General features: G+C 62.9%; 52 protein-coding genes and 3 tRNA genes (2 of these 55 running past the window's edge). 33 read left to right on the top strand and 22 right to left on the bottom strand.

Going from position 1 to position 56206, the window contains the following annotated elements; all coding sequences use genetic code 11:
* Positions 1 to 868 carry the 3' portion of an efflux RND transporter periplasmic adaptor subunit gene (locus tag C7I36_RS07040; protein WP_106453014.1) on the top strand. Its footprint begins 155 nt before the window's first position, so the window shows 868 of its 1023 coding nt (coding positions 156–1023); its start codon lies off the left edge, out of view; it ends in the stop codon at positions 866 to 868.
* A complete protein-coding gene (locus tag C7I36_RS07035) occupies positions 855 to 3947 on the top strand; it encodes an efflux RND transporter permease subunit (RefSeq protein ID WP_106453013.1) in 3093 nt (1030 codons plus the stop codon). The genes C7I36_RS07040 and C7I36_RS07035 overlap by 14 nt, the downstream gene beginning before the upstream one ends.
* Positions 3948 to 4046: 99 nt before the next feature.
* On the opposite strand, the gene C7I36_RS07030 is transcribed toward C7I36_RS07035, so the two are convergent.
* Both C7I36_RS07030 and C7I36_RS07025 read right to left on the bottom strand, forming a co-directional pair.
* A tRNA-Tyr gene (locus C7I36_RS07030) sits at positions 4047 to 4131 on the bottom strand.
* A gap of 54 nt (positions 4132 to 4185) precedes the next feature.
* Positions 4186 to 4270, bottom strand: a tRNA-Tyr gene (locus tag C7I36_RS07025).
* Between the two features lie 124 nt (positions 4271 to 4394).
* Between C7I36_RS07025 and C7I36_RS07020 the strand changes: the two genes are divergently transcribed.
* Positions 4395 to 4871, top strand: coding sequence for a VC2046/SO_2500 family protein (locus tag C7I36_RS07020; protein WP_106453012.1), 477 nt, complete (start codon positions 4395 to 4397; stop codon positions 4869 to 4871).
* A 16-nt stretch (positions 4872 to 4887) separates the two neighbouring features.
* On the opposite strand, the gene C7I36_RS07015 is transcribed toward C7I36_RS07020, so the two are convergent.
* The 6 genes from C7I36_RS07015 to C7I36_RS06990 form a co-directional block, all read right to left on the bottom strand.
* A complete protein-coding gene (locus tag C7I36_RS07015; RefSeq protein WP_106453011.1) occupies positions 4888 to 5973 on the bottom strand; it encodes a ketoacyl-ACP synthase III in 1086 nt (361 codons plus the stop codon).
* 113 nt (positions 5974 to 6086) lie between these two features.
* Positions 6087 to 6464: a thiol-disulfide oxidoreductase DCC family protein gene (locus C7I36_RS07010; RefSeq protein ID WP_106453010.1), complete on the bottom strand. Its 378-nt coding sequence runs from the start codon at positions 6462 to 6464 to the stop codon at positions 6087 to 6089.
* A 65-nt stretch (positions 6465 to 6529) separates the two neighbouring features.
* Positions 6530 to 8005, bottom strand: a complete 1476-nt coding sequence (locus tag C7I36_RS07005; RefSeq protein ID WP_106453009.1) for a carboxypeptidase M32 — start codon at positions 8003 to 8005, stop codon at positions 6530 to 6532.
* A gap of 26 nt (positions 8006 to 8031) precedes the next feature.
* On the bottom strand, positions 8032 to 8616 hold the full coding sequence (gene smrA, locus C7I36_RS07000) for a DNA endonuclease SmrA (protein ID WP_106453008.1): 585 nt from the start codon (positions 8614 to 8616) through the stop codon (positions 8032 to 8034).
* A gap of 112 nt (positions 8617 to 8728) precedes the next feature.
* On the bottom strand, positions 8729 to 8869 hold the full coding sequence (locus tag C7I36_RS06995; protein WP_106453007.1) for a DUF3149 domain-containing protein: 141 nt from the start codon (positions 8867 to 8869) through the stop codon (positions 8729 to 8731).
* Positions 8870 to 8939: 70 nt separating this feature from the next.
* Positions 8940 to 9791 carry a TraB/GumN family protein gene (locus tag C7I36_RS06990; protein WP_106453006.1) on the bottom strand — a complete coding sequence of 284 codons (852 nt, stop codon included), beginning with the start codon at positions 9789 to 9791 and terminating at the stop codon, positions 8940 to 8942.
* Positions 9792 to 9866: 75 nt separating this feature from the next.
* Here C7I36_RS06990 and C7I36_RS06985 point away from each other — a divergent pair, with 75 nt between their 5' ends.
* Positions 9867 to 10199 carry a DUF1904 family protein gene (locus C7I36_RS06985; RefSeq protein ID WP_106453005.1) on the top strand — a complete coding sequence of 111 codons (333 nt, stop codon included), beginning with the start codon at positions 9867 to 9869 and terminating at the stop codon, positions 10197 to 10199.
* Between the two features lie 15 nt (positions 10200 to 10214).
* Here C7I36_RS06985 and C7I36_RS06980 read toward each other — a convergent pair whose 3' ends face one another.
* The 3 genes from C7I36_RS06980 to C7I36_RS06970 form a co-directional block, all read right to left on the bottom strand.
* Positions 10215 to 11045 (bottom strand): SDR family oxidoreductase, encoded by an 831-nt coding sequence (locus C7I36_RS06980; RefSeq protein WP_106453004.1) that lies wholly within the window; start codon positions 11043 to 11045, stop codon positions 10215 to 10217.
* Between the two features lie 67 nt (positions 11046 to 11112).
* A tRNA-Arg gene (locus tag C7I36_RS06975) sits at positions 11113 to 11187 on the bottom strand.
* Between the two features lie 84 nt (positions 11188 to 11271).
* Positions 11272 to 12399: a flagellar assembly protein T N-terminal domain-containing protein gene (locus tag C7I36_RS06970; RefSeq protein WP_106453003.1), complete on the bottom strand. Its 1128-nt coding sequence runs from the start codon at positions 12397 to 12399 to the stop codon at positions 11272 to 11274.
* Between the two features lie 172 nt (positions 12400 to 12571).
* Between C7I36_RS06970 and C7I36_RS06965 the strand changes: the two genes are divergently transcribed.
* Both C7I36_RS06965 and C7I36_RS06960 read left to right on the top strand, forming a co-directional pair.
* Entirely contained in the window at positions 12572 to 13303 is a 732-nt protein-coding gene (locus tag C7I36_RS06965) for a FlgO family outer membrane protein (protein ID WP_106453002.1), read from the top strand.
* Positions 13293 to 13703, top strand: coding sequence for an LPP20 family lipoprotein (locus C7I36_RS06960; protein ID WP_106453001.1), 411 nt, complete (start codon positions 13293 to 13295; stop codon positions 13701 to 13703). The genes C7I36_RS06965 and C7I36_RS06960 overlap by 11 nt, the downstream gene beginning before the upstream one ends.
* A 45-nt stretch (positions 13704 to 13748) precedes the next feature.
* Here the strand turns inward: C7I36_RS06960 and flgN are convergent, their stop codons facing one another.
* The 3 genes from flgN to flgA form a co-directional block, all read right to left on the bottom strand.
* Positions 13749 to 14168 (bottom strand): flagellar protein FlgN, encoded by a 420-nt coding sequence (gene flgN, locus C7I36_RS06955; protein WP_106453000.1) that lies wholly within the window; start codon positions 14166 to 14168, stop codon positions 13749 to 13751.
* Complete coding sequence (gene flgM, locus C7I36_RS06950) at positions 14165 to 14491, bottom strand: flagellar biosynthesis anti-sigma factor FlgM (RefSeq protein ID WP_106452999.1); 327 nt, start codon at positions 14489 to 14491, stop codon at positions 14165 to 14167. The genes flgN and flgM overlap by 4 nt, the downstream gene beginning before the upstream one ends.
* A gap of 70 nt (positions 14492 to 14561) precedes the next feature.
* A complete protein-coding gene (flgA, locus tag C7I36_RS06945) occupies positions 14562 to 15299 on the bottom strand; it encodes a flagellar basal body P-ring formation chaperone FlgA (RefSeq protein ID WP_106452998.1) in 738 nt (245 codons plus the stop codon).
* 125 nt (positions 15300 to 15424) lie between these two features.
* Here flgA and C7I36_RS06940 point away from each other — a divergent pair, with 125 nt between their 5' ends.
* The 14 genes from C7I36_RS06940 (at position 15425) to C7I36_RS06875 (ending at position 29558) form a co-directional block, all read left to right on the top strand.
* Entirely contained in the window at positions 15425 to 16339 is a 915-nt protein-coding gene (locus C7I36_RS06940) for a chemotaxis protein CheV (protein WP_106452997.1), read from the top strand.
* A gap of 19 nt (positions 16340 to 16358) precedes the next feature.
* Positions 16359 to 17180 (top strand): CheR family methyltransferase, encoded by an 822-nt coding sequence (locus C7I36_RS06935; protein WP_106452996.1) that lies wholly within the window; start codon positions 16359 to 16361, stop codon positions 17178 to 17180.
* A 65-nt stretch (positions 17181 to 17245) separates the two neighbouring features.
* Positions 17246 to 17647, top strand: coding sequence for a flagellar basal body rod protein FlgB (flgB, locus tag C7I36_RS06930; RefSeq protein WP_106452995.1), 402 nt, complete (start codon positions 17246 to 17248; stop codon positions 17645 to 17647).
* Entirely contained in the window at positions 17644 to 18063 is a 420-nt protein-coding gene (gene flgC / locus C7I36_RS06925; RefSeq protein ID WP_106452994.1) for a flagellar basal body rod protein FlgC, read from the top strand. The genes flgB and flgC overlap by 4 nt, the downstream gene beginning before the upstream one ends.
* A 3-nt stretch (positions 18064 to 18066) precedes the next feature.
* On the top strand, positions 18067 to 18750 hold the full coding sequence (locus tag C7I36_RS06920; RefSeq protein ID WP_106452993.1) for a flagellar hook assembly protein FlgD: 684 nt from the start codon (positions 18067 to 18069) through the stop codon (positions 18748 to 18750).
* A 12-nt stretch (positions 18751 to 18762) separates the two neighbouring features.
* Positions 18763 to 20844, top strand: a complete 2082-nt coding sequence (locus C7I36_RS17860; protein WP_106452992.1) for a flagellar hook-basal body complex protein — start codon at positions 18763 to 18765, stop codon at positions 20842 to 20844.
* A gap of 278 nt (positions 20845 to 21122) precedes the next feature.
* The gene (locus tag C7I36_RS06910; protein WP_106452991.1) at positions 21123 to 21869 is read left to right on the top strand and encodes a flagellar basal body rod protein FlgF; all 747 of its coding nucleotides are present in this window, start codon (positions 21123 to 21125) and stop codon (positions 21867 to 21869) included.
* Between the two features lie 11 nt (positions 21870 to 21880).
* Complete coding sequence (gene flgG / locus C7I36_RS06905; protein ID WP_106452990.1) at positions 21881 to 22669, top strand: flagellar basal-body rod protein FlgG; 789 nt, start codon at positions 21881 to 21883, stop codon at positions 22667 to 22669.
* Positions 22670 to 22683: 14 nt separating this feature from the next.
* Positions 22684 to 23358: a flagellar basal body L-ring protein FlgH gene (flgH, locus tag C7I36_RS06900; protein WP_106452989.1), complete on the top strand. Its 675-nt coding sequence runs from the start codon at positions 22684 to 22686 to the stop codon at positions 23356 to 23358.
* Positions 23359 to 23517: 159 nt separating this feature from the next.
* The gene (locus C7I36_RS06895) at positions 23518 to 24621 is read left to right on the top strand and encodes a flagellar basal body P-ring protein FlgI (protein WP_425445036.1); all 1104 of its coding nucleotides are present in this window, start codon (positions 23518 to 23520) and stop codon (positions 24619 to 24621) included.
* An 82-nt stretch (positions 24622 to 24703) separates the two neighbouring features.
* Positions 24704 to 25669 carry a flagellar assembly peptidoglycan hydrolase FlgJ gene (flgJ, locus tag C7I36_RS06890; protein ID WP_106452987.1) on the top strand — a complete coding sequence of 322 codons (966 nt, stop codon included), beginning with the start codon at positions 24704 to 24706 and terminating at the stop codon, positions 25667 to 25669.
* 9 nt (positions 25670 to 25678) lie between these two features.
* The gene (gene flgK / locus C7I36_RS06885; RefSeq protein WP_106452986.1) at positions 25679 to 27607 is read left to right on the top strand and encodes a flagellar hook-associated protein FlgK; all 1929 of its coding nucleotides are present in this window, start codon (positions 25679 to 25681) and stop codon (positions 27605 to 27607) included.
* Positions 27608 to 27616: 9 nt separating this feature from the next.
* Positions 27617 to 28867, top strand: coding sequence for a flagellar hook-associated protein FlgL (flgL, locus tag C7I36_RS06880; protein WP_106452985.1), 1251 nt, complete (start codon positions 27617 to 27619; stop codon positions 28865 to 28867).
* A 91-nt stretch (positions 28868 to 28958) separates the two neighbouring features.
* Positions 28959 to 29558: a glutathione S-transferase gene (locus C7I36_RS06875; RefSeq protein WP_106452984.1), complete on the top strand. Its 600-nt coding sequence runs from the start codon at positions 28959 to 28961 to the stop codon at positions 29556 to 29558.
* Between the two features lie 2 nt (positions 29559 to 29560).
* Here the strand turns inward: C7I36_RS06875 and C7I36_RS06870 are convergent, their stop codons facing one another.
* Positions 29561 to 31825 carry an arginine/lysine/ornithine decarboxylase gene (locus tag C7I36_RS06870; protein WP_106452983.1) on the bottom strand — a complete coding sequence of 755 codons (2265 nt, stop codon included), beginning with the start codon at positions 31823 to 31825 and terminating at the stop codon, positions 29561 to 29563.
* A 206-nt stretch (positions 31826 to 32031) separates the two neighbouring features.
* Here C7I36_RS06870 and C7I36_RS06865 point away from each other — a divergent pair, with 206 nt between their 5' ends.
* Complete coding sequence (locus C7I36_RS06865) at positions 32032 to 32634, top strand: transglycosylase SLT domain-containing protein (RefSeq protein ID WP_106452982.1); 603 nt, start codon at positions 32032 to 32034, stop codon at positions 32632 to 32634.
* Positions 32635 to 32854: 220 nt separating this feature from the next.
* Here the strand turns inward: C7I36_RS06865 and dsdA are convergent, their stop codons facing one another.
* From dsdA to cysK, 5 genes are all read right to left on the bottom strand, one after another.
* Positions 32855 to 34204 (bottom strand): D-serine ammonia-lyase, encoded by a 1350-nt coding sequence (dsdA, locus tag C7I36_RS06860; RefSeq protein WP_106453055.1) that lies wholly within the window; start codon positions 34202 to 34204, stop codon positions 32855 to 32857.
* A gap of 78 nt (positions 34205 to 34282) precedes the next feature.
* Entirely contained in the window at positions 34283 to 36298 is a 2016-nt protein-coding gene (locus C7I36_RS06855) for a tRNA(Met) cytidine acetyltransferase TmcA (RefSeq protein ID WP_245880057.1), read from the bottom strand.
* Positions 36291 to 36575, bottom strand: a complete 285-nt coding sequence (locus tag C7I36_RS06850; protein WP_106452980.1) for an HlyU family transcriptional regulator — start codon at positions 36573 to 36575, stop codon at positions 36291 to 36293. The genes C7I36_RS06855 and C7I36_RS06850 overlap by 8 nt, the downstream gene beginning before the upstream one ends.
* Before the next feature lie 75 nt (positions 36576 to 36650).
* Positions 36651 to 37160 (bottom strand): PTS glucose transporter subunit IIA, encoded by a 510-nt coding sequence (gene crr / locus C7I36_RS06845; protein ID WP_106452979.1) that lies wholly within the window; start codon positions 37158 to 37160, stop codon positions 36651 to 36653.
* A 260-nt stretch (positions 37161 to 37420) separates the two neighbouring features.
* Entirely contained in the window at positions 37421 to 38389 is a 969-nt protein-coding gene (gene cysK / locus C7I36_RS06840) for a cysteine synthase A (RefSeq protein WP_106452978.1), read from the bottom strand.
* A 254-nt stretch (positions 38390 to 38643) separates the two neighbouring features.
* On the opposite strand from cysK, the gene C7I36_RS06835 reads away from it, so the two are divergent.
* Together C7I36_RS06835 and mepK are read left to right on the top strand one after the other, a co-directional pair.
* Positions 38644 to 40095, top strand: coding sequence for a L,D-transpeptidase family protein (locus C7I36_RS06835; RefSeq protein WP_106452977.1), 1452 nt, complete (start codon positions 38644 to 38646; stop codon positions 40093 to 40095).
* Between the two features lie 156 nt (positions 40096 to 40251).
* Positions 40252 to 40800, top strand: coding sequence for a peptidoglycan L,D-endopeptidase MepK (mepK, locus tag C7I36_RS06830; protein WP_106452976.1), 549 nt, complete (start codon positions 40252 to 40254; stop codon positions 40798 to 40800).
* Here mepK and cysZ read toward each other — a convergent pair.
* Positions 40764 to 41525, bottom strand: a complete 762-nt coding sequence (cysZ, locus tag C7I36_RS06825) for a sulfate transporter CysZ (RefSeq protein WP_106452975.1) — start codon at positions 41523 to 41525, stop codon at positions 40764 to 40766. The two genes, mepK and cysZ, sit on opposite strands and share 37 nt — an antisense overlap.
* Positions 41526 to 41817: 292 nt before the next feature.
* Between cysZ and zipA the strand changes: the two genes are divergently transcribed.
* Both zipA and ligA read left to right on the top strand, forming a co-directional pair.
* Positions 41818 to 42867 (top strand): cell division protein ZipA, encoded by a 1050-nt coding sequence (gene zipA / locus C7I36_RS06820; RefSeq protein WP_106452974.1) that lies wholly within the window; start codon positions 41818 to 41820, stop codon positions 42865 to 42867.
* Positions 42868 to 42927: 60 nt separating this feature from the next.
* Complete coding sequence (gene ligA, locus C7I36_RS06815) at positions 42928 to 44967, top strand: NAD-dependent DNA ligase LigA (RefSeq protein WP_106452973.1); 2040 nt, start codon at positions 42928 to 42930, stop codon at positions 44965 to 44967.
* A gap of 699 nt (positions 44968 to 45666) precedes the next feature.
* Here the strand turns inward: ligA and C7I36_RS06810 are convergent.
* Positions 45667 to 47247: an ATP-binding protein gene (locus tag C7I36_RS06810; RefSeq protein WP_106452972.1), complete on the bottom strand. Its 1581-nt coding sequence runs from the start codon at positions 47245 to 47247 to the stop codon at positions 45667 to 45669.
* A gap of 380 nt (positions 47248 to 47627) precedes the next feature.
* Here C7I36_RS06810 and C7I36_RS06805 point away from each other — a divergent pair, with 380 nt between their 5' ends.
* The 8 genes from C7I36_RS06805 to C7I36_RS06770 all read left to right on the top strand — a co-directional run.
* A complete protein-coding gene (locus C7I36_RS06805; RefSeq protein WP_106452971.1) occupies positions 47628 to 47945 on the top strand; it encodes a helix-turn-helix domain-containing protein in 318 nt (105 codons plus the stop codon).
* Positions 47938 to 49203, top strand: a complete 1266-nt coding sequence (locus C7I36_RS06800) for a type II toxin-antitoxin system HipA family toxin (protein WP_106452970.1) — start codon at positions 47938 to 47940, stop codon at positions 49201 to 49203. Before C7I36_RS06805 ends, C7I36_RS06800 begins: the two co-directional genes overlap by 8 nt.
* Before the next feature lie 651 nt (positions 49204 to 49854).
* Complete coding sequence (locus C7I36_RS17925) at positions 49855 to 52683, top strand: flagellin N-terminal helical domain-containing protein (protein WP_146137316.1); 2829 nt, start codon at positions 49855 to 49857, stop codon at positions 52681 to 52683.
* Between the two features lie 163 nt (positions 52684 to 52846).
* Positions 52847 to 53218, top strand: coding sequence for a flagellar protein FlaG (locus tag C7I36_RS06790; RefSeq protein WP_106452968.1), 372 nt, complete (start codon positions 52847 to 52849; stop codon positions 53216 to 53218).
* Positions 53219 to 53231: 13 nt separating this feature from the next.
* On the top strand, positions 53232 to 54614 hold the full coding sequence (fliD, locus tag C7I36_RS06785; protein WP_106452967.1) for a flagellar filament capping protein FliD: 1383 nt from the start codon (positions 53232 to 53234) through the stop codon (positions 54612 to 54614).
* Complete coding sequence (locus C7I36_RS06780; RefSeq protein ID WP_106452966.1) at positions 54611 to 54910, top strand: hypothetical protein; 300 nt, start codon at positions 54611 to 54613, stop codon at positions 54908 to 54910. Before fliD ends, C7I36_RS06780 begins: the two co-directional genes overlap by 4 nt.
* Before the next feature lie 3 nt (positions 54911 to 54913).
* Complete coding sequence (gene fliS / locus C7I36_RS06775; RefSeq protein ID WP_106452965.1) at positions 54914 to 55309, top strand: flagellar export chaperone FliS; 396 nt, start codon at positions 54914 to 54916, stop codon at positions 55307 to 55309.
* 407 nt (positions 55310 to 55716) lie between these two features.
* Positions 55717 to 56206, top strand: partial view of a sigma-54 dependent transcriptional regulator gene (locus C7I36_RS06770; protein ID WP_106452964.1) — the 5' portion only. Its footprint extends 953 nt past the window's final position; 490 of the gene's 1443 nt are visible here — the first part of the coding sequence; it begins with the start codon at positions 55717 to 55719; its stop codon lies off the right edge, out of view.

Raw genomic sequence — 56206 nt, 5'->3', positions numbered from 1 at the left:
CAACCAGCAGGTGGCCATTGCCCCCCAGGTCAGTGCCCGGGTGACCGAGGTGCACTTTGTGCCGGGCCAGCGGGTGGAGCGGGGACAACTGCTGCTCAGTCTCGACGACAGGGCCGCCCAGGCGGCGGTGAAGGAAGCCCAGGCGGCGCTGATGGATGCCCGCCGTATCCTCAACAACTACCAGACCCTGTTCAACCGCAAGGCGGTGACCCAGACCGAGCTGGAAGGCCAGCAGGCGGCGGTGGCCATGGCCGAGGCCAAGCTGCAGGCGGCCCGGGTGGAGGCCGACTACCTGAGCCTGAGAGCCCCCTTCGACGGCGTGATCGGGCTGTCGGATGTGGCCCCCGGCCTGCTGCTTGCGGCCAATACTCCGGTGGCCGAGTTGCTCGACATCGCCACCCTCAAGCTGGATCTGGCGGTGCCGGAAAAACACTTTCGCAAGCTCAGGGTAGGCGAACAGCTGAGCGCCACCGCCGAAGCCTACGGCGCCCGGGACTTTATCGGCGAGCTGGCGGTGGTGTCGCCCAGCGTCAACGCCGACACCCTCAATGCCCAGGTCCGGCTGCTGTTCGACAACAGCGACGGCCTGCTGGTGCCGGGCATGCTGATGCGGGTCCGGCTGACCCTGGACGACAGTGTGCAGGCGGTGATCCCGGCCCAGAGCCTGTTGTATGCGGGCAACCAGCGCTATGTATTCGTGGTGGACGAAGGCGGCCGGGTGAGCCAGCGCACGGTGGAGGTTGGCCGAAACATGGGCGAACTGGTCACGGTGACCGGCGGGCTGGAGCCGGGCGAGCAGGTGGTGAGCGAGGGTACGGTCAAGATCCGCAACGGCATGCAGGTGGAGGTCAAGCGTGAAGCTCTCTGATCTTTCCATTGCCCGGCCGGTGCTGGCCATAGTGGTGAGCCTGATGCTGTGCGTGTTCGGGCTCATCTCCTTTTTGCAACTGCCGCTGCGGGAAATGCCCGATACCACCTCGCCGGTGGTGACGGTGCGTACCGACTACACCGGCGCCAGTGCCGGCGTGCTCGAAACCCAGGTGACCAAGCGGCTCGAGGATGAATTGTCGGGGATCAGCGGGGTCAAGTTCATCAGTTCCAGTACCACCGACGGCAGCTCGCGCATCACCATAGAATTCGATCCCAGCCGGGATCTGGACAATGCCGCCAGCGACGTGCGCGAGGCGGTATCCCGTGCCTCGCGGCGGCTGCCGGACGAGGCGGACGCCCCTATCGTCACCAAGGACACCGGCCGCAACGACGTCATCCTCTGGGTCACCCTGAGATCCACCGGCATGTCGGCGCTGGATTTGGGCGATTACGCCCAGAACGTGCTGGCGGACCGCTTCAGCCTGCTCGACGGGGTCAGTTCGGTATGGGTCGGCGGGCGCAAGGAACGGGTGATGAACGTGCGCCTGGATCCCGCTGCCATGGCGGCGCGCGGGGTGACGGTGGCGGACATTGCCGCCGCCCTGCGGGCCCAGAACGTGGAGCTGCCTGCCGGCATCCTCGAAAACGACCAGCAGAATTTCGCCACCCGCATCCAGCGCAGCTATGACAACGAGGACAGCTTCCAGAACCTGACCATCCGGCGGGTCGATGGCGGCGAACGGGTCTACCTGCGCGACGTGGCCGAGGTATGGGAGGGCGAAAAGCCGGAAGACACCCTGTTCCGCTCCAACGGCCTCAACGTGGTCGGCCTGGGCATCGTCAAGCAGACCCAGGCCAACACCCTGGACGTGGTCAACGAGGTCAAGCAGGCGGTGCTGGCCCAGCAGCCCTTCCTGCCGCCCGGCACCGAACTGACCTGGACCTACGACAGCTCGGTATTTATCGAGAGCGCCATCGACGAGGTCTACCAGACCCTGATGATCACCATCGCCCTGGTGGTACTGGTGATCTACATCTTCCTCGGCCAGGTGCGCGCCACCCTGATCCCGGCGGTGACGGTGCCGGTGTCGCTGGTCAGCGCCTTTATCGTGGCCCTGTCGATGGGCTTTTCGGTCAACCTCATTACCCTGATGGCGCTGATCATGGCCATCGGCCTGGTGGTGGACGATGCCATCGTGGTGCTGGAAAACATCTATCACCACCTGGAGCGGGGCCGTTCGCCGCTGGCGGCCGCCTGGTACGGCACCCGGGAAGTGGGCTTTGCGGTGATCGCCACGACCCTGACCCTGATCTCGGTGTTCCTGCCCATCGTCTTCATGGGCGGCATCATCGGCCGCATCTTTACCGAATTTGCGGTGCTGCTGGCCTCGGCGGTGGCCTTTTCCTCCCTGGTGGCGCTGACCCTGACCCCGGTGATGAGCAGCAAGATACTGCGTCCCCACAGCCAGGCGGGCTGGCTGGCCCGCCACTTCGACGCCGGTTTCGCCTGGCTCGAGGGGCGCTACCGCCGCCTGCTCGGCAATGAGTTGGGCCATGTGTGGTGGGCGCCGGTGGTGATGGCGGCGGCGCTGGGGCTGATTGCACTGCTGTTCCGGGAAGTCCCCCAGAGCCTGACGCCGAGGGAAGACAGGGGGGTGATCTTCGTGATGGTGCGCGGTGCCGAGGGTGCCAGTTTCGAGCGCATGAGCCGGGCCATGGGCGAGGTGGAGGAACGGCTGGCTCCGCTGCTGGAAGAAGGCGTGGCCACCAGCCTGACGGTGCGGACACCGGGCTTTGGCGGCGGCGTCAACAGCGGCATGGTGATTGCCAGCCTGGCGACCTGGGACCAGCGCGAGCCGTCGGCGGAGGAGCTGGTGACACGGATCCGGGCCATGACCCGGGAGGTGGCGGATGTGCTGGTGATCCCGATCTTGCCCTCTTCCATCCGCAGCGGCTCCACCTCGCCGGTGGAATTCGTCATCGGCGGCGCCGACTACGATGAACTGTACCTGTGGGCCGAACAATTGCGCGAGCTGGCGCGGCAAAACCCGGGCCTGAGCGATCTGGACCTGGACTATGCCCAGACCAAACCCGAACTGCTGGTGGAGGTGGATCAACAAAGGGCGGCCCGGCTCGGCATTTCGGTCACCGATGTCGCCGACAGCCTCAACGTCATGCTCGGCGGCCAGGCCATCACCACCTATTCGCGCCAGGGTGAGGAGTACGATGTCTACCTCAAGGGCGAGGAGCAGGCCTTCAGCCGGCTGAGCGATCTGGCCACCATTTACCTGCGCAGCGGCAGCGGCGAGCTGGTCTCCCTCGACAGCCTGGTGCGGCTCAACGAGCAGGGCGCCTCGCCCTCCCTCAACCACTACAACCGCAAGAAGGCCATCACCCTGAGCGCCAACCTGGTGGGTAACTACAGCCTGGGCGAGGCGCTGGACTATCTGGACGGCCTGGTCCGGGATCACCTGCCCGACAATGCCACCGTCGACTACAAGGGCGAATCGCTCGAATACAAGTCCAATCAGGGCGACGTGGCCTTTGTGTTCGGGCTGGCGCTGGTGGTGGTGTTTCTGATCCTGGCGGCCCAGTTCGAAAGCTTCGTGCATCCCTTTATCGTGCTGCTGACGGTGCCGCTCGGCCTGCTCGGCGGGCTGCTCGGCCTTTACCTGGCGGGCATGACGCTCAATGCCTACAGCCAGATAGCCATGGTGATGCTGATTGGCCTGGTCACCAAAAACGGTATCCTCATCGTGGAATTCGCCAACCAGCTGCGCGACAAGGGCATGGCGTTTCACGAGGCCCTGGTGGAGGCGGCGGTACGCCGGTTGCGGCCCATACTGATGACCGCCTTCACCACAGTGGCCGGTGCCGTGCCGCTGATCCTGGCCAGCGGTGCCGGCGCCGAAAGCCGGCAGGCGGTGGGGGTGGTGGTGTTTGCCGGGGTGGCCCTGGCCACCCTGCTGACCCTGTTTATCGTGCCCGCCATGTACCGGCTGCTGGCCCGCCATACCAGCTCGCCCGAGCACCAGCAGCGGTTGCTGGATGACGCGCTGCGGGAAAAGCCCGAATAACCCGGGCAAGCCTGCCGTTGCGCAGGCTTGCCCCGCAGGGCCGGGATGGCGAACGGCGGACAAACAAAAAAGCCGGTGCAAGGCACCGGCTTTGAATGATGGTGGAGGGGACTGGATTCGAACCAGTGAAGGCTGAGCCGTCAGATTTACAGTCTGATCCCTTTGGCCACTCGGGAACCCCTCCACGAGTAAACGCTTCAACTTGCAGGACCGCCGCCGTGCGGCAATCGGGAATGGATGGTGGAGGGGACTGGATTCGAACCAGTGAAGGCTGAGCCGTCAGATTTACAGTCTGATCCCTTTGGCCACTCGGGAACCCCTCCACACTTTGTGGGGCGCATACTACCAAAATGAACGGCGTTGTGAACCCCTTAAAAACAATTAATTTGCTAAAACTATGGGGTTTGCTGCCGATAAAGGTTTAAACGCCTAATATTTGCACTTTATATGCTGCCAGAGATCCACGCCAACCTGCTAGTGAACGACAGCCAGCTCGGTGACAGCCTTAACCAGGCCGTCCACCAGGGCCGTCGTGGCGACTTTGGCCTGCTGCTGGCGTTGATTTCGGAAGATGCCCGGGATCTGCCGCGCATCGACGAGCCAAAGAACGAGCAGGGCGAGCCCGACTGGCGCCGCTACTTCGATCTGCCGGCCGCCAACCCCCTCTATGCCAACGAAGAAGATGCCCTGCGAGCGCCCCAGCTGTCCGCCCTGGCCGGCGGCCTGCATCAGGACAGCCTGCGTCTGTTGCTGGCGATGCGCGCCGAACCGCTGCGGGTTTCGGATCGGGCATTGCCGGCGGAAGTGAGTGGCAACCTCAACCCCCGTACCCTGGCCCGGCTGGACGGCAGCCTCAAAACTGGGCTTATGGTGCAGCCCGAACGCATGCTTGATGTGCTGAACGCGGTGCATGCCACCGCCTGACGGCGGCAGCTAACGCTCAGTCGTCGAGGTGGGCCCGTCGGCACCCGGCAATGGCCGGCTCCAGCAGTTCCAGGGCGCTTTTCTCGCAGGGGGGCAGGGTGGCGTCGCACACGGCCCGGGGAGTGATGCGCTCACCCCAGCGGATCAGGCCGGCACCCCAGGTCAGGCCGGCACCGAAAGCGGCGGTGAGCAGCAGGGCTCCGGGGCGGATGCGGCCCTGCTCCAGGGCTTCGCACAGGGCGATGGGCACGGTGGCGGCGGAGGTATTGCCGTAATCGGCGATGTTCACCATCACCTTGTCGTCGGGCAGCGCCATTTTTTTGGCTAGGGTTTCTATGATGCGGATATTGGCCTGGTGCGGCAGCAGCAGATCGATGTCCTGCTCGCCGACTCCGGCCTGGGCCAGCACGGCGGCGGCGGCTTCGCCCATGCCCTTGACCGCCCGCTTGAAGATCTCCTTGCCTTCGAAATTGACGCTGAACAGGCCGTCCACATGGGCGAAGCGGTGGCGGGAGGTGCCCGAGTCCGGCACCGCCAGTATTTCCCTGGCCTCGGCATCGCAGCCGAGCTTGTCGGCGATCAGCCCCAGCGGCTCGGTGCCCGCTTCCAGCACCACGGCTCCGGCGCCGTCGCCGAACAAGACGGCGGTATCCCGCTTGGTCCAGTCCAGATAATGGGTCAGCCGCTCGGCGCCAATCACCAGAACCCGTTCCATGCTGCCGGCCTTGATCAGGGCCGAACCCACGCTCAGGCCATAAATAAAACCGGTGCAGGCGGCGTTGATGTCGAACACGGCGGCGGTGGGGATGCCCAGGTTTTTCTGCACGGCCGAGGCGGCGCTGGGCACCAGGCTGTCGGGGCTGGCGGTGGCCAGTATGATGCCGTCCAGTTGTGCAGGTTCGAGCCCGGCGGCGGCCAGGGCATGGCGGGCGGCCACGGTGGCCAGCGCCGAGGTATCCACATGGGCGATACGGCGGGAGCGGATGCCGGTGCGGGTGCGGATCCATTCGTCCGAGGTATCGAGGAAGCGACCGAGGTCTTCATTGCTGAGCTTGGCCGGCGGCAGGCACTTGCCCCAGCCGGTGATATGGGCATAACGCATGGCGATAGGTCTCTGTGTGCAACGGGGCTTGTGGGTCGATTATGCCCCAGCGGGACCGGGCTGTCATGGCCGGGTAACAATTCCCGAGTCCGGGCTCTAACCCCGCCGCCGGCTTACATCCGGCCCTGCTGCTCCAGGCGGTTGCGGACCCAGTGGCGGTAGAGCCAGGACAGGCAGGGGCGGATCACCGGCAGGCCGATGATCCAGGCCAGCCATCGCAGCCGGGGCAGGCGTTTCATCAGCAGGATGTAGGCGTCGAGTTCGGAATAAATATCGCCGCTGGCGGTCTGCACGTGCAGCTCCTGCAGGGCCTTTTGCGGGCTGATGCCGAGGCTGAGCAGGACGTCTTCCCGGCCGGTGATGTCGAACCAGTAAATGTCTCGGCCGGCGTCACCGGCCCAGCGCTCGTAGCGGGCCCTGTCCTTCACGCAGCCCTCGCAGGCACCGTCGTAGAATACCACCAACTGGTGGCGGGGGTGTTTTCCGTCCATCCCTGGCCCTCCCCGGCCCGGCGGGCGCAGTCCCTGCGCCCCTCGTTATTTCAGCATAGTCTTAATCAGCCGAGATAGCGCTGTCGCAAATGGCGCCGGAAGGGCTCCGGATCGAGCGCCTGGCCGCTGGCCCGGCGCAACAGTTCGGCGGTATCGAGCAGGCTGCCGTGGCGCCAGATGTGTTGGTCCAGCCAGTCGAAAATGGCGCCGGGATCTTGGCCGATGAGATCATCCAGGGGGCCCAGCTGGCGGCCAAGGGCTTCCTCCAGTTGGGCGGCATACAGGGCGCCCAGGGTGTAGCTGGGAAAATAGCCGAAGCTGCCGTCGGTCCAATGGATGTCCTGCAGGCAGCCGTTGCGGTAGTCGCCCCGGGTATCGAGTCCCAGGTAGTCCTGCATCAGCTGGTCCCAGCGTTCGGGCAGGTGGCGTGGTTCGAGCCGTCCTTCCATCAGATCCCGCTCGATGTCGTAGCGCAGCATGACGTGGGCCGGGTAGGTCACTTCGTCCGCATCCACCCGGATACGCCCGGGCTCGACCCGGGTATAAAGCCGGGCCAGGTTGTCGGGGGCGAAGGCGGGCTGGGACCCGAAGTGGCGCTCCAGCAGGGGCGAGAGCCGGGCCAGAAAGGCCGGATGGCGGGCCAGCTGCATCTCGAAAAACAGGCTCTGGGACTCATGCACGCCCATGGATCTGGCCTGGCCCACCGGCAGCGCGCGCCAGGCTGCAGGCAGCCCCTGTTCATAGCGGGCATGGCCGGTTTCGTGGATGATGCCCATCAGCGCCTGGGCCACGTCCTGCTCGTCATAGCGGGTGGTCAGGCGCACGTCTTCGCTCACTCCCCCGCAGAAGGGATGGACGCTGACGTCGAGCCGGCCGTGGTTGAAATCGAAGCCGAGCAGATTCATGACATCGAGCCCCAGCGCCTTTTGCCCGGCAATGGGGAAGGGCCCGGCGGGCGGCAGGACCGGCTCGCCCCGCTGTTTTTCCCGGACTTCGTCGATCAGCGGCAACAGCCAGCCGCGCAGTTGGGCGAACAGCGGATCCAGGGTGGCGCCGCGCATGCCCGGCTCATAGAGTTCCAGCAGGCTGTCGTAGCGGGACAGGCCGAGCGCGTCGGCCCGGGCGGCGGCGGCTTCCCGCGACAGGGCGACCACCTCCTCGAACAGGGGTAAAAAACCGGCCCAGTCATTGGCCGGGCGCAGGCTGCGCCAGGCGTGCTCGCAGCGGGAGCCGGCCAGGGAGCGGGCCCGGACCAGGTCCGCCGGCAACAGGGTGGCATCGCGCCAGGCCCGGCGCATTTCGGCCAGACTGGCCTGCTGGCCGGGATTGAGAGACTCTTCTTCGGCGGCGGCAAACCAGTCCGCCAGCCGTTCGTCCTGCAACTGGCGATGGCAGAGCTCCGCCAGGGTTCCGAGGGCATTGGCCCTGGCTTCGTTGCCCCCGGGCGGCATCATGGTGGCCTGATCCCAGCCACATATGGCACCCAGGTGTTGCAGGTGGTGCAACTGTTCAAAGTGGTTCGCCAGCGTTGAATAGGACATGGGGTTTCCTTGTATCTTGTCGGTGTTCAGCCTTGTCGGCTCTGAAGGCGTTCGCGGGTTTCCTGTTTGGCCCGTTCGCTTTTGCGCAGCAGCACATAGAGGCTGCCGCTGCCGCCATGGAGGCGCAGGGCGCTGTGGCAGGCGAGTACTTCGGGCAACTGGGGCAGCCAGCCGGAGACATAACTTTTGAGCAGTGCCTGGGGCTGGCTGCGCTCGCCCTTGCCGTGCACCACCATGACGGCGCGCAGATCCTGCCGCAGGCAGTTGCGCACAAAGCCGAGCAGGGCGCGGCGGGCCTGCTCCACGGTATGCTGGTGCAGATCCAGGCGGGCTTCGCAGGGGTACTTGCCGAGGCGCAGCTTGCGGAACACGCCTTCCTGCACGCCGTCTTTCTTGTAGCTGACGATATCGTCCGGGCGCAGCAGGCTGACCTGCTCCAGCGACAGGGCGGGCTCGCAGGCCTGGCGGTCGGTTTCGGCGGCCTGGCGCCGGGCGGCCAGGCTGGCGTTATCCCGCCCGGGGCGGCGGACGGCCGGCTGGGTATCCTGGCACAAGGGGGTCAGTCCATCCAGTTCGTCCACGAAGGACGACCATTCGGAACAAGGGGTCATGGCGGCGGCTCCTCTGGCAGGGAATAGCCGCAGTATAAGCAAGTTGGGGGCGGGAGGAAACGGCGGACCCCGGGGGAGGAGGAGGTCGGGGCCCACCGTTGATTAACGCGGGTTAACGGCCGGGTTCGGACTTCATGACCTTGTAGACAAAGTAGCCGGCATAGAAACTGATCAACAGCACAGTCGCAATTATCACCAGCATGGACATCAAGCCGACGTCGCTGCCAAACATCAAATCAAGCCAGAATGCCATAGATCCGTCTCCTTTCGTGTGCTCTATGGCTGCATCTTAACGGGCCGGCGCCGGCTGATGCTGATCCTGATCAATAAAGCGTTATATCCTCAGTTTTGCTAAGTGTATAACCGGCATCGGCGAGCAGGGCGATGATGCCCTGCTCGCCGTAGAGGTGGAGGGCGCCGACCACCATCAGCGCCCGTTTGGGAGCCAGTTGTTCCAGCCGCTCCAGCCACAGCCGGTTGCGTGAGTGCAGCAGCTCCTGCTCGATGAAGCGGCCGAGCCGGGGGCCGGGCTGCTCGCGCAACAGCGTCAGCAAGGCCTGTTCGTCGCCGCTCAGCCAGGTTTCCATCAGGCGCTCGAGGTGGTCCGCCATCTGCGTCATTTCGTCCAGGCTGTGGCGCACGAAGTCCGCTTCCAGTTGCCGTTGGTGCATGGAGCCGAGCAGCCCCAGCACCAGGGTCGGCGATTCGAGCCCGGCCACCGGCAGGGATTGTTGCCGGGCCAGCATGCGCAGCTGCATATCGACCCCCTGGTGGCTGTGAAAGCCCAGTTCGGCGGCCTTGAGCTGGGTCAGCTGCAGCGCGGCGAACCAGGGCGGCAGCCGGCGCAGGCCCGGCTGCCCGCTGGTGGCCACGGTCGTGGCCAGCTCCTGCGCCAGGGGCGCGCCCAAACGCGCCTGCCAGTCGGTGTCCGGCTCGATCACCGAGCCCAGGCTGTCCGGCGTAATGGCCAGGGGATCGACCTCCAGCAGCAGTAATTCGCTCTGCTCCAGGGCCTGCAACAGCAGTGGCGGCAGCCGGGCCAGTCGCTCGTCGGCAAGGTGGATGGAGCCGAACAGCCACAGCTGTTGCTCGCCCCGGGTGGCGGACCACAGGGCCGGTGCGGCCAGGGCCTGGGTACACCACAGCCATAACAAGGTATGCAATAAAATTTTCATGGGCCCCACTGTTTTGTACTACGGCTTTGATTATGATGCCGGTATCGTTGTGAACAGATAAATAAGGATAGCATCATGCCCCACCTGCGTTTTCGTGGCGTCAGCCGGGATACGGTCAAACACATCAGCAAGACCCTGGTCGATACCCTGGCACCGATGACCGACAGCCCCAAGGACGACTTTACCCTGGAATTTATTCCTGCCGAATTTGTCCAGCTGGGGCAGGTGGTGGCCGGTTTTCCCCTGGTGGAAGTGCTGTGGTTCGAGCGCCCGCTGGAGGTGCAGGACCGGGTGGCGGCGGCCATTACCGAGGCGCTGCGCGCCAGGCTGGGCGAAGAGGCCGACATCACAGTGGTGTTCACCCGGCTGGAAGGGCGCAACTACTACGAAAACGGCCGCCATTTCTGAACGCCGGGCGGCGGTTCAGCCTCCGGCCTTCAGCAACAGCCGGTCCAGTGCTCGATCGCTGAGCAGGCGGCGCAGCCAGGCCATCATCAGGGTGGCGCGGGTCACCGGATAGCGGGTTTTCGGCCGCCGGCTGTCCAGGGCGTGCAACAGCGGCGGCATGCAGGCCTCGGCCGGCAGGCTGTAGCGGGAACTGGGGCCGGGCTTTTGCAGCCTGGCAAGCGTTTGCCGGTAGCCTTGCCGGTGCCTGCTTTGCTCCGGATCGATATGGCGCAAAAACGCCTCCCGGGCATTGGCCCGGAAGCGGGTTTCGATGGGGCCGGGCTCGATCAGGCTGACCTGGACACCGGTGCCGTGCAGTTCCAGGCGCAGGGTATCGGTGTAGCCCTCGAGGGCGAACTTGGAGGCGTTGTAGGCGCCGCGATAGGCCATGGCGACCAGCCCCAGCACCGAGCTGTTCTGGATGATGCGCCCGCTGCCGGCTTGCAGCATGACCGGCAACACCTGCCGGATCAGGTGGTGGGTGCCGAACAGGTTGGTCTCAAATTGCTGGCGCAGGGCCCGGGTCGGCAAGTCCTCCACTGCCCCCGGCTGGCCGTAGGCACCGTTGTTGAACAGGCCGTACAGCTCGCCGCCGGTGAGGGCCAGCGCCTGGGCGACGCCCTCTTCGATGCTGGCCTCGTCGGCCAGGTCCAGCCGCACCGCGGCCAGCCCCTGCTGTTGCAGGCGCGTGACGTCCTGCTCCCGGCGGGCCGAGGCGATGACCCTGAATCCCCTGGCCTGCAGGTGGTGGGCGGCGCATTCGCCGATGCCGGAAGAACAGCCGGTAATGAGAACGGAACGGGTCATGGCAGACTCCTGTGATGGCCAGGCTGCCAATGTAACGGAAATGGATCGGGAAATCATGGGAAGAAGCTGGCGTCCCCGGCAGGAATCGAACCTGCATCTAACCCTTAGGAGGGGCTTGTTTTATCCATTAAACTACGGGGACGCAACGGCTGCACAATATTGCAAATTTCGCCGCCGGGCGCAACGGCGGCGCTGTTGTTTGCCTGCAAAGTAGTCAATCGGCCGGTTACAGCTGGCTCAGCCGGTCGCCGGGCATGACGCGAACCTGGCGGGCTCCGGCGTCGGCAGGCACCAGCAGGCTGTAGTCGAGATGGCTTTGGCGCACAACGAACTGGGCCTGGGAGGAGGTTTCGCTGTAATAGCCGGGTTGCAGCTGGCGCCGGTGCAGCAGGGTGAAGCGATCGCCGACCTGGATGCCGGCCTGGCGGCCCAGATCCATCAGTATGCCTTCTTCCGACTGCTGCAGTATGTTGCCAACCGCCTTCATGCAGGACTGGGCCTGTACCACTTCGCGACCCACGCGCAGCAGCAGCTGCGCCACCGCCTGGCCGTAGGCCGATTGCCAGAAACCGTGGTCGTGTACATTGACCCTGTCGTGTTTTTTGAACGTCCAGGCGGACTGGGTCTGGTAGCGCTGGTGCAGCAGGGTGTCGCCGGTCAGGGTGTCTTCCAGGGTGATGGACAGGCTGAACTGGCGGGGGATCTCGGAAAAGGTCCATTTGGTCCAGTGGCCGTCGCTGATGCTGATATCCTCGATCACCCCGCTCAACAGCAGCCGCGACTGCTGCTGGCTGGCGAGCACGTCGCTGCCCTTGCGCAGGCCGGGGCTGCGCGGCAACCGGGGATCGGTGGCCAGCGGGTGGGGCAGATGTGTCATTAGATTGACGCTGTTGCCCAGTTGCTGCGCCAATTTGGCGGCTACCGCCTCGCCCAGGGCGAAGATTTGCCCTACCTGACCCTGCTCCGGATGGCGCAGGCTCAGCCCGGCGAGGGTGATGCCCGGACGATAACGGCTGGTGCACTGGCTCTGCTGGCCTTCGCCGGGCCAGATGTCGGCCCTGACCCTGAGCCAGAGCCGGCCCTGGTCACGTCGCTCGTCGAGAATGACATAGTCCATCAACTCGCCCTGGGCGGTGATATCGAGCTGCTGGCCGGCAAAGGTGCCGTCGACCACCGACTGAACCGTGGTCAGGGAAGCGCCGGCCTGCAGCAGGGCATCGCTGAGCGCCTGCTCGAGCGCCTGCTGGCGGGCGGTGTCGGCGCCCAGGCCGAGGGGCGCCGAGCCCTCGGCTTCATACCACTCGGCGGTGGCGGCAAGCGGAAACAGCAGCAGCAGCGGGAGAAAGGCTTTCATCGGTACCCGGTTATCCTGTCAAAGGGCGGCCATGAAACAAAATCCTGGCCGGGAATCATCTTTGGCAAGATTTATGCAAAATCCTTGCCCGGTGCCCTTATCGATGCCGGTAAAGTTTGCCTGCCGCCGGCCGATAAAGAGTCCAGTTTCATTTTTCCTCGGGAGCCTGTTGATGACAAGACCACTTATTCTGGTTGCCGTACTGGGGCTGACCGCTTGCGCGGGGCAGCAGTTCGACGGCCAGAATCACTATCTGCCCCATGATCATGCTGCCCATTACGTCAACCACAAGCCCCTGGGGCCGCAGCCGGCGCCTGCCGCCTCGCCGCGCCACAGCCAGGACGGCGTACCCATGCGCATGAGCGCCGGTGCCCGCAGCGCCTACCTGCCCGCCGCCGGGCCCTCCCTGGTGGGCGGCCAGACCCAGTTGCAGCAGCACATGTCGGCCCTGGCCTACCGCCTGGTGTCCAGTGCCCACCAGCTCGATGCCCAGTCGGGCGTGGCGGTGAGCGGTTTTGTCAGCCAGGAGGACTACCGCAGCCAGGACGAGTTCAGCCGGCTGCTGTCGGAAACCATGATGTTTCAGCTCAACCAGTACGGCCTGCGGGTAGTCGATTTCAAGACCCTGCCCTTTATCCGTATCACCCCCGAGGGAGACCTGAGCACCAGCCGGGATTATCGCCAACTGAGCGGTCGCATCAATGCCCGCTACCTGGTGCACGGCACCATCAGTGAAACCAACGGCGGCCGGCTGATCAACGCACGGCTGGTGTCGATGGGAGACAACAGCATGATCGCCAGCGCCCAGCAGTTTATTCCCGAGTACCTGGTGGCCGGCATGCTGCAGGCCAGGGGACCGGAAGTGGTGATCACCCCGGAACAAAGGAGCCGTTATGCGAAATAAGTGTGCCGCCCTGTTGCTGCTGGCCCTGACCGGCTGCGCCGCGGGCGGGCAGACGGGGGGAGGCGGCCATCCGGCCCCCGCCCGCAACCACCTTTATGCCGTGGGCTATGCCCCCATCAGCCTGCAACAGCCCGCCGATTACCAGCAGAAACTGCTGCACGCCATGAGGGCCTCGCGCATGGATGCCTACCGGGAGCTGTCGGAACAGTTGGGGGGCGTCATGGTGTCGAGTTCGAGCCGGCTCAACAGCCATGTGCTGCAGGACGGCACCGTCAACAGCTCGAGCCGGGGAGTGGTGCGTGGCGCCCGGGTGGTCAACAGCTATCCGGACGGAGACATGTACATTACCGAGCTGGAACTGGACCTGGCCCTGTATCAGAAACTGAGGCGCGGGGAATAATTGCCCCAACGGCGGCCCGGGAGCGGGCGCCGTTGGCGAAAGGGATCAGACCTTGAAGCCGGTGCCCTTGTTGATACCGCTGGTGTGACCCTTCTGGTCATAGGTCATGCTCTGGCGCTCGTGCAGCCGGCTCATCATGTTGGCCAGGCGACGGCTGGATGCCAGGGTCTGTTCCAGCAGCTGTTCGGTAATCCGGTTTTTTTCCTGGCACTGGGCCAGCAATCCTCGCAGCGCCTCAACCTGACCGGCCAGCCCGGCATCGTCGAGCAGCCGTTCCCGTTCGGGGTGGGCGGCAATGTCATCGTCTGCGCTCTTGATTTCGGCCAGCAAGGCCTCCTTGCGCTGGGCCAGGGCGGGCAGCTCCAGGGCGCGGCGCCGGACAATAAGATCGAGTTCCTGATCGCTCAGCTCCAGCAGATGCCGGAGCCGGGAGTCCTGATGTTGCAGCAGCTCATCCAGGGTCATTGATACAGCGTCTCTATTTCCTGCTCCAGGCTCACCATGCGGGCGGCCAGGCGTTCGCTGTCTACCTTGTAGCTGCCGTCATTGATGGCCTTTTTCAGTGCCTCGAGCCGGGCGCTGTTGTCGCTGCCCTGGTTGTTGGCGAGGGTCTGCTGCATCTGGTTCAGCTGACGTGCCTCCGGGGTCAGGCTGACCGAGTCCTGCTGTACGAAGGGGGCTGCGGTCTCCTGTCTGGCGCGGCTGGTTTCCGGTGACTTGTACTTGCCGTTGGTCAGGCCCTGGGCCTGGGGGCCGTTCAGGCCGGGGGGTAACTTGTCGATTGCCATGATGCTTCAATCCTGATTTGCTGCTGTATGGACTCCTTATCGGCGTCCGCTTCGCTAACTTTAGCAGAAATTACAGGCTGACCCTGACCACCCCGGCCGAGCCGACCCTGGCCCGGATTTCGCGCCCCGAGTTGTTGTTGCGCACCCGGATGCTGTCGTTGAAGGAGCCGTCTTCCTCGGCCGTGCCCTCGGTCTTGATCGAAAGCCCGCCCGACTCCGCCACTATGGCCACCTTGTCGCCCTTGCACACCACGCACAACTGGCTGGCCAGTATCGGCTGTCCCGGGCGCAGATCGCGCTTGCTGCGGGTGCCGACAAGATCATCCGGGTTGCTGAACACGTCGCCGCGCAGCAGGACTTCGTCCTGGTAGCTGGTCTGCAGGTGCTGGGGCTGGAGCAGGGTATTGCGCGCCACCGGGTCGGCGGCGGTGACCACCGGCTTGAGCACCTTGACCCGTACCGGCACAAAAAGGCTCCAGCCCGGCGTTTCGTGGCACTGCACATGCACATGGGTGTTGCGCCTGACCTCGCCGGAGCCCCGGATATCGGCGGTCAACTGGCCGAGGCATTCGGTCAGTTGCAGCCGGGTATCTATACTGGCGGCCTCGACCTCCAGCCGGTCATGTTCGCCGAGAGGAACGAAGTCGCGGACATAGTCTTCCGCATACTGGCGCACGCTGTCGTGCACCGACAACTGGGCCCGGGCGGCGGGCTGCCAGCACAGAAAAGCGGCAATCAGGCAAAGCCACCTTGGCAGTACGCCAAAATGTGACAATGCTTGGGGGAGCGGAAAAATACCTTTAAACATCTCTACCTCGTCGCCGATAAACTGCGTAAGCTGGCCTGGTGGCACTTGGCTGCGGCGGGTGTTAAGCTAAATGACAGCACGATAAACAAGCATAAAACATGCCATGGCGTAATGGAGATAGTTGAATGGCGGGCATCCTCGACTCGGTAAACCAAAGAACGCAACTCGTGGGCCAAAACCGGCTGGAGCTGCTGCTGTTCAAGCTCAATGGCCGTCAAAGATTTGGCATCAATGTGTTCAAGGTCAAGGAAGTGCTGCAGTGCCCCAACCTCACCAGCCTGCCCCAGCGCCACCCGGTGATCAAGGGCGTGGCCAGCATCCGGGGCCAGACCATCTCCATTATCGATCTCAGCAAGGCCATGGGGGGCCGGCCCACCGAGCACACCGAGAACTGCTTCGCCATCATCTCCGAATACAACCGCTCGGTGCAGGGCTTTCTGGTGAACTCGGTCGAGCGCATCATCAACGTCAACTGGGAATCCATACTGCCGCCGCCCAAGGGGGCCGGTCGTTTCAATTACATGACGGCGGTGACCGAGATCGACGGCGAACTGGTGGAAATCCTGGACGTGGAAAAAATCCTCGATGAAATTTCCCCGGCCAGCACCCGGGTCAATTCCGCCATTATCGAGCAGGTGTCCCACCACGGCGATCGCCAGCACAAGCCCATCCTGATCGCCGACGACTCCTCGGTGGCCCGCCGCCAGATCCAGAAGGCAATGGAAGCCCTGGGCCTGCAGTGCATCGTCACCGAGAACGGCAAGCAGGCCCTCAACAAGCTGGTGGAAATGGCCGAGCAGGGGCCCATCACCGATCAACTGGCCATGGTCATCTCCGACGTGGAAATGCCGGAAATGGACGGCTATACCCTGACCGCCGAAATCCGCAGCAATCCCCGGCTCAAGGATTTGCACGTGATCCTGCACACTTCCCTGAGCGGTGTGTTCAACAAGGCCCTGGTCGAAAAGGTGGGCGCCAACAACTTTATCGCGAAATTCCATCCGGACGAGCTGGCATCGGCCGTTAACAGTGCTCTGTAACAAGGCGTAAATTCCACGGATGAAAAATTTTACCGATGAGCAGTACAGGGTGTTCTGCCAGTTTCTCGAGACCCACACCGGTATCGTGCTGGGCGAAAGCAAGCAGTACCTGGTCAAGAGCCGGCTGTCACCGCTGCTGGGCCGTTTTGGCATCGAGTCTCTCGGCGAGCTGCTCAACCGCTCCATGCAATTGCGGGAACGGGAGCTGAAAACCGCCGTCATCGACGCCATGACCACCAACGAAACCCTCTGGTTCAGGGATATCTATCCCTTTACCCTGCTGGCCGAACGGCTGCTGCCCGAACTGGCCCGGCCGGGCAAAACCCTCAAAATCTGGTCTGCCGCCTGTTCTTCCGGCCAGGAGCCCTATTCCATCGCCATGATTGCCCAGGAATACCTGGCCAAGCGGCCGGGCTCCTTGCCGGGGCTGCAAATTCTTGCCACCGACATTTCCAGCAGCATGCTGGAGCAGTGCAAGCAGGGGGTGTACGACAGCCTTTCCCTGGCCCGGGGGCTGTCGCCGGAACGGCGCAGCCGCTTTTTCACCCCCCTGGCCGACGGCAAGATGCAATTGCAGGCGAGCGTGAGGAACATGGTCAGCTTCCGTTCCTTCAACCTGCTCGACAGCTATGCCGCCCTTGGCAAATTCGACCTGATTTTTTGTCGTAACGTATTGATTTACTTCTCTCCCGAGAATAAATCGAAAATCCTCAACCAGTTTGCCGGCGCCCTTAATCCGGGCGGGTACCTGCTGCTTGGTGCGTCCGAGTCCCTTACCGGGCTGTCCGACAAGTTCGAGATGGTCCGGTGCAGCCCGGGCATCATCTATCGCCTCAAGTAACTCTGGCACGTGTTTTGCTTTGTCTTGGCTGTCAATTGAATCAGGACTAAAGCAGGAGGTGCCGGGTGGCGATTTCTTTCGACAAGGCGTTTGGTGTGCACCAGCATGCTCTGGTGGCCCGCTCCGAGCGGGCCGAGCTGCTGGCCGGCAACCTGGCGAATGCCGATACCCCGGGCTACAAGGCCAAGGACATGGACTTCCAGGCGGCGTTGAGCCATGCCCAGAACAACCAGAACTTTTCCCTGAGCCGCACCCATCTGCAGCACTTCGCCGTTGAACTGGCGCCGCCCGGCACCGTCCAGTACCGGGTGCCCAACCAGCCCGATACCGGGGACGGCAATACCGTGGACGCACAGACCGAGCGCAATAACTACATGGAAAACGCCCTCCAGTACCAGGCGTCCCTGGAGTTTCTCAACAGCAAGATTTCCGGTTTGCTGAAGGCCATCAAAGGAGACTCGATGTGAGCCTTTTTAAGGTATTCGATATTTCCGGCAGCGCCATGAGCGCCCAGTCGGTCCGGCTCAACACCACCGCCAGTAACCTGGCCAACGCCGACAGCGTCAGCTCCAGCATCGACCAGACCTACCGTGCCCGCAAGCCGGTGTTCGCCGCCGACCTGGACCGGGCCCTGTCCGACCGTCAGGAAAGCGTCGGCGTCAAAATCCTGGGTGTCGTGGAAACCAACAAGCCGTTGCAAAAGGAATTCAGCCCGGATCATCCGATGGCGGACGCGGAAGGCTTCATCTACAAACCCAACGTCAACGTGGTGGAAGAGATGACCGACATGCTCAGCGCCTCGCGCAACTACCAGACCAATGTGCAGGTGGCCGATGCCGCCAAGCAGATGCTGCAGCAGACCCTGCGGCTGGGCAAGGGGTGATAAATGAATATACCCGGATATATTAATGGATTGCGGGAAACCGAACCCGTTGATTTGGGAACGCCCAAAGATCAGCAGCTAAAACAGGAAGACTTCTTTCAGCTGTTGACTCAACAACTGGCTTATCAAGATCCATTCAAGCCGGCTGATAATGCCGAGATGATCAGCCAGATGACTGCTTTTTCTACCTCAGAAGGCATTGCTTCCATGACCAAGCAGATAGCCAGTCTTAATTCGGTTATGACTTCCAGTCAGGCTCTGCAAGCATCCAGTCTGGTGGGACAGCGAGTGCTGTTGCCGGTCAATACGGGTCATTGGGATGGCAAAGCGCCGGTTGATGGGGTGATTGTAGCCGGTTCCGGGGTCGGTAATCTAACCATAACAATAGAAAATGAAGTGGGACAGACGGTACGCACACTTAATCTGGCCGGGCCACATAAAGGCAATGTTCCCTTTGCCTGGGATGGGTTGGACAATAACGGTGAAGCGCTCAAGTCAGGGAATTACAAATTTAAAGTAAACGGACTGGTCAATGGTACTGGTACTGAGTTGAATGCGTTGGTTTTTGGCAAGGTCAGCAGTGTGACCCTGGGTAATGGAACCAATCCTAATCTGGTTAATGTTGTGGGTATGGGCGGTGTGCCCCTTGACAAGGTTCTTGAAATAGCTGGCGGAACGTCTGCGTGAGGAAAATAAATTATGTCGTTTAATATTGCGCTCACCGGTATTAATGCTGCCCAGAAAGATCTGGATGTCACAGCCAATAATATCGCCAACGTTAATACTTATGGTTTTAAGGGGTCAAAGGCTGAGTTTTCTGATCTTTACTCTAACTCGATATTAGCAAATGCAAAAACTCAAACTGGTAATGGCGTGCAAACTTCAGCAGTGAGCCAACAGTTTCATGAAGGCGCTTCGCTCTATACTAATAACCCCCTCGATATGCGAATCAGTGGCAGGGGTTTTTTTATAGTAGGGGACGAACTCAACAGCAGTAAATATACATTAACCCGCGCCGGAGCCTTCAAGCTTAATAATCAAAATTATGTGACCAACTCTCAAGGTCAGTATCTACGGGTATATGATGTGGATTCCCAGACCGGAGGAGTAAGTAACCTGGGGCTGGGAGAGACCAAACCGTTACGGATCCCTCAGGCGGCAGGTGCGCCAGAAGCTACCCGAAATATCACTACCAGTATGAACCTGGACAAGGGTAGTCAATATCTTACCTCTTCCGGCACTTCTGCTGTTTTGGCGGGAACTCAGGCATTGCAGCCCAATCGCCAGAGTTCGGCCAGTGTCACTACAGACGCAGCGGTTAATTTTCCGCTGACCATTGCTACTGGGGGAGTTGCATTAGAGGTGACCGCTGCCAACTATCGTCCGTGGCAGGGAGAGAGTCAGCCGTCAAGAGTTACCGTCACACTGCCGGAAGGTAACTATAGTACCCTGTCGCAGGTAGAAACTGCCATTAATCAGGCGTTAAAAAATACAGCCCCTCAGGCTGGTCAGATAGCGTTAGCGACCGATGCAAGTGGTAAGCTGCAGATTGCTTCACGAACCAAGGGTGAAGGCGCTTATATTGACGTGAGTTTCCCCCCAGAGCTGGGTGGTGGTATAAACAGTCAGTGGGTTAATAACGGTACCAAGGATTACAGCACCAACAACCTGACCTTCAATATCAGCGTCGATGGCACACCCAATGTGGCAGTGACTCTGGATAAAAATTACCAGAGTAATGCCAATGGTTTGGATGGCATGTTAAAGGATATTGAAAATAAAATTAATAATGCTCTTGCCCCTTATGAGAAAAAGGTAGCCGTAGCACTGGATGCTAAAGGCCAGCTTTCCATTACGTCCCAAAGTCAAGGTGGTGAGTCCAGTCTGATATTGTCGGCTGATACTACTGGCATGCCTTCACAGTCTGATTTGCTTGCTGAACTCGGCCTGGCCAATAACAGCAGCGTGGCGGGAAATGACGCAGTTCTTGATATTACCGATAGCAAAACTTTTAGTAACAGTACGACTATCACTATCTATGATTCTCTGGGGCAGCCGCGTCAGGCGACCATGTATCTGACCAAGAGAGGCATACCTGAGAATAGCTGGAATGCGATCCTGACCATAGATGGTAAGCCGATCAGTGTGCCGGGGGGCGGTGCTGATACAACAGTTACTTACCCCAATCCTCTGGACACTTCCAAGCGGCTGGATCATCAGGTTGAAGGTTTTGTCGTAACCTTCGATAACAAGGGAGGTAACCCTACTTTCAGTGTGGACCCGCTGCAAACAGAAAGTCTGGAAAATGCCGGTATACCGGCTGACGGGGCTGATCCTTCCCAACAATTTACTCTTTCATTTGATGTGCTCACGCAATATGTCAGCCCCTTTGAGGTACTGGCAATGGAGCAGGATGGTAATACGGTTGGTTATCTGACCTCACTGGATATCAACGAGGACGGTCTGGTAGTGGCCAGTTACAGCAACGCCAGTAAAGAGTATCTGGGGCGTGTTGCGGTGGCTCGGGTTACCAATGAGCAAGGCCTGCGCTCGGTTGGTGGTTCAGGATGGATCCCGACACGGGAGTCGGGTGAGCCTGTCGCTGGTAAGCCTAATGAAGGGCCTAATGGCCTCATACTGTCAGCTACGTTGGAGCAGTCCAACATCAATCTGACCAGTGAACTGGTGGACCTGATTACTGCTCAGCGCAACTTCCAGGCCAACTCCCGGGCGCTGGAGGTGAACAGCACACTGCAGCAGAGCATACTGCAAATCCGTTAATACAAGCTGAAAGCCGGAAGCTTGAAGCTGGAAGAAAAGCCCGGGACCGAAAACCCGGGTTTTTTCATGGTTTTACTGATACAGGCTATCTCGGGATTGCCCGAAACAGCAGTGGGGATTGCCGTAGCCGACCATAAAATGCCAAGGATGGCATTTTCGAGCGCCCCAGGGAGGGGCTTGTAGCGTGTCGGCGGAGTGCAACCGTACTGCTGTTTCTTGTGCTGGCACCAATTTTGCATTAATCCCGCCATTACCACTCGGCCAATCACGGAGCTGAAATGGATCACCTGCTTTATATCGCCATGTCGGGCGCCAAGGAAAACATGCACAGCGTGGCGCTGCGGGCCAACAACCTGGCCAACGCCAATACCACCGGCTTTCGGGCCGACCTGGAGCAGGCGCGTTCCATGCAGGCCTTTGGCGAAGGGCTGCCGACCCGGGTGTTTGCCATGGCGGAAAGACCGGGGCAAAACTTTGCCGCCGGCCCCATACAGACCACGGGTCGGGAACTTGACGTCGCCGTTGCCGGCGACGGCTGGCTGGCGGTGGAATCGAAGGACGGCTCCGAGGCCTACACCCGTTTCGGCAGCCTGCGGGTATCCCCCGAGGGCCTGCTGCAGACCAATACCGGGCTCAATGTACTGGATGACGGCGGCGCGCCGATTTTCCTGCCGCTGCCGCTGGAAAAGCTTGAAATCAACAAGGACGGCACCATTTTTGCGCGCCTGGAGGGCGAGCCGGCCAACGGCGGCGAGGAGCTGCAGCGCATTAAAACCGTCAACCCGGCGCTCGACGAGATCGAAAAGGGCCTGGATGGCCTGTTCCGCCGCAAGGACGGTGCGGTGGAGGCGCCTTCCGCCGAGGTCGAACTGATTGCCGGCGCGCTGGAAGGCAGCAATGTCAATCCGATTGCCGAGATGACCCACCTGATCGATTTGCAGCGGCGTTTCGAAACCCAGCTCAAGATGATGAGCCACGCCGAAGAGAATGACAAAGCCCATGCCCAGCTGCTGCGCATGAGTTAAAGGAGAACAAGATGAACCCTGCATTGTGGATTAGCAAAACCGGCCTCGACGCCCAGCAAACCAATATTTCGGTCACCTCCAACAACCTGGCCAACGCCAGCACGGTGGGGTTCAAGAAGGGGCGGGCCATTTTCGAGGATCTGCTGTACCAGAATATCCACCAGCCCGGCGGCCGGGCCACGGCCGACACCGACCTGCCCTCGGGGCTGATGCTGGGCGCCGGCTCCAAGGTGGTGGCCACCCAGAAAACCTTTACCCAGGGCAGCGTGCAGACCACCGACAATGCCCTCGATGTGATGCTCGACGGACGCGGCTTTTTCGAGGTACTGCTGCCGGACGGCAACATCGGCTATACCCGCAACGGCCAGTTCGCGCTCAACGACGAAGGGGTTATCGTCACTTCCGGCAACGGTTATCCGCTGCAGCCGGAAATGCAGATCCCCGAAAATGCCCAGAGCATCAGCGTGGCCACCAACGGCGAGGTGTCGGTGCAGCTGGCCGGCCAGGCCGAAGCCCAGGTGATCGGCCAGATTATCGTGACCGACTTCGTCAACCCCGCCGGCCTGCAGCCCAAGGGCGAAAACCTCTACCTGGAAACCCAGTCCAGCGGCGCGCCGCTGCAGGGCATTGCCGGGGCCGATGGCCTGGGCACCGTCAAGCAGGGCATGCTGGAAACCTCCAACGTCAACGTGACCGAAGAGCTGGTCAACCTGATCCAGGCCCAGCGAGTGTATGAAATGAACTCCAAGGTGATCTCCACCGTGGATCAGATGCTGGCTTACGTGAACCAGCAGCTGTAATCGAGGAAATGGCAATGCGTATTCTGTTGGCTCCGGTCCTGGGCGCCCTTTTGGTCGGGTGTACCAGCACCCCCTATACACCCAAGCCTGACGATCCCGCCTACGCGCCGGTGATCCCGGGCGTGCAGCAGGAAATGCTGGAGCCTGATGGCGCCATTTTCCAGGACAACTACGCCAACAGCCTGTATTCCGATATCAAGGCGCTGCGGGTCGGGGACATCATCACCATCGACCTGGCCGAATCCACCCGTGCCCAGAAGCGGGCCACCACCCAGCAGGGCAAGGATTCCAGCGTCAATATCAATCCGCTCAACCTGGGCGGCCAGCCCATCAATATCGGCGGCTATCCGGTCACCGCCAGCATGTCGAGCAACAACGAGTTCGACGGCCAGGCCAACACCAACCAGAGCAACAGCCTGCAGGGCAGCATCACGGTCAGCGTGGCCCAGGTGCTGGCCAACGGCAACCTGGCGGTGCAGGGGGAAAAATGGCTGATGCTCAATACCGGCGAGGAATACGTGCGCATCAGCGGCATCGTCCGGCCCCAGGACATCAGCGCCGACAACCGGGTGGAGTCGACCCGGGTGGCCAATGCGCGCATTTATTACGGCGGCACCGGGGATTTTGCCAATACCCAGAGCCGGGGCTGGCTGGCGCGCTTTTTCAACGGCCCCTGGTTTCCGTTTTAACAGCAGCTTGAAGCTGGAAGCTTGAAGAAAAACACCGAGCTTGCGGGGCGGGGCTGTAGGGTCGGATTTATTCGACCAACGGATGCCGGCTCGGTATCCGATGCATAGCGTCGAATTGATTCGGCCGATAACATTTTCGTACTCCCTTGGGGTGAACTGATGAAACCATTTACCGCTTTGTTGATGAGCCTGCTGTTGTTGCCGGCCATGGTGGCGCCGGCCCAGGCCGCGCGCATCAAGGACATCAGCTCGGTGGCCGGGGTGCGCGCCAACCAGCTGGTGGGCTACGGCCTGGTGGTCGGCCTGCCTGGCACCGGCGAGCGCAACAACGCCTTTGCCGAACAGACCTTTCGTACCATGCTCAATAACTTCGGCATTACGGTGCCGGAAAACATGAGGCCCAAAATGAAGGACGTGGCCCCGGTGGCGGTGCATGCCGAGCTGCCGCCCTTCGCCAAGCCGGGCCAGACCATCGATATCACCGTCTCCGCCATCGGCGAGGCCAAGAGCCTGCGCGGCGGCACCCTGCTGCAAACCTTCCTCAAGGGGGTGGACGGCCGGGTCTACGCCCTGGCCCAGGGCAGCCTGGTGGTGGGTGGCCTGGGGGCCGAAGGCGCCGACGGCTCTTCCATCATGATCAATACCCCCACAGTGGGCCGCATTCCCGGCGGCGCCATGGTGGAGCGCGAAGTCGCCAGCTCCTTCGGCCGAGGCGACACCATTACCTTCAACCTGCACCGGCCCGATTTCACCACCGCCAAGCGCATGGCGGAGGTGATCAACGACCTGGTCGGCCCCAACAGCGCCCAGGCGCTGGATGCCACCTCGGTACAGGTCTATGCCCCCCGGGATCCGGGACAGCGGGTCAGCTACCTGTCCAGCCTGGAAAACCTGAGCGTGGACGTGGCCGACGAGGCCGCCAAGATTATCGTCAACTCCCGCACCGGCACCGTGGTGATCGGCCAGCAGGTGCAATTGAAGCCGGCGGCGATCACCCACGGCGGCCTCATCATCACCATCAACGAAAATCCCCAGGTGTCGCAACCCAATGCCCTGGCGGGCGGCGACACCGTGGTGGTGCCCAATTCCACCATCAATGTGGAGCAGCAGGACGGGCGCATGTTCAAGCTGGATACCGGCACCACCCTCGACGACCTGGTGCGGGCGGTCAACCAGGTGGGTGTGGCCCCCGGCGACCTGGTCGCGATTCTCGAGGCCCTGCGCCAGGCGGGCGCCATCCAGGGCGAACTGGTGGTGATCTGACGCCTTCGGCGGAGCGGCCGCGTGCACTGGCGCCGGTGGCATGCCCCGGCTGTAACCAAGCCAAACTGACGGATATTAAGGTATGAAAGGTATCGACTCGTTTCAGAACAGCCTCCTGGTCAACGATGTCCAGGGGCTGGACCGGCTGCGCCAGCAGGCGTTCGCCGAAGACAGGGGCAAGGCGCTGGACGAGGCCGCCCGCCAGTTCGAGAGCCTGTTTACCCAGCAGCTGTTCAAATCGATGCGCGAGGCCAACCGGGCGTTCGAAGCGGACAGCCCGATGAACAACCGCCATACCCAGTTCTACCAGGACATGCACGACCAGCAGATGACCAGCGAGCTGAGCCGCCAGGGCAGCCTGGGGCTGGCGGATATGATAGTGCGCCAGCTGGGCGGGGGGGAGGCCGGGGCGCCCGCGGCCCGGCATTTCGACCTGGCCGATGCGCGCCGCTTTTCGGGCCGCACCATAAGGCCGCCCAAGGCCGGTGATACCACCGCCGAGGCGCCCGCCCGGCCGCCCCTGAGCGCCGCGCAAAACAGCTCCCCCGCCGTCACCCTGGAGGCCGGCACCCGCTTCGGCTCGCCGGAAGAGTTCGTGCGCAACCTGCTGCCGGCCGCCACCGAGGCGGGTAAAAAGCTTGGCCTGGCGCCCGAGGCGATGATCGCCCAGGCGGCGCTGGAAACGGGCTGGGGCAAAAAAATCATCGGCAAAAAAAATGGCCCCTCCAGCCATAATCTTTTCGGCATCAAGGCCGATAAGAGTTGGAAGGCAGAGAAAACCTGGGTCAACACCCTGGAATACGAGCAGGGCGTCGCCGTCAAGGTTCAGGCACCGTTCAGATCCTATGCTTCGTTCAACGACAGCTTTAACGATTATGTGCGGTTTTTGCAAGACAACCCCCGCTACGGCAAGGCCCTGGACCAGACCGGCAACCCCCGGCAATATTTTCAGGCGCTGCAGCAGGCCGGTTACGCCACCGACCCCAGGTATGCCGACAAATTGACGTCCATCTTCAATTCCGTCACCAAGATGGTTTCGCAAGCATAAGGAAACACCATGGCAATCGATCTGTATCAAACCGGCGTCAGCGGACTGATGGCGGCCCAGGCCCAGATGGCCACCACCGGGCATAACATCGCCAACGTCAATACCGAAGGCTATCATCGCCAGCGGGTTGAGCAGATCACCAATACCAGCCTGCTGCAGGGAGGCTTGCACCTGGGCACCGGCACCCAGGTGTCGGACGTGACCCGGCTGTATCAGGAATACGCCTTCAAGGATCTGCTGACCAACAATACCGAGCAGGCCGGCGCGGCCCAGCTGCACCAGCACCTTTCCTACCTGGACCAAAGCCTGAGCAACCTCAACAAGGCCATCAGCCAGAGCATGGATGACCTCTACGGGGCGCTCAACGCCATCGTCGACAACCCGGGCGATCTGGGCAACCGGGACATCACCCTGGCCAAGGCCGAGGATCTTGCCAGCCAGTACAACCAGCTGTACGACTCCTTTACCCAGGAAATGGCCATCAACTCCCGGGAAATCGGCACCCGTGCCCAATACATCAACGAAACGGCCGCCGCCATCGCCGCCCTGAACCAGGAAATCCAGCAGGCCGGCCTCAAGGGAACTCCCAACGACCTGATGGACCAGCGCGACAAGCTGATTGAGGAGCTGTCGAGCGAGGTCAAGATCAGCACCATCAAGGACAGCAACAACGGCATGATCACCGTGCTGCTCGGCGGTCGCGAGCCCCTGGTCAGCGGCAGCCAGGCCTACCAGCTGCAGGAGCGCCCGGGCAAGCCCGATCCCCTGCAAAGCGAACTGTACCTGGTCAATCCCAAGGTATCCGGTTCGGGCACCCGCCTCGACGGCGCCTCTCTGGGCGGCGAGCTGGGGGCGGTGTTCCGGTTTCGCGACCAGGTACTGCCCCAGACCCTGAGCGATATCGGCAAGGTGGCGGTGGCCATTGCCGATGTGTTCAACCAGGCCCAGTCCCAGGGGGTGGATCTCAACGGCTTGCCGGGCCAGAACATGTTCAACGACATCAACAGCGACTCGGCCAAGGGCAGCCGCTTCCTGACCACTAACGCCGCCGTCACCGGCGCGGTGACCATTACCGACACCGGCAAGCTCAGCGGGGACGAATACAGCCTGAGCTATACCGGCAGCGGCTACCAGCTGACCAACCTGGCCAGCGGCAAGAAAGAGAGCTTTGCCGACCTGGCCGAGCTGAATGCCGGCCTGGAGCAGAACCACGGTATCAGCCTGGACCTGCAGGGCACCCCGGCCACGGGCGACGAAATGCGGATCCGCCCGACCCGGATGGCGGCCAGCGAGCTTAAGGTCGCCATCGGCGACGGCAAGCAGATTGCTGCTTCCGGCCAGGTGATGGCGGTCGCCGATAGCGACAACACCGGCACCGCCGCCCTGGAACTGAACATCAGCGACAGCACCGGCGCACTGCCCGGCAAGTCATCACCCTGGACGGTCAGCTTCGAGGGCGGCGATTATACCGTCAGCTACGTGGACGGCGCCGGCGACAGCCAGACCCTGACCGCGGCCTTCGATCCGGACAACCCGGTCATTACGGTCGAGGGGCTGACCATCACCGTCAAGGGCGATCCCAAGGACTTTGATCGGTTTGAGATTGAAAACGTCAGCGGCTCGGGCAACAACGCCAACGTCGTGGCCATGGCCGGCATCAAAAACCAGGCCCTGCTCAACAATGGCCGCTCCACCCTCAGCCAGAGCTTCAACCAGACCACGGTGGAAGTGGGCGCCATGGCCTACAACCAGCGCATCCGCTCGGAAACGGCGAGCGCCGCCTACAGCCAGTCCTTCGACCGGGTCCAGTCCATGGTGGGGGTCAACCTCGACGAGGAAGCGGCCAACCTGCTGCGTTTCCAGCAGGCCTACATGGCGGCGGCGCGGGTGGTCACGGTGGCCAGCGAAACCATGAATACCGTCTTGCAGATACGCTAAGGAGCCATGATGCGCGTCTCCACTTTCAATATTTTCCAGTCCCAGCTGAACAACATTACCGGCAAGACCGCCCAGGCCAACGACATGATGAGCAAGCTGTCTTCCGGCCTGCGCATCCAGACCGCCGCCGACGATCCGGTGGCGATGAACAGCGTGGTCAACTACAAGAACGAGCTGCGCAAGATAGAGCAGTACAGCAAGAACATCGATCTGGCCGAAAACCGGCTGCGGCGGGAGGAATCGGCCCTGAGCATGGGCGAAAACCTGCTCCAGCAAAGCAAGGAAATCCTGCTCAAGGCCAACAACGGCACCTTTACCCAGGATGAGCGGGACGCCTACGCCACCGAGCTGAAAAACCGCATCGACGAGCTGGTCGATCTGGCCAACAGCCGGGATGAATTCGGCCAGTATATTTTCGGCGGCTTCCAGACCGACAATCCGCCCTTTACCCTGCAGCCCGACGGCAGCGTCACCTACAACGGCGACGGCGGCCAGCGGCAGATGCAGATTGGCGACAGCGTCAAGGTGGCCACCAACCACGACGGCCGCCTGGTGTTCGGCCAGGTGCCCAACCCCAGGGGAGACTTTACCGCCGGCTATCAGCTGACCGCGGACAACCGCGAGCACAACCTCCGGCTCGACAGTGCGGTGATTTCCGAACGGGGCGACTTTGCCGACCTGCAACCCTATACGCTGACCTTTGCCGACAACGGCGGAGTGCTGGAGGTCGGGCTGGCCGATAAAAACGGCGATCCCCTGCTGGACCAGAATGGCGATCCCGTTCCGCCCCAGCCCTACCAGGCCGGGCAGGCCATCAAGGCCGGCGGCATCACCCTGGTGCTGAGCGGCGAGGCCAGGGCGGGCGACCAGATTACCCTGGATGCCAACCGGGCCGACGGCGGCGGTCAGGATCATGTGGATGTGTTCGACAGCCTGAACCGGGCCCTGGCCTGGCTGCAGCAGGACAACAACACCCCCAGCGGCCAGAGCGAACTGACCGAGGTGCTGGACGAGCTGGACGCCGTGTCCTCGCACTTTACCCGGGTGCGGGCCGACACCGGCAACCGCCTGCTACGCCTGGACAACCAGAAAACCAACCATGAAGACATGAGCCTGACCCTGGAGAAGGTGCGCGGCGGCATGGAAGACCTGGACTACGCCCGGGCGGTGGGCGAGCTCAACCAGGCCATGGTGGCGCTGCAGGCCACCCAGACCATGTTCGGCAAGGTCCAGGGCATGAGCCTGTTCAACTACATCTGATCGCTCTGGCGCAATACGGCGGGCATGGGCCCGCCGTGTTCTTCTCTGCTACACTGGGTTTCCTCAACAGCCTGAATAACAAGGATTTGTGATGAAACTCTACACCTCGCCCGCTTCTCCGTTCGCCCGCAAGGTACAGGCCCTGGCCATCGAGGCCGGCTTTGGCGAACTGGAGCTGATCGCCGCCCAGCCGAGTCCGGTGCAGCCCAACCTGGACATTGCCATCTACAACCCCCTGGGCCAGGTGCCCACCGCCATTGCCGAGGACGGCACAGTGCTGTTCGACAGCCGGGTGATCTGCGAATACATCGACGCCCGCCAGGGCGCCGGGCTCTTTCCCCAGGGGCCGGGCCGCTGGCCGGCGCTGGTGCTGCAGTCTTTGGCCGATGGCATCATGGACGCCGCCCTGCTGGCCCGCTACGAGCAGGTCACCCGCCCCGAGGAGCGGCAATGGGACGACTGGCTCGACGGCCTGCACGGCAAGATCCGCCGCGCCCTGCATACCGCTGACGCCCAGGTGCCCGAGTTTGCCGACCGGGTGCATATCGGTACCCTGGCCCTGGCCTGTGCCCTGGGCTACCTGGACTTCCGCTTTCCCGAGCTCGACTGGCGCCGGGACCATGGCCGGCTCGACGCCTGGTTCAAGTTGTTCAGCGCCCGGCCATCGATGCAGGACAGCCGGCCGGCCTGAACTCAGCCGGCGGCCACGCAGTCCACGAAATAGCGGGTTTCGCCCTCGATTTCTTCCGCCACCAGGCCGTGGATGTAGGTTTCAAAGCCCGGGAAGCGCTGGTTGAAGGCCCGCGCAAACTTGAGGTAGCTGACGATGATGTCGTTGAACACCTCGCCCGGGATCAGCAGCGGAATGCCGGGCGGGTAGGGCGCCACCATCACCGCCGTGGTGCGGCCGGTCAGTGCGTCCAGCGGCACCCGCTCGATGTCCTTGTGGGCCATTTTGGCGAAGGCGTCCGCCGGCTTCATGGCCGGCACCAGATCCGACAGGTACATTTCGGTGGTCAGCTTGGCCACGTTGTTTTCCTTGTAGATCTGGTGGATCTGATCGCACAGATCCCTGAGCCCGACCCGCTCGTAGCTGGGGTGGCTCTGCACGAACTCGGGCAGTATCTTCCACAGGGGCACGTTGTTGTCGTAGTCGTCCTTGAACTGCTGCAGCTCGGTGACCATGGTGTTCCAGCGGCCCTTGGTGATGCCGATGGTGAACATGATGAAAAACGAATACAGCCCGGTTTTTTCAATCACGATGCCGTGCTCGGCCAGGTATTTGGTTACCACCACCGCCGGAATGCCGGACTCGGCGAAGTCTCCCTTCATGTTCAGGCCCGGGGTCAGTATGGTCGCCTTGATGGGATCGAGCAGGTTGAAGCCGGGCTCGATGTCGCCAAAGCCGTGCCAGCCGTCCTCCGAACGCAGCATCCAGGCATCCCGGTGGTCCAGGCCATGGTCGGTCAGATCGTCCGGCCCCCATACCTTGAACCACCAGTCGGAGCCGTACTCGTCGTCCACCTTGCGCATGGCGCGGCGGAATTCCAGCGCCTCGGCCAGGGATTCCTCCACCAGGGCGGTGCCGCCGGGCTCTTCCATCATGGCCGCCGCCACGTCGCAGGAGGCGATAATGGCATACTGCGGGCTGGTGGAGGTGTGCATCAGGTAGGCTTCGTTGAACACATGGCGGTCGAGCCTGTTGGCCTCGCCGTCCTGCACCAGGATCTGGGACGCCTGGGACAGGCCCGCCAGCAGCTTGTGGGTCGACTGGGTGGAGAACACCATCGAATCCCGGCAGCGCGGCCGGCCTTCGCCGATGGCGTGGTAGTCGCCGTAGAAATCATGGAAGGCGGCGTGGGGCAGCCATGCCTCGTCGAAGTGCAGGGTCTCGATTTCCCCGTCGAGCAGGCCCTTGATCTCCTCCACATTGTAGAGAATGCCGTCGTAGGTGGACTGGGTGATGGTCAGCACCCGGGGCTTGGCATCGGGGTTGCTGGCCAGGATTTCCCGGCAGAAGGGGTTGGCCTGCATTTTTTCACGGATGCGCTCGGGCTCGAACTCGCTGCGCGGTATGGGGCCGATAATGCCGTAGTGGTTGCGGGTCGGCATCAGGAACACCGGCACGGCGCCGGTCATCATGATGGCGTGCAGTATCGACTTGTGGCAGTTGCGGTCCACCACCACGATGTCGCCGGGCGCGACCGTGGAGTTCCACACGATTTTGTTGGAGGTGGAGGTGCCGTTGGTCACGAAAAACAGGTGGTCGGCATTGAAAATGCGGGCGGCGTTGCGCTCGCTGGCGGCCACCGGACCGGTATGGTCGAGCAGCTGGCCCAGCTCGTCCACCGAGTTGCACACGTCGGCGCGCAGCATGTTCTCGCCGAAAAACTGGTGGAACATCCGGCCCACCGGCGACTTCAGAAAGGCCACGCCGCCCGAATGACCCGGGCAGTGCCAGGAATAGGAGCCGTCCTGGGCGTAGTGGGTCAGGGCGCGGAAAAAGGGCGGCGCCAGGGAGTCGAGGTAGCTTTTGGCCTCGCGGATGATATGCCGGGCCACGAAGTCGGGGGTGTCTTCGTGCATATGGATGAAACCGTGCAGCTCGCGCAGTATGGCGTTGGGAATATGGCGGGCGGTGCGGGTTTCGCCGTAAAGGTAAATGGGGATGTCCGGGTTGCGGTGGCGGATCTGCTCCACGAAGCGGCGCAACTGCTCCAGCACCGAATGGGCTTCTTCCCGGCTGCCGGCCAGCTCCTCGTCGTCGATCGACAGCACAAAACCGGCGGCGCGGCTCTGTTGCTGGGCGAAGGAGGTCAGATCACCATAGCTGGTGTAGCCCACCACATCCATGCCGGCCTTTTCGATGGCGGAGGCCAGCTCCCGGATGCCCGAGCCGCTGGTGTTCTCGGAGCGGAAGTCTTCATCAATAATGACGATGGGGAAATAAAAGCGCATCAGTTTTCCTTGGTTGCGGTACACATGCTCAGTGGAAGAGCTTAGCCGATCCGCATTCTACTGCCTGGCCAGGGCGCTGACAAAGTATAACTATGCATTTGGCATGACTAAATAACAGCCTCGCCAGGCCGGCCGCCGGCGCCGCCACTGGCAAAATGCCGGCGGCGCAGGCACTATGCGAAACTGGTCCAACGCAGAGGCTACCCATGTTCAGACATCTCCCTTCCCTGGCCTGCGCCGGCCTGCTGGCGCTGTTGCTGGCCGGCTGCGCCACGGCGCCGCCGCGCAATCCGGAAAACATCTGTGCCATCTTCGAGCAGCACGGCGGCTGGCACAAGGCCGCCAACAAGACCCGGGAAAAATGGGGGGTGCCGGTGCACGTCACCATGGCGATGATGTACCAGGAAAGCAGCTTTCGCCACGACGCCCGTCCGCCCATGCGCTGGTTCCTGTTCATCCCCTACGGCCGGGCCTCCAGCGCCTACGGCTATGCCCAGGCCAAGGACGAAACCTGGGCCGACTACCGGCGGGAAACCGGCAACGACTGGGCCGACCGGGACGACTTTGACGACGCCATGGACTTTATGGGCTGGTACATGAGCAAGACCAGCCGGCTGAATGGCATCTCCAAATGGGATGCCTACGGCCAGTACCTCAACTACCACGAAGGCTGGGGCGGCTACCGGCGCGGCAGCCACCTGAAAAAGCGCTGGCTGCTGGGGGTGTCGCGCAAGGTGGAGGCCCGCGCCCAGCGCTATGCCGGCCAGTACTGGGGCTGCAAGGACAAGCTGAACAAAGGGTGGTTCTGACGACCCCTTTGGGGGGCTTGGTGGAGCGCGGGCGGCTCGCCCGCCATGTGCCGCAAGGCGGCAATTTTACGGCACCCTTTGGGGGCTAACGCAGGCTGGCCGCCTGCGTTCCAGGTTTACTTGCTCACAATAAACGGGGCCTAAATAGCGGATCATAATAGTGCTGCCTCGACCGGAACCCGATCGCCGCCGGCAGTGATCTAGCATTCGGCACCGTTATTTAGGCTCCCGCCGCCAGATAGTGGGCCATTTCTTCCTCGGGTACCATGCCGCCGCCGGTGGCCCACACCAGGTGATGGGCCCGGGCCAGGCGCTCCGGGCTCAGGCCCAGGCGCTGGCGATAGCCCTGGGTTTCGCCCACCACCCGCCAGGGGCCGGGCATGCCGGCCAGTGCCGAAGGCTCCAGGCGGATAGCTTCCTCGCGGGCGAGCAGGCCGAGCAAAAACAGCAGATCCTGATCCGGCAGGGTGTAAAAACCGTCCAGCATGGGCGCCATGGCCCGGCCCACAAAGCCCGAGGCCCTGCCCACCGCCAGGCCGTCGGCGGCGGTGATGTTGTCGATGCCCAAATCCTGCACCGAAATGGCGTCGTGCAGTCCGGTATGCACCCCCAGCAGCATGCAGGGAGAATGGGTGGGCTCGGCAAACACGCAGTGCACCGCATCGCCGAAGGCGAGCTTGAGGCCAAAGGCCACGCCGCCGGGGCCGCCGCCCACACCGCAGGGCAGGTAGACGAACAGGGGGTGGTCGCGGTCCACTTTGATCTGTTGCTGTTCCAGCTGGGCCTTCAGCCGCAGGCCCGCCACGGCGTAGCCGAGGAACAGCTGCACCGAGTTTTCATCGTCCACGAAGTGGCACAGGGGATCCTGCTCCGCCTCGGCCCGGCCCTGGGCCACGGCAACGGAATAGTCGCTGTCGTATTCCACCACCTTGACCCCGTGCTCGCGCAGCAGCCGCTTTTTCCATTCCCGGGCATCCGCCGACATGTGCACGCTGACCCTAAAGCCCAGGCGGGCGCTGATGATGCCGATGGACAGGCCCAGGTTGCCGGTGGAGCCGACGGCGATGGAATAGCGGCCGAAAAAGTCGCGGAAGGCGTCGCTGTCGAGCCGGGCGTAGTCATCGTCCAGGTGCAGCAGGCCGGCCTTGAGCGCCAGCTTTTCCGCGTGCTGCAGCACCTCGTAAATGCCGCCCCTGGCCTTGATGGAGCCGGACACGGGCAGCGCATCGTCGCGCTTGAGCAGCAGGCGGCCGCCGAGGGCCTGGCCAAAGTGCCGCTCCAGGGCCTGCTGCAGGCGGGGGATGGCCTGCACCGGCGACTCCAGCAGGCCGCCGAGGGCGCGGGTCTCGGGAAAGGCTGAGCAAAAGAAGGGGGCAAAGCGCGCCAGCCGGGCGGCGGCGTCGTCCGCGTCGGCGGCGGTCAGCCCGACCCCGGGCAGGGCCAGGTCGGCGGGCAGCCGCTCCGGATTGAACCAGGTAACCGGCTCAAGCGCCATCAGCCGCTGGAGCAGGGGGAACCGTTTGCACAGGTCGGCCACGGCCGCCGGGGAATAACTGGGATGCTGGTGCATGAACATAAAGTCCCTGAAGAAATCGCAGCTCGGCAGTATAGCAGCCGCCATCGGGTTTGCGAGAGGGCGGCGGCGCCATTATTGCGGGTCGGCCAGCAGCAGGCCGACCAGGCGGCGCAGGGCCCGGATGGCGGCCTTCTGTCCCGCCAGGCCATGGGCCCGGGCCAGGGTAACGGTATCGGCCCCGGGGTCGAGCAGGTCGGTGAGCAGCGCCCGTTCGGCAATACTCAGCCGGGCCTGGCCGAGCCGGTGGCCGGCCAGGCGCGCCAGCAAGGGGCGGTCGGCGGCGAGATCCCGGTGGCCGTGGGCGAACTCCGCCGCCAGCCGGGCGTCCCGGTGGGGATCCGCGAGCGGCGGCAACAGCCGCAGGCCCGGGTGCCGGCGCAGCCAGCCGGCCAGCGGCCCGCGGGCGAAAAACGCCAGGTCGGCGGCAAACTGCGCCCGCCAGCCCGGCAGCACCGCCCGGGCCCGCTCGCTGAGGGGCCTGAGCACCATGGCGGCATGCAGGCCGCTGACGCCGTCGGCGGTCAGCCCCAGGCGCACCGCCCTGAATCCCTGCTGCTGCCAAAACGCCAGCAGCTCGGGGCTGGCGCCAAAGCTGGCGCCGACGAAATCGGTGTCCGCCCGGCGCACCACCTCCGCCAGCAACTGCCCGCCCAGGCCCTGGCGCTGCACCCCGGGGTGCACCACAATGCGGGTCACCCTCTGGTAGCTGAACCCGCAGGCCGCTTCCAGGCCGCCATGAAAGGCCAGCGACTGGGGCAGCAGGTGGCCCCGGGGGCGCCGGCGTCCCTGGCGGATCTCCCGGCCCAGTGCCGGCGCCAGTTCGCCCTCTCGCACCAGCCAGGCGGCGGCCACCGGCACCGGCCCGCGCCAGGCCAGCAGCAGCCGGTGGCCGGGCGCGTCCAGCAGGCGGCGCAGATCGTCCGGGTTGGTCTGGTAGTGGGCCAGGGCGAGCAGGCCGAACACCTGGCGCAGCAGGGTTTCGTCGCCGGCCAGCCCGGCCGGCTCGGGCAGGGTGAAGCGCAGCCGGCCCGCCGGCGGCGGCGACGGGGGATCGGCATCCAGTGCCAGCAGGCGGAACACCAGGGGTTCGAGGGGATCGTGCCGGCTCCAGCGGGCCGGCTCTTCCAGCCGCGCCTGGCGCCGTTCGGGCGCCAGGCGCGCCAGGGCCGGGCGGAACTTGAGCTGAAAGCCAAGCCCGGTGCCCTCGTAGCCGTGCTCTGTGGTGGCGAACACGCAGCAATAGCGCTGGGCCAGGGCCAGCAGCATGGGCACCGGAATGGCGGCGGCCTCATCCACCAGCAGCACATCCAGCGGCGGGGTGGTGGCAAGCAGGGCATCGGGAGCGATAAAACCCAGCCCGCCGGCGGCATGCTCCAGGGCCCGGGCGGCGGTGGCCGGGCTGGGGGCGGTGAGCGCCAGGCTAAGCCCGCGGCGGGCCAGGCGCGCCGCCAGGCGGCCGAGCAGGGCGGACTTGCCCCGGCCGCGATCGGCGGTCAGCAGCACCGGCCGGCGCCGGCGCGTGGCGGCCAGCAGCACCGCCAGGGCATGGCGCTGGCCGGGGTTGAGGCAGCCGTGGCGGTCGGGCCGGCACCGCCAGGGGCGCGGCGGCGGCAGGCGCGGCGCCGGGGCCGGGCCGCCTTCGCAGTGAAACAGTACCTCGGGATCTTCTTGCAACAGCCGGACCAGGCGTTGCAAAAACAGGCTGTAGAGTCCCTCGGCCTGCTCCGGCAGGGCGACATGGCGTGCAAGATCCGGGTCGCCCCGGGCCGGCCACAGCGCCAGGGGCGGGCACAGCAGCAGCACCAGGCCGCCGGCCCGGGCGGTGCCGAGCAGGGCGCCGAAGGCCTGCGGGTGGAAGCCGCCGTGGGCGTTGTACACCAGGACGCGGTATTCGCGGCCCAGCAGGCGGCTGATATGACCGAGCGGCTGCGGGGCGCAGGCGTCGGGGCCGGGACCCAGCCACAGGCCGTCGGGGCCGAACCAGGCGCCGGCCTGGCGCTCGCACCAGTCGGCCCGGCCCGAGATCACCAGCAGCCGGCGTTCGCCGTTGAGCGCCAGCCGCGCCAGCCAGGCGGCGTGTTCAGTCAAACAGCCGGTCGCCGCTTTCATCGATCAGGCGCCGGGCCTTGCCGATCATCAGCTCCGCCGCCTGTTCGGCGCTCGGCAACAGGTCGGCGCGGATCAGCAGGTACTCACGGGTTTCACCGTCCCGCTCGGCCAGGATGCGGCCGCGCAGCCGGTACTGGCCGCCCTCGGCCTGGGGATCGGGCTGGATCCGGTAGCCCTGGTAGTCGACCGGCTCAAAGCGGCTGCCGGCCTGGCGTTGGGCCGGGGAGCGGCCCAGTTTTTTCAACCAGTTGAACATGGCTGTCTCCTTTTGCACAAAAAAAGGCGCCCGGGGGCGCCTTGGCGTGATTCGCTCGTCGCGCCGCAACCGGCGTTATTTACGGACCCGCAGCACCACGTCCTCGGCCAGGGTAACGGCGCCGCTTTGTTTGCTCAGCTCCTTGATCTCGTCCATGTTGGAGATCACCACCGGCGTCAGGGTGGACTTGGCCTTGGCCTCCAGCAGCGCCAGGTCGAACTCGATGACGGTGTCGCCTTTTTTCACCTGCTGGCCTTCCTGGGCAATACGGGTAAAACCTTCGCCCTTGAGCTCAACGGTATCGATGCCAAAGTGCACGAACAACTCCAGGCCGGAATCGGACTCGATGGAGAAGGCGTGGTTGGTTTCAAAGATTTTACCAATAGTGCCGTCGCAGGGGGCGACCATCTTGTTGCCGCTGGGCTTGATGGCAATGCCGTCGCCGACGATTTTCTCGGCGAACACCACATCCGGCACGTCCTCGATGGCAACGATTTCCCCGGACAGGGGGGCAAAAATCTCGATACCGCTGGTGTCATTGGCATCGTCGGATACCAGTTTTTTCAGTTTATCGAACAGACCCATAGTCTAAGCTCCTGGAGTGATTTAACGGCTGATGATAACAGACGGCCTTTCCCGAGATAAAGAGGCGGGCCCGGCGGCGCAAGCTCCGCGGTAAGCCATGATAACGATTTTAGCGGCCGCTGACATGCGCGGGCGCAAGGCGGCGGCGGGGATGCCGATAAAATGCGCTGGCGGGGCCAAAAACGCCAACCCCCGAGGCGGCGTCCGGCTGGCTCGGGGGCTGCGTGGCTGCCCGGGGCGGACAGCGACAAGGGCGGCGCTTAGGGCTGCAGTTCCTGCTCGCTGAAGATGCCCTGGAACAGGGCGGTGCTCAGGTAACGCTCGCCGGAGCTGGGCAGGATCACCACGATGTTCTTGTCGGCGAACTCGGGCAGGGCGGCAATGCGGTTGGCGGCCACCACGGCGGCGCCGGAGCTGATACCGGCCAGGATGCCCTCGTCCTTCATCAGGCGGCGGGCCATGTCGATGGCGTCTTCGCTGCTGACCTGCTCGACCCGGTCGATCAGGGACAAGTCCAGGTTGCCGGGAATAAAGCCGGCGCCGATACCCTGGATTTTGTGCGGGCCGGGTTTGATTTCTTCACCGGCCAGGGCCTGGGCGATCACCGGCGATTCCACCGGCTCCACGGCAACGGTGGTAATGGCCTTGCCCTTGGTGTTCTTGATGTAGCGGGACACGCCGGTCAGGGTGCCGCCGGTACCCACGCCGGCCACAAACACATCCACGTCGCCGTCGGTATCTTCCCAGATCTCGGGGCCGGTGGTCTTTTCGTGGATTTCCGGGTTGGCCGGGTTATTGAACTGCTGCAGCAGCACGAATTTTTCGGGGGCGGATTCTTTCAGCTCCATCGCCTTTTCAATGGCGCCCTTCATGCCCTTGGCGCCCTCGGTCAGCACCAGGTTGGCACCCAGCGCCTTGAGCAGCTGGCGGCGTTCCAGGCTCATGGTGTTGGGCATGGTGAGGGTGATGGGATAACCACGGGACGCGGCCACAAAGGCCAGGGCGATGCCGGTGTTGCCGCTGGTGGGTTCGATCAGCTCCTTTCCGGGCACCAGCTCACCGCGTTTTTCGGCATCCCAGATCATGTTGGCGCCGATGCGGCACTTGACGCTGAAGCTGGGGTTACGGCTTTCCACCTTGGCCAACACCCGGCCCTGGCTGACCCGGTTCAGTTTGACCAGGGGAGTACGACCAATGGTCAGAGAGTTGTCTTCGAAAATCTTGCTCATTGTGGCTGTCCCTAAGGTTATGGTCACAGAAAGAAGGTTACCCTGTCAGCTTAATGCTTCCTGACGGAATGAGAAGTGACGATTTGTTATAACAATATGTTATTAAATGATAAAATCATATTCCTTATTTCTGGGTAATTGTCCCTTGCCGGGCTGGTGCCGGGGCGGCGACTCTGTTATCAAGGAAGCATCAACAAGGGCCCGGGCGGGCCGATACCCTGGGATTCCTTTATGTTCAAGCGACGGGGCAAACGATGAAAAAGTGCGGTGTCGTTCACTGGCTGTGGTTGCTGCTCTGCCTGAGCCTGGGCGCCTCGGCCTCTTCCTGGCAGGACGAGCCCGAGGCCCGGCTGCAACTGCACCAGTTCGGGCTGGAGCTGGCCCTGGCCGATGTGCATCCCGATCTGACCCTGTACTGGCAGCAGGCGGTATCGGCCGGCACCGCCTCGGACGCGGCCGACGACCGCCTGCTGCTGGCGCTGACCGCCTTCTGGCGCCAGTGGGGGCAGTTGTCGTTCGAACAGCGCCAGCATCTGGGCACCGCCCGGCTGGCGCTGGCCAGCACCGAACGGGAGCGGGAGCAGCTGCGCCTGGCGGCGGTGGCGGGCGAACGCCACCGGCTGGTGCAGCAACTGGCGCCGGGCTTTGCCGACTATGCAGCCCTGCGCGCCCAGCTGGCCCGGCTGCTGGCCCTGGCGGACCAGCCCTGGCCGGCGCTGGCGGGGGCCACCCTGCGCTCGGGGGAGCGCCACCCGGCGGTGGCCCGGATACGCGAGCGGCTGCAGCTGCTGGGCGATTTGCCCGCCGGAGCCGACAGCCCCGACCCCGACGGATACGACGACACCCTGGCCGAGGCGGTGCGCCGCTTTCAGCAGCGCCACGGGCTGACGGTGGACGGCGTGATTGGCCGCCAGACCTACGCCTGGCTCGACGCCTCGCCCCGGCTGCGGGCCCAGCTGCTGATGCGCAGCATGCTGCGTACCCTGATCGGCGATGCCCTGCCGGCCTCCTATTTGCTGGTCAATATTCCCGAATACCGGCTGCGCCTGTACCAGGATCAGGCCATGGTGCTGGAAAGCGACGTTATCGTCGGCAAGGGCAGCCGGCGCACCCCCATCATGCACAGCGCCATCACCAATGTGGTGGTCAACCCGCCCTGGAACGTACCCCGCTCCATTACCACCAAGGACATAGTGCCCCGCCTTTACCAGGACCCGGGCTACCTGGAGCGGGAGCAGTTCGAGGTGCTGGACGGCGACGGCCGGGTGGTGCCCGCCGAGGAATGGCAGGACAGCCTGCAGTACAACGCCTTTCCCTACCGGCTGCGCCAGCGGCCCGGCAGCCGCAACGCCCTGGGGACCTACAAATTCCACCTGCCCAACAACGACGCCATCTATTTGCACGACACCCCGGCCCGGGGCCTGTTCAGCCGCGACAGCCGGGCGCTCAGCTCCGGCTGCGTGCGGGTGGAGGGCGCCGAGCAGCTGGCCCAGTGGCTGCTGGCGGGACAGTGGAGCCCGCAGCGGCTGGCCGAACTGCGCGACACCGGCCGCACCCGCTGGCTGAAGGTGGACCGGCCGCTGCCGGTGTTCATGGTGTACTGGCGCGGCTGGCTGGGCAGCGACGGCCTGCCCCGCTACCGGGACGACATTTACGACTTCGACCGCCAGCTGGCCGATCCCTTCAGTCCCCGGCGCGGCAGCTGAACCCGGGCCGCCGGCCGGCGGCCCTTGGGCTCCAAAAAGCTCCTTATAACCAAACGATGTTGATGTTTTATTCGTTATCGGGTTAGTTTCTGTGCGTTTTTGCGTGCCCGCCCGGCCGGTGCCGGGCGGGCCGGATATGCCGTGAATGGAGGTGGTATGCTGGAAGGTTCCCTGGGGCGTCGTCGTTTTTTACTGGGTTTGGGCGGGCTGGGTGCGGCGGCGCTGTTGCCGCTGCCGGCCCAGGCCAGCCGCTCGGCGCCGGAGCGCCGGCTGAGCCTGCACAACCTGCACACCGGGGAAAAGGTCAGCGCCCCCTTCTGGGAGCAGGGCCGCTACCTGGATGACGGCCTGGCCTCGTTCAACCGGGTGATGCGCGATTTTCGCAGCAACGAAGTGCACGCCATCGACCCCCTGCTGTTCGATCAGCTGTTTTTGCTGCAGCACCGGCTGGGCCGCCAGGGCGAGATCCAGATTATCTCCGGCTACCGCTCACCGGCCACCAACGCCAAGCTGCGCGCCGCCGGCAAGGGCGTGGCCAAAAAAAGCTACCACATGCAGGGCAAGGCCATCGACCTGCGCCTGCCCGGGGTGCCCCTGGCGGAGCTGCGCCGCGCCGCCCGCCAACTGGGCGTGGGCGGGGTGGGCTACTACCCCAGCTCCAATTTCGTTCATCTCGACACCGGGCCGGTGCGCAGCTGGGGGTAATGGTCTACCCACAGGGCGGTGGCGCCGCACACCGCCACCGGCATGATCAGCAGGTTGACGAAGGGCAGGCTGGAGCACAACGCCACGCCGGCGCCAAAGCCCCAGCTCAGGCGGCGCTTGCCGGCCAGCTCCCGGCGCATCAGGGTAAAGTCGACCTTGTGGTTGTCGAAGGGATAGTCGCAATACTGGATGGCCATCATCCAGGCGCTAAAGGCAAACCAGACCAGCGGCGCCAGGGTCTGGCCCACCGCCGGCACCAAAAACAGCAACAGGCAGCCCAGCGCCCGGGGCAGGTAATACATCATCTTGCGCCATTCCCGCCCCAGCATGCGCGGCGTATCCTTGAGCAGGCCGACCCAGCCGTTGTCGGGCGGCGGCGTGCCGGTCAGCTTGAGTTCCACTCGCTCCGCCAGCAGGCCGTTGAAGGGCGCGGCCAGCAGGTTGGCCACGCTGGTAAACAGCAGCGAAAACACCACCACTATGCTCACCACCGCCAGCGGCCACAGCAGGTAGCCCAGCCAGTGCAGGTAGTCGGGGGTGTGCCCTTCCAGCCAGGCGAACACCCCGCCAAGCTGCAAAAACAGCACATAAAAGGCGCCGCTGAACAGCAGCAGGTTGATCAGCAGCGGGATCAGCACGAACAGCCGCAACTCCGGCTGCCAGATAAGGGACAGGCCCCGCAGCAGATATTGGGGACCGCTGGCACTGTGATAAGAGGCGGACATGGCCACTCCTGTGATGAAAAAGACGCCGCCATTCTAAAGAACCCGGGCCGGCATCGCCAAGGCCGTGATGCGCCTCCTGGCGCCGCGAAGGGCGCTGTCGCAGGGCGGGACGGTCGCCAGGCCCCGTCCCGGGCCGATAACAGCGTGAAAAAGCGAGATTTTATCCTGCTCGCGGGCGACGGGCTCTTGTCAAAGACGCGGCCGGAACATACCCTTGACGCAGTATTTGGCAAGGCACTGGCGGCCGCTCGCCCGCGGCCTGGCCGGCGAACATCAATTTAGAGAAGCGATAATGCAGGATTTGCGAATTATCTTGATCATTCTGGGCGCGGTGGCCATCGCCGCCCTGCTGATCCACGGCTTGTGGACCAGCCAGAAGGGACGGCAGGCGCCGATGCGGGACAAGCCCCTGGGCAAGGTTGCCGCCGGCAACGGCGAGGGCGACGATTTCGATCGCGACGGTGTCGGCAAGGTGCGGGTGGTGTCCTCGCGCAAGCCGGCCCCGGCCCAACCCCGGGATGAAGAAGACGACTGGCAGCCCGCGCCGGGTTTTTCCGCCCTTGCCGACGATGACGACGACGAGCCCCGCCTGGGCCTGACGCCCGAGGCCCCGGTCCGGCCCAAAGCGGCCCCGGCCCGGCCCGTGCCGGTGGCAAACGCCGCCGCGCCCGCGCCGGAGCCGGAAGAAGACGAGGAAGACGAGCAGGCCCTGCGCGAGCGCCGCTACCACCGGGGCGATATCGACCCCCTGTTCGATCATCCCGCGCCCCGGGCCGCCGCGCCAGCGGCCCAGGCCCGGGCGGAGCCCAAGACCAAGGTGGCGCCCGTCGCTCCGCCCGAGCCGCAGCCGGCCGCCGACCCCGTGCCGGAGCCTGTGCCCGAACCCCGGCCCGAGCCGGTGCTGCGCCAGGTGCCGCGCACCTGGCAGGACGTGTATGTGATCAACCTGATGGCCCGGCCCAACCAGCAGTTGCAGGGCCCGGCGCTGATGCGCGCGCTGACCGCCAACGGCTTTCACTTTGGCGACATGGACATTTTTCATCGCCACCAAACCCCGGCCGGCCAGGGCGAGGTGGTGTTCAGCCTGATCAACATGGTCAAGCCCGGCACCTTCAACCCCGAGGCGATGAGCGGCTTTGCCAGCCCGGGAGTATCGATTTTCATGCAGTTGCCCCGGCCCGGCATGGCCAAAAACCAGTTCAACCTGATGGTGCAAACCGCCGAAAACCTGGCGGAAGAGCTGGACGCCCTGCTGTTCGACGCCGAGCGTTCGCCGCTCAGCCCCGACTACCTGGCCCACTGTCGCGAACAACTGCGCGACTACGACAGCCAGGTCCAGTAACCTCAAACGTCATATCGGGTGCGGCCTCGGCCGCACTTTTTGTTTAAGCGGAACCCACCCATGAACGACGCCCACGCCCGCATCCTGGCCCTGCGCGACCAGCTCAACCTCTACAACCAGCAATATTACGTGGCCGACGCCCCCACGGTCCCCGACGCCGAATACGACCGGCTGATGCGCGAGCTGGTGGCGCTGGAACAGGCCCACCCCGACAGTTTCGACCCCGACTCCCCCAGCCAGAAAGTGGGCGGCGAGCCGCTGGCGGCGTTTCCGCCGGTGCGCCACGCCCTGCCCATGCTGTCGCTCGACAACGTGTTCAGCGAGGAGGAATTCGCCGCCTTTGAAAAACGCATCATGGACCGGCTGGGGCGCGAGCAGCCGCTGACATTTTGCTGCGAGCCCAAGCTCGACGGCCTGGCGGTGAGCCTGGTGTACGAACAGGGCCGGCTGGTGCAGGCCGCCACCCGGGGCGACGGCGCCACCGGCGAGGGCATTACCGAAAACGTGCGCACCATCAAGGCGGTGCCGCTGCGGCTGCGGGGCGGCGGCTGGCCGGCGCGGCTGGAAGTGCGCGGCGAGGTTTATATGCCGAGGGCGGGCTTTGAAGCCATGAACCAACAGGCCCGGGAAACGGGCGGCAAGGTCTTCGCCAACCCGCGCAACGCCGCCGCCGGCAGCCTGCGCCAGCTCGACTCCCGGGTTACCGCCCGGCGCCCGCTGGCCTTTTACTGCTATGGCGTGGGCCTGGTGGAGGGGGGCGAGCTGGGCGAGCGGCACTACGACATTCTGCAAACCCTGGAGCAGTGGGGCCTGCCGGTGTGCCCCGAGGTGCGGCGGGTGAGCGGCGGCGAAGGCTGCCTGGCCTATTACCACGACATCCTGGCCCGGCGCGACCGGCTGCCCTACGAAATTGACGGCGTGGTCTACAAGGTGGACGACCTGGCCCTGCGCGAGCAGCTCGGCTTTGTGGCCCGGGCCCCGCGCTGGGCCACCGCCCACAAGTTTCCCGCCCAGGAGCAGCTGACCCGGCTGCTCAACGTGGAATTTCAGGTGGGCCGCACCGGCGCCATTACCCCGGTGGCCAAGCTGGAGCCGGTGGCCGTGGCCGGGGTAACGGTATCCAACGCCACCCTGCACAACGCCGACGAAATCGCCCGCCTGGGCGTGATGGTGGGCGATACCGTAATCGTGCGCCGGGCCGGCGACGTGATCCCCCAGGTGGTGGGCGTGGTGGCCGAGCGGCGCCCGGCCGACGCCCGGGAAGTGGTGTTTCCCGAGCACTGCCCGGTGTGCGGCGCCGAGGTGGAGCGCATCGAGGGCGAGGCGGTGGCCCGCTGCAGCGGCGGCCTGTTTTGCGCCGCCCAGCGCAAGGAGGCACTGCGCCACTTCGCCTCGCGCAAGGCGCTCGACATCGAGGGCTTGGGCACCAAACTGGTGGAGCAGCTGGTGGACCAGGATCTGGTCACCACCCCCGCCGACCTTTTTGCCCTGGGCCACGCCACCCTGGCCGGTCTGGAGCGCATGGGCGACAAGTCCGCCGGCAAGCTGCTGGAGGCTTTTGAGCGGGCGCGCCACACCACGCTGCCGCGCTTTTTGTATGCCCTGGGCATCCGAGAGGTGGGCGAAGCCACCGCCGGCAACCTGGCCCGCCACCTGCAAAGCCTGGAGGCGGTGATGAACGCCGAGGTGGAGCAACTGATCGCAGTGCCCGATGTGGGCGAGATTGTGGCCAAGCATATCTACTACTTCTTTCGCCAGCCCCATAACCGGGAGGTGGTGGAGGCCCTGGTGCGGCCCCGCGAGCAGGGCGGCGCCGGCCTGAGCTGGCCGGCGGTGGAAGCTCCCGAGCCCGCCGCCCAGCCCCTGGCCGGGCAAACCTTTGTGCTGACCGGCACCCTGAGCCGCATGCCCCGCAACGACGCCAAGGCCGCCCTGCAGGCCCTGGGCGCCAAGGTGGCCGGCTCGGTTTCCGCCAAAACCAGCGTGCTGGTGGCCGGCGAAGCCGCCGGCTCCAAACTGGCCAAGGCCCAGGAACTGGGCGTGACCATTATGGATGAAGACGGGCTGATTGAACTGCTGGAGCGGCACAGCGCCTCGTAACGGAGCAAGGCGCTAATGCAGGCGGGCCGCCTGCGCCCCAACATAAGGTTCGCTCCAAACAAGGCCCGCTCCCCGGGGCGCGGGCAGCCTGCCCGCCACTTGCCGCGCAGCGGCAACGTTAAGCCGAAGGGTTGTTAATAGGGCTTAAAGCGCCCCCTGGGCGCTAATGCAGGCGGGCCGCCTGCGCTCCAACATAAGGTTCGCTCCAAACAAGGCCCGCTCCCCGGGGCGCGGGCAGCTTGCCCGCCACTTGCCGCGCAGCGGCAACGTTAAGCCGAAGGGTTGTTAATAGGGCTTAAAGCGCCCCCTGGGCGCTAATGCAGGCGGGCCGCCTGCGCTCCAACATAAGGTTCCAAACAAGGCACACTCCCCGGAGCGCGGGCAGCTTGCCCGCTACTTACCGCGCAGCGGCAACGTTAAGCCGAAGGGTTTTTAAGCGCCCCCTGGGCGCTATGCAGGCGGGCCGCCTGCGCTCCAACACAAGGTTCGCCCCAAACAAGGCACACTCCCCGGAGCGCGGGCAGCTTGCCCGCTACTTGCCGCGCGGCGGCAACCTGGGGGCGGCGTTTTCGTGGGTGGGGTTGGGCGCTATGCAGGCGGGCCGCCTGCGCTCCAACATAAGGTTCCAAACAAGGCACACTCCCCGGGGCGCGGGCAGCCTGCCCGCCACTTGCCGCGCAGCGGCAACCTGGGGGCGCTTTAGGTAGTGGGCGTGCTATTAGCCCTCACCTCAATGGTTTCCATCCCAAAGGCCACCACCTGGCGCTGCTCGCGGGAGAACTCCACGCCAATCAAATGAATGGGCAGGCCCAACGCCCGGTATTTTTCTGCATAGTTTCTGTCTTTAAGCTGCTGCAGGGCGTTGCCCTCGGGCACCTGCTCCACCACCTTGAACTCAAACAAATAGAGATGGCCGCTAAATTCCAGCGCCATGTCCACCTTGCCGGTGTTGGAGGCATCCTCCACCGTCACCCTGAAGCCCAGCGCCGCCATATGGCTGTAGAACACGCTGGCATAATGGCCCTCGTAACGGGCAATGGGGTTGTTGCGATACCAGTCGTGGGGCAGGGCGGCAAACAGCGAGCGAAAATGCTGCTCCAGGCCGGCAAAGTCGTTGTTTCTTAACAGGCCGGGCAGGGTGATCAACAGATCGTCGGCAAAAAGATGCTCAACCCCGAGCGCCGGCAATAACGCCTCGTTAAGGCTGGTTTCCACTTCCAGATTGGGAAAGCCCAGCTGATAAACGGTGCGCCCGGGCAACAGCTCTTCGGTTTTTTTGATGGTGAGATAACCGGTCTGGAACATCAGGGCTTCGGTGCTGATATTGTCCACATCAAAGCGCGACAGCAGGGCTTCCCGGGTGTTCAGGCGGCTGAGCTGGGGGCTGTACAGCCCGCGCTCGGCCAGCACATTAATCAAAAACGCCGGCGTGGCGGTTTCAAACCAGTAAGGGCGAAACTCCCGCTCCTGCAACAGCAGCAGCACATCAAAGGGGTTGTATACCGACTCGCCGCCCCAGTTGTAGCCGTTGTACCAGGTTTTAATCAGCTCCCTATCCAGCCCCGGCAGCTCGGGGGCAAACACGGTGTTCACGTCCTGCTCGGTATAACCACAAATGGCCGAATAATCCTGCGACAGGCTGATGTCTCTCAAATTGTTCAGCCCCGAAAACAAACTGACCTTGCTGAATTTGGACACCCCGGTCAGCAGGCAAAAGCACAGGTGGGGGTCGGCATCCTTCAGCACCGAATAGAGGTTTTTCAGCCCCTCGCGCAGCTCGGTGGCGACGGGGGCGTTGGTAATGTTGTCGAGAATCGGCTTGTCGTATTCGTCAATCAGCACCGCCACCCGTTCGCCATACAGCTCCCGGGTTTTGCGAATCAGCTCGGCAAACTCTGAAGAAATGTCTTCCGCCTGGCCGGAGGCAATTCCCAGCCGCTCCCGGTTGGTGCGCAGCAGATAACGAATGTGAGTATCCAGCTCTTCTCGGTTTCTCATCACCCCGCTGCCAAAGCTCAGCCGTACCACCGGCCGGGGGCGGGACCAGTCCCATTTATCGTGAATAAACAGGCCGCGGAACAGCGGCTCCTTGGTCTCGAACAGCTGGTGCAGGGTGTCGAGCAGCAGGCTTTTGCCGAAACGGCGGGGGCGGGAGAGGAAATAGTATTTACCCTGCTCGATCAACCGGTGGATATAGGATGTTTTATCCACATAGTAATAGCCCCCGGTAATGATTTCTCCGAAGGTCTGTATCCCTATGGGCAACTTGCGTTTGGTCATTCTGCTCTCCTGCCGGCCAGACTGGGCCCAAGTGTACCATGCCGGCCCAAAAGCCGCGCCTGCGCTCCAACACAAGGCCCGCTCCCCGGGGCGCGGGCAGCCTGCCCGCTACTTGCCGTGCGGCGGCAACCTTAAGCCGAAGGGTTTTAAAGCGCCCCTTGGGCGCTATGCAGGCGGGCCGCCTGCGCTCCAGCATAAGGTTCGCCCCAACATAAGGTTCGCTCTACACAAGGCCCGCTCCCCGCGGGCAGCTTGCCCGCCACTTGCCGTGCGGCGGCAACCTGGGGCCGCTAAAAACAGAATGATGTCACTTGCTAGGAGGTTTTTTTAATTCCATAATTTTGTGAGTTAAAGTCTATAAAGCAGCCTTGGAGCACGCTATGTTGGATTTAAGCTTCAGTAAGCCAAGTGAGATCGTCAAGCGGCTTTGCCAACGCCTGCGCACCGAGCGGCTGGCGTTGGAGATGACCCAGGCAGAGTTGGCCGGGCGCGCCGGCATTGGCACCAATACCGTGTCCAACCTGGAAGCCGGGCGCAATGTCGGGTTTGAGAACGTAGTCCGGGTAGCGATGGCGCTTGGCCGGACCAAGGAACTCGAAGGCCTGTTCCTGCCAAGGCTGGACAGCATTGAGGACATCCGGCGCTACGAAAACAGCGCCAAGCGTCTCCGAACAAAGAGGAAGCTCAACAATGCCTGAGCAGGTGAACGTCTTTTACGAGGGCTGGGGAGAGCGATGGCATTGGGGCACCCTGGTCTCTACAACCGCACTGACCGGTCGCCCACTGATTGTGTTCGAGTACAGCAACGAAGCCAGGAAAAGGGGGCTGGAGTTGTCTTCCTATACGCTGCCGTTGGCGGGATCCCCGTTGCGCCAAGGCTTTCCGGGCCACCAGCTGGAGCTGCCGGGGCCTGTTTATGACGCCTTGCCGGACGGGTGGGGCATGTTGCTGATGGATCGCATGTTCAGGCGTCGCGGGCTCACTACGGCGCGCATCGGTCCACTGGAGCGGCTGGCCTACATTGGTGGCAATGCGATGGGGGCCATGACGTTTGAACCCGTGGTGCCCGAAGGGCAAAAGCCAGAAGTCCACATTGCGCTGGCACAGCTTGCCGCCGAGGTGCGGGAAGTGCTCCAGGGAGAAGGTGGCGAGTTCCTGCAGACCTTGCTGCAAGTGGGCGGTTCGCCCCAAGGGGCCAGGCCCAAGGCCCTGGTTTATCGCAATCCCGACACCAATTTGTTCACCACCGCCGTTACGCCGGGCTTTGAAGCCTGGCTGGTGAAGTTTCCGGCCAAGGAAGAGCATGCCGAGGTGTGTGCGATTGAGATGGTCTACGCCGAGTGCCTGCGCAGGTGTGGCATCGAGACGCCGGATACGCAGTATTTCCCTCTGCCCAATGGATTGGCGGCGTTTGCCAGCAAGCGTTTTGATCGAAAGGAGGGCCTGCGCATCCCCATGCAAAGCCTTGCGGCCTTTACCGGTGCCGATTACCGGACGCCGGGGGTGCTGGACTATGTCAGCTTCTTGCGGGCAACGCAGATGTGCACCAACGACGTGCGAGAAATGGCGCTGGCCTTCGAGCGTGCTGTTTTCAATATTGCCTTCAACAACAGAGACGATCATCCCAAGAACTTCGCCTACCTTATGTCACAGAATGGCCGTTGGAGACTGGCACCGGCTTACGACGTGACCTTCTGCGAGGGCCCGGGTGGATATCACCAAATGGACGTGATGGGGGAGGCGCTGACCATTTGCCGCACGCACCTGCTTCGGCTTGCCGAGGAAGCCGAAGTGCCCCAGGACGTTGCCGGCAGGATAATTGACGGTATTTGTAATGTGGCCAGCCAGTTTACGGCCATTGCCGAGAGCATGTATCCACAGGGGATGACTCACGATACCCTGCGTACCATCCAACGCCGCCTCGATCAGAACACGGCTCGACTGGGGTGTTCCTAAAGCCTGTAGATACCACCCCCCGGAGCGCGGGCAGCTTGCCCGCCACTTGCCGCGCAGCGGCAACCTGGGGGTGTTTTAGTGGGTGGGGTTGGGCGTTTGTTTTTAAGCGCCCTTTGGGCGCTATGCAGGCGGGCCGCCTGCGCTCCAACATAAGGTTCGCCCCAAACAAGGCACACCCCCCGGGGCGCGGGCAGCCTGCCCGCTACTTGCCGCGCAGCGGCAACCTGGGGGCGGCGTTTTAGCCGGTGGGGTTGGGCGTTTGTTTTTAAGCGCCCTTTGGGCGCTATGCAGGCGGGCCGCCTGCGCTCCGACATAAGGTTTGCTCTACACAAGGCCCGCTCCCCGGGGCGCGGGCAGCCTGCCCGCCACTTGGCGTGCGGCGGCAACCTGGGGGCGGCGTTTTAGCCGGTGGGGTTGGGCGTTTGTTTTTAAGCGCCCTTTGGGCGCTATGCAGGCGGGCCGCCTGCGCTCCGACATAAGGTTTGCTCTACACAAGGCCCGCTCCCCGGGGCGCGGGCAGCTTGCCCGCCACTTGCCGCGCAGCGGCAACGTTAAGTGGAAGGGTTGTTAATAGAGCTTTAAGCGCCCCCTGGGCGCTATGCAGGCGGGCCGCCTGCGCTCCAACATAAGGTTTGCTCCAGTACGACGGCGGTGTACGCGCGAGCGCAAGGGGCGGTTATTGGCGCAAAGTTTGACTCAGATCAAGCTCTTGGCATTGGCGGGGCTAAAGCTTTGGCCGGCGGCACCGATACAAAGGGTATCGGGCGGGGGCCGGCCGGGCGGGCGGAGCAGCACGGCAAAAAAAGTGCTAAAGCCGCCGCCGGTGGCGCCGATAACCTGAACAAGCAAGCAACACCGGCCAGCGCGCCGGAACAGAACCCTAACGGAGATTCGATTATGGCGATTACAGTTAATTCCAACGTGTCGGCCCTCACCGCCCAGCGTAACCTCAACAAGTCCAGCAGTGCTCTGGCCACCTCCATGGAGCGGTTGTCTTCCGGCAGCCGCATCAACTCCGCCAAGGACGATGCCGCCGGCCTGCAAATCTCCAACCGGCTGAACTCCCAGATTAAAGGCCTGGGTGTGGCGATGAAAAACGCCAGCGACGGTATTTCCATGGCGCAAACCGCCGAAGGCGCCATGCAGGAGTCCACCAATATTCTGCAGCGCATGCGGGATCTGGCGCTGCAGTCTGCCAACGGCTCCAACTCCGATGAAGACCGCGCCTCCATTCAGAAGGAAATTGGCCAGCTGCAGTCGGAACTGACCCGTATCGCCGACTCCACCTCCTTTGGTGGCCAGAAGCTGCTGAACGGCGCCTTTGGCACCAAGTCGTTCCAGATTGGCGCCAACGCCAACGAATCCCAGAGCCTGGGGCTGTCGGATATTTCCTCTTCCGCCATTGGCCGTAAATACCAGAGCTTTGACAAGACCGCCGACCTTACCACCAAGGTGGCCGGCGGCACCGAAAGCGGCGCCGGCCAGGTGCTGGTCAAGGTAGGCGACAAGACTCATGAAATTGCCCTGAACGCCGGCATGTCCGCCAGCGATGTACAGGAAAAAATCAACAGCATTTCCGGCCTGAGCGATGTGAAGGTTACTGGCGGCGAAGGTCCTGAATCGACCCCGGCAACCATGAAACTGAGTAACCTGGCAGTTGCAAACGGGGAGAGCCTCGATCTGACCATTGGTGGGGAAAAAATCACCCTTAATGGTACCGGTGACGCTGCTGGCGATGCTGCAACCTTTAAATCCCAGATCGAACAGGCCGCCGGCAAGGCCGGTTACAGCGTGACCGAAAAAGACGGCACCTTCAGCTTTACCGGCAAGGACGATGGTTCCCAGATTGCGATTAAATTAGAGGCGGCCAATACGACTACCAGTGACACTAAAGTCAATATCAATGGTAAGTCTTATGCTGGTAATGGTACTACTGCCATTAATGCAACCCAAACGTCAACCAATGGCATTAATGCTGAGCCCATTCGGGCCACCATGGAACTGAGTGGGCTGACGGTAGCTAACGGCGATTCTCTTAAATTGAAGATTGGGGATGCTGATGTTATTACCCTCACAGGTACCAACAGTGCCAATGATGCCAAAGCGTTTAAAGCTCAAATAATGGATGCAGCTGAAAAAGCCGGATATACCGTTACTGAGGATAACGGCACCTATACCTTTACCGGTAAGGAAGATGGCTCACAAATAAATATTGAAGTTGGTGGCGCAGGTAACAGCACCACAGCTTCCACAGATGTAACCATCAACGGTGTTGCCTATGATGGCTTAGCAAACATTTCAACTACAGCGAAAAAACAAACCTCCACCAATGGGGTGGCAGCTGCGGTTGATACACCGGCCACCATGACGCTGAAAGGCTTTGATGCAGTCAACAGTGGCACCATGAAGCTGACCATCGATGGTATTGATGTAACTGTTGATAAAAACGTGTCCGACACCGAAAAGCTGGCCGACCTGATCAACAGCACCCTGAGTGCTGCTGGCAGCGAGATTACCGCCACCCTTAATGACGATAAAACCGAAATTACCCTGACCGGTGGTCAAAATGGTGAGCAGTTTGCTGTAAAAGCCGATGTATCCGGAGCAACAGGTTCGGTATTGCAGGCAGGTGACAGAATCTACAGCAATGCCTCCCTTAAGACTTCCGGTAATATTACAACTGCAGCAGGTGGCGCAGGTGTTAACTCAACAGTAACAATCGATAATTTTGCTGCCGTCACCAGTGGAGTAATGTCAATGACGGTTGATGGAGCCATCTTCGATGTTGACAGCTCAATCACTACCGCAGCTGAGCTGGCTGACAAAATTAATGCCGAAGCTGGCACTACTGTAACAGCCTCTGAGTCAGATGGTGTTATCACTATCACTCACAATACCGCTAATACTGCCCTGACGGTTGCTGCTGATGCTTCAGGTGCCGCCGGTGCTCAGGTTGAGATTACCGGTGATACAAGTGCATTGGTAGCAGGAACTGCGGTGGAAACAGAAACCACTAACGGTATCGCGGTTGAGAAAGATGGCTTTACCATCGACTTCAGCAACGCCAAGCTGGATGACGGTATTGCCAGCGTGTCTGTGGGCGCCACAGTAAATGACCTGGAGAGTTCAGACAGCGCCATGGCCTTGGCCGAAGGCACCACCTTTAAATCGGTGGCCAGCATCGATCTGAGCACCACCGAAGGCGCCAATGAGGCCGTGGAAATTCTGGACAAGGCGCTGGCCTCCATCGACGATCAGCGTGCCAGCCTGGGTGCCTTCCAGAACCGAATGAACAGCACCATCAATAACCTGGCCAGCATTCAGGAAAACGCCGCCGCCGGTATGAGCCGCATTATGGATGTGGACTTTGCCCAGGAAACCGTGAACCTGACCAAGCAGCAAATTCTGCAACAGGCCGGTACCTCCATTCTGGCCCAGGCCAAGCAGCTGCCTCAGGCCGCCCTGTCTCTGCTGGGCTAAGGCATTAACGCAGCGTTATTTATTTTCAAGGGGCGGCAACGCCCCTTTTGTGCAGTTTGTTCAGACCCTAAAGCAAAATGGTCGTTAATATTGGATTTTGCTTTATGGTCTTACCGCGCTGAAAGCCGATTACGGCACGGCGCGCTTTTCAAGGAGCCATACCATGGACATTCCAGCCCCCACCAACCGGCCGCAAACAACCGCCGCCGAGGCAAATGCTCAGCCGCGCCAGAGCCCGCCCCCCTTAACCCCGGCCCAGGCCGAGGCCACCCAAACCAGGCAGGCGGTGCAGGCCAGTGCCGAGGCCAGCCTTTCTGCCGACCAGCTGAAAGACATGGCCGGGCAGATGCAGGAGTTTATTGGCAGCTTTAACCGCAATTTGCAGTTTCGAGTGGATGAAGACTCGGGCCGCAATGTGGTGACCGTGCTGGATGACCAGGGCGAGGTGATACGGCAAATTCCCAGCGAAGAGTTGCTGGAGGTGGTAGCCCGGCTGGCCGAGGCCAGCGGCGGCCTGATAGATACGCGAGCCTGACAGGAGATAGAAAATGGGTGATCTTAAACTGCCCGGGGTGGGCTCGGGCTTTCCCATTCAGAGCTTTGTGGATGCCACCGTAAATGCCGAGCGGGCCCCCAAGGAGCAGCTGCTCAACAAACGGGCGGCGGACATTAACGTCAAGCTCTCGGCCTATGGCTCGCTCACCAGTGCCCTCGACGGCTTTAAAACCGCTCTGGGCAAGCTGGAAGGCAACGATGCCTTTCAAAAGCGCTCCACCAGCTTCAGCGAAAGCGGCTTTGTTTCCGCCAAGGCCAGCAAGGACGCCGTGGCCGGCAGCTATACCCTGGTGGTGGACCAGCTGGCCCAGGCCCACAAGGCCGGCAGCCAGGCCATTGATAAAACCACCGAGCTGGGGGAAGGCAGCCTCAACATCAGCGTGGGGAAAGAGTCCTTTTCCGTGGCGGTGGAAAAAGACAAAAGCACCCTCTCCGGCATTGCCGATGCCATTAACCGGGCAGAAAACAACAAGGGCGTGAAGGCCACTGTGGTAACCGACGACGCCGGCTCGCGACTGGTGCTGTTTTCCGAAAAAACCGGCACCGATCATCAAATCAGCCTCACGGTGGATGAAGACACGCCGGGCGGCCTGTCGCAACTGTTGGACGCCGACGGCAAGCTCACCGAGGTGCAGGCCGCCAAAAATGCCGAGCTCACCATAGACGGCGCCCGGGTCACCAGCCAGAGCAATGAAATAAAAGACGCCATCGCCGGCGTTACCCTGACCCTCGACAAGGTCAATACCACCGAAAAGCCCGACACCCGGCTTACCATTGGTTACGACAAAAAAGCGGTGGAAAACAATATCAAGAGCCTGGTGGACGCCTTTAACAAGGTGGCCAGCACGGTAGACTCGCTCACCCGTTACGATGCCGACGCCGGCAAGGCCTCGCCGCTCAATGGCGATACCAGCACCCGCAATTTGATGTCTCAGCTACGGCGCATGATGAGCGCGCCCATTGAAGGCACTCAGCCGCCGGTGCAGAGCCTGGCGGATCTGGGCATTACCACCAATAAAGACGGCACCCTGGAGCTGGACAGCGAACAGTTGCAGCAACAGCTGAGTGATAATTTTGAGCAGGTTGGTCTGCTTCTTGCCGGTGAAAAGGGTCTTACTGGTCAGTTAACGGGCCTGGCCGACGATTTTGTGGGCAAGGAAGGCGTCATCACGCAAAAGGGTGAAACCCTCAGCCAGCAAATGAAAAAGCTGGAAAAAGAGAAGGCATCATTTGATGACTACATGGAGCAATATGAGGCGCGGGTGTACAAGCAGTTTTCCGCCATGGACATGGTGGTGTCGCAAATGAACCAGCAGCTCAGCTCGGTGATCAGCGCCTTTGAAAACATGCCCGACTTTTATGGCAGCAGAAAATGAGCCTGACCAAACAACTGGAAACCCTGGATGCCGAACTGCTGGGCCGCTTTGGCGCGCCAGAGCAGCTGGACGGCGAACAGCTGCAGGCGTTGCTTGCCGAGCGGGCCCGCTTGCTGGCCCTGCTGCTGGAGCAGGAAATGCTCAGCCCCGAGCAGGTGGGCGAGCTGATGGCCCGCTCGAAACAACTGAAAGAGCTGGCGGAGCACACCCGCCAGCAGCTGGCCGAGCAGCTGGCCAACATGCAAAAGGGCCGCCGCTCGGTGGGGGCCTATCAAAAAATCAAACATCAGGAGTAAGCAATGCGCGGTTCCCTTAAAGCTTATAAATCGGTGGCGGTAGACAGCCAGAAAAACGTGGCCAGCCCCTACAAAATGGTGCAAATGCTGCTGGCGGGGGTGCTGGAGCGCCTGGCCAAGGCCCGGGTGGCGGCCGAGCAGGGCCAGGTGGCCCGGCGCGGCGAGCTGGTGAGCAGCACCATCGCCATCCTCAACGAATTGCAGGGTTCGCTGGACCCGGAAGCGGGCGGCGAAATCGCCACCAATTTGCATGGCATTTACGATTACGCCATTCGTGAACTGCTGCTGGCCACCGCCGAGAACGACATGGGTCGCATCGACAACGTCAGTAACGCCATCCGCGAAATCAAGGAAGCCTGGGACGCCATCCCCGCCGACCAGCAGGCCGTGCCCGAATAACCGGGCCCATGCCCAGCCCGCCCACCCCCGCCCTTGCGGGGGTTTTTGTTTGGGCGGCATATAGCACGGGAGCGGTACTGTCAAAATTGCGCCGGGGGCGGGTGTTGATTTTGTGACGCGCCGTGGGGATTCAAACGTTAACCGGCGGGCGGGGGCGGCCCGGGGTTGATCAGGATCAACTAATCCACTAAAAAGGGGGCTCCCGGGTCGAGATAATTTGACGGCTGTGTCAGAATCCCGGCATTCATGCACCCCTTGGTGCGCCCGGTCGCGGTTTTTTTCGCCGGGTTGTCATAAAAAGTGCGGTCTGGCCGCCAATAATCTACGAGCCGGGGAGGGTGTCAGGACGACGGCCCTTTTCATCACCAACCGATAGCACTCTTCAGGTGTAAGGATTGTTCCATCTCATGGGATCTTTCGGAAGCGTACTGATTATCGACAACGACGATGAGCGTCGCACACGTCTTGAAGCCATTCTTTCCTTTATGCAGGTGCACTGGCAAAGCGGGCTCGGCCGGGATGCGGCGGGCCAGCTGGGCCAGTCGATGCCGCTGACCGTGCTGGTGGGGCAAAGCCCGCTGCCCCTGGCCGAGCTGGTGGCGGCCTATCCGCAACACGCCTTTATTACCCTGGAGCCGGTGGGGCTCAATGCCGCCAACCTGGCCGGCTGCCTGCGCCGGCTTACCTACCACGAGCTGACCCCGCTGTTGCATCGGGCGCGCCAGCTGCACCCGGCGGTGGGCCGGGAGCAGCAGCTGCAGCGTTTTTTAATCGGCCAGTGCCCGGCCATGAAGGAGGTGAAGGGGCTGCTGCGCCAGGTGGCGGGCAAGCAGGCCAATGTGCTGCTGCTGGGCGAGTCGGGCACCGGCAAGGAGGTGATTGCCCAGGCCATCCATA

It is taken from the genome of Zobellella taiwanensis (assembly GCF_003012795.1).
In the GTDB taxonomy this organism is placed as follows: Bacteria; Pseudomonadota; Gammaproteobacteria; order Enterobacterales; family Aeromonadaceae; genus Oceanimonas; species Oceanimonas taiwanensis.
Note: the sequence above shows the minus strand (reverse complement) of the source record. Positions and strands in the feature narration are given on the sequence as shown.

Coding starts and splice junctions, on each gene's coding strand:
- C7I36_RS07020 (WP_106453012.1), top strand. CDS start 4,395: ATGCTGCCAGAGATCCACGCCAACCTGCTAGTGAACGACAGCCAGCTC.
- C7I36_RS07015 (WP_106453011.1), bottom strand. CDS start 5,973: ATGCGTTATGCCCATATCACCGGCTGGGGCAAGTGCCTGCCGCCGGCC.
- C7I36_RS07010 (WP_106453010.1), bottom strand. CDS start 6,464: ATGGACGGAAAACACCCCCGCCACCAGTTGGTGGTATTCTACGACGGT.
- C7I36_RS07005 (WP_106453009.1), bottom strand. CDS start 8,005: ATGTCCTATTCAACGCTGGCGAACCACTTTGAACAGTTGCACCACCTG.
- smrA (WP_106453008.1), bottom strand. CDS start 8,616: ATGACCCCTTGTTCCGAATGGTCGTCCTTCGTGGACGAACTGGATGGA.
- C7I36_RS06995 (WP_106453007.1), bottom strand. CDS start 8,869: ATGGCATTCTGGCTTGATTTGATGTTTGGCAGCGACGTCGGCTTGATG.
- C7I36_RS06990 (WP_106453006.1), bottom strand. CDS start 9,791: ATGAAAATTTTATTGCATACCTTGTTATGGCTGTGGTGTACCCAGGCC.
- C7I36_RS06985 (WP_106453005.1), top strand. CDS start 9,867: ATGCCCCACCTGCGTTTTCGTGGCGTCAGCCGGGATACGGTCAAACAC.
- C7I36_RS06980 (WP_106453004.1), bottom strand. CDS start 11,045: ATGACCCGTTCCGTTCTCATTACCGGCTGTTCTTCCGGCATCGGCGAA.
- C7I36_RS06970 (WP_106453003.1), bottom strand. CDS start 12,399: ATGAAAGCCTTTCTCCCGCTGCTGCTGCTGTTTCCGCTTGCCGCCACC.
- C7I36_RS06965 (WP_106453002.1), top strand. CDS start 12,572: ATGACAAGACCACTTATTCTGGTTGCCGTACTGGGGCTGACCGCTTGC.
- C7I36_RS06960 (WP_106453001.1), top strand. CDS start 13,293: ATGCGAAATAAGTGTGCCGCCCTGTTGCTGCTGGCCCTGACCGGCTGC.
- flgN (WP_106453000.1), bottom strand. CDS start 14,168: ATGACCCTGGATGAGCTGCTGCAACATCAGGACTCCCGGCTCCGGCAT.
- flgM (WP_106452999.1), bottom strand. CDS start 14,491: ATGGCAATCGACAAGTTACCCCCCGGCCTGAACGGCCCCCAGGCCCAG.
- flgA (WP_106452998.1), bottom strand. CDS start 15,299: ATGTTTAAAGGTATTTTTCCGCTCCCCCAAGCATTGTCACATTTTGGC.
- C7I36_RS06940 (WP_106452997.1), top strand. CDS start 15,425: ATGGCGGGCATCCTCGACTCGGTAAACCAAAGAACGCAACTCGTGGGC.
- C7I36_RS06935 (WP_106452996.1), top strand. CDS start 16,359: ATGAAAAATTTTACCGATGAGCAGTACAGGGTGTTCTGCCAGTTTCTC.
- C7I36_RS06920 (WP_106452993.1), top strand. CDS start 18,067: ATGAATATACCCGGATATATTAATGGATTGCGGGAAACCGAACCCGTT.
- C7I36_RS17860 (WP_106452992.1), top strand. CDS start 18,763: ATGTCGTTTAATATTGCGCTCACCGGTATTAATGCTGCCCAGAAAGAT.
- C7I36_RS06910 (WP_106452991.1), top strand. CDS start 21,123: ATGGATCACCTGCTTTATATCGCCATGTCGGGCGCCAAGGAAAACATG.
- flgG (WP_106452990.1), top strand. CDS start 21,881: ATGAACCCTGCATTGTGGATTAGCAAAACCGGCCTCGACGCCCAGCAA.
- flgH (WP_106452989.1), top strand. CDS start 22,684: ATGCGTATTCTGTTGGCTCCGGTCCTGGGCGCCCTTTTGGTCGGGTGT.
- C7I36_RS06895 (WP_425445036.1), top strand. CDS start 23,518: ATGAAACCATTTACCGCTTTGTTGATGAGCCTGCTGTTGTTGCCGGCC.
- flgJ (WP_106452987.1), top strand. CDS start 24,704: ATGAAAGGTATCGACTCGTTTCAGAACAGCCTCCTGGTCAACGATGTC.
- flgK (WP_106452986.1), top strand. CDS start 25,679: ATGGCAATCGATCTGTATCAAACCGGCGTCAGCGGACTGATGGCGGCC.
- flgL (WP_106452985.1), top strand. CDS start 27,617: ATGCGCGTCTCCACTTTCAATATTTTCCAGTCCCAGCTGAACAACATT.
- C7I36_RS06875 (WP_106452984.1), top strand. CDS start 28,959: ATGAAACTCTACACCTCGCCCGCTTCTCCGTTCGCCCGCAAGGTACAG.
- C7I36_RS06870 (WP_106452983.1), bottom strand. CDS start 31,825: ATGCGCTTTTATTTCCCCATCGTCATTATTGATGAAGACTTCCGCTCC.
- C7I36_RS06865 (WP_106452982.1), top strand. CDS start 32,032: ATGTTCAGACATCTCCCTTCCCTGGCCTGCGCCGGCCTGCTGGCGCTG.
- dsdA (WP_106453055.1), bottom strand. CDS start 34,204: ATGCACCAGCATCCCAGTTATTCCCCGGCGGCCGTGGCCGACCTGTGC.
- C7I36_RS06850 (WP_106452980.1), bottom strand. CDS start 36,575: ATGTTCAACTGGTTGAAAAAACTGGGCCGCTCCCCGGCCCAACGCCAG.
- crr (WP_106452979.1), bottom strand. CDS start 37,160: ATGGGTCTGTTCGATAAACTGAAAAAACTGGTATCCGACGATGCCAAT.
- cysK (WP_106452978.1), bottom strand. CDS start 38,389: ATGAGCAAGATTTTCGAAGACAACTCTCTGACCATTGGTCGTACTCCC.
- C7I36_RS06835 (WP_106452977.1), top strand. CDS start 38,644: ATGAAAAAGTGCGGTGTCGTTCACTGGCTGTGGTTGCTGCTCTGCCTG.
- mepK (WP_106452976.1), top strand. CDS start 40,252: ATGCTGGAAGGTTCCCTGGGGCGTCGTCGTTTTTTACTGGGTTTGGGC.
- cysZ (WP_106452975.1), bottom strand. CDS start 41,525: ATGTCCGCCTCTTATCACAGTGCCAGCGGTCCCCAATATCTGCTGCGG.
- zipA (WP_106452974.1), top strand. CDS start 41,818: ATGCAGGATTTGCGAATTATCTTGATCATTCTGGGCGCGGTGGCCATC.
- ligA (WP_106452973.1), top strand. CDS start 42,928: ATGAACGACGCCCACGCCCGCATCCTGGCCCTGCGCGACCAGCTCAAC.
- C7I36_RS06810 (WP_106452972.1), bottom strand. CDS start 47,247: ATGACCAAACGCAAGTTGCCCATAGGGATACAGACCTTCGGAGAAATC.
- C7I36_RS06805 (WP_106452971.1), top strand. CDS start 47,628: ATGTTGGATTTAAGCTTCAGTAAGCCAAGTGAGATCGTCAAGCGGCTT.
- C7I36_RS06800 (WP_106452970.1), top strand. CDS start 47,938: ATGCCTGAGCAGGTGAACGTCTTTTACGAGGGCTGGGGAGAGCGATGG.
- C7I36_RS06790 (WP_106452968.1), top strand. CDS start 52,847: ATGGACATTCCAGCCCCCACCAACCGGCCGCAAACAACCGCCGCCGAG.
- fliD (WP_106452967.1), top strand. CDS start 53,232: ATGGGTGATCTTAAACTGCCCGGGGTGGGCTCGGGCTTTCCCATTCAG.
- C7I36_RS06780 (WP_106452966.1), top strand. CDS start 54,611: ATGAGCCTGACCAAACAACTGGAAACCCTGGATGCCGAACTGCTGGGC.
- fliS (WP_106452965.1), top strand. CDS start 54,914: ATGCGCGGTTCCCTTAAAGCTTATAAATCGGTGGCGGTAGACAGCCAG.